General features: G+C 74.8%; 51 protein-coding genes and 1 tRNA gene (2 of these 52 running past the window's edge). 30 read left to right on the top strand and 22 right to left on the bottom strand.

Features of this window, described 5'->3' with window-relative positions; genetic code table 11:
• The 3 genes from ACYX4T_RS20745 to ACYX4T_RS20735 form a co-directional block, all read right to left on the bottom strand.
• A protein-coding gene (locus ACYX4T_RS20745) for an ATP-binding protein (RefSeq protein ID WP_476015327.1) crosses the window boundary here: on the bottom strand, positions 1-3,103 show its 5' portion. Its footprint begins 143 nt before the window's first position; 3,103 of the gene's 3,246 nt are visible here — the first part of the coding sequence; it begins with the start codon at positions 3,101-3,103; its stop codon lies off the left edge, out of view.
• A gap of 85 nt (positions 3,104-3,188) precedes the next feature.
• Positions 3,189-4,373: a hypothetical protein gene (locus tag ACYX4T_RS20740; protein ID WP_476011161.1), complete on the bottom strand. Its 1,185-nt coding sequence runs from the start codon at positions 4,371-4,373 to the stop codon at positions 3,189-3,191.
• A gap of 5 nt (positions 4,374-4,378) precedes the next feature.
• Positions 4,379-4,645, bottom strand: coding sequence for a hypothetical protein (locus tag ACYX4T_RS20735; RefSeq protein ID WP_274200183.1), 267 nt, complete (start codon positions 4,643-4,645; stop codon positions 4,379-4,381).
• Between the two features lie 518 nt (positions 4,646-5,163).
• Here ACYX4T_RS20735 and ACYX4T_RS20730 point away from each other — a divergent pair.
• Together ACYX4T_RS20730 and dcd are read left to right on the top strand one after the other, a co-directional pair.
• Positions 5,164-7,665, top strand: a complete 2,502-nt coding sequence (locus ACYX4T_RS20730) for a (Fe-S)-binding protein (protein WP_476011160.1) — start codon at positions 5,164-5,166, stop codon at positions 7,663-7,665.
• A gap of 164 nt (positions 7,666-7,829) precedes the next feature.
• On the top strand, positions 7,830-8,417 hold the full coding sequence (dcd, locus tag ACYX4T_RS20725; protein ID WP_476011159.1) for a dCTP deaminase: 588 nt from the start codon (positions 7,830-7,832) through the stop codon (positions 8,415-8,417).
• Between the two features lie 4 nt (positions 8,418-8,421).
• Here the strand turns inward: dcd and ACYX4T_RS20720 are convergent, their stop codons facing one another.
• Together ACYX4T_RS20720 and ACYX4T_RS20715 are read right to left on the bottom strand one after the other, a co-directional pair.
• Entirely contained in the window at positions 8,422-10,131 is a 1,710-nt protein-coding gene (locus ACYX4T_RS20720; protein WP_476011158.1) for a diguanylate cyclase, read from the bottom strand.
• Between the two features lie 207 nt (positions 10,132-10,338).
• Positions 10,339-10,911, bottom strand: a complete 573-nt coding sequence (locus ACYX4T_RS20715) for a hypothetical protein (RefSeq protein ID WP_476011157.1) — start codon at positions 10,909-10,911, stop codon at positions 10,339-10,341.
• Between the two features lie 259 nt (positions 10,912-11,170).
• Between ACYX4T_RS20715 and ACYX4T_RS20710 the strand changes: the two genes are divergently transcribed.
• Positions 11,171-11,244, top strand: a tRNA-Gly gene (locus ACYX4T_RS20710).
• Positions 11,245-11,260: 16 nt separating this feature from the next.
• On the opposite strand, the gene ACYX4T_RS20705 is transcribed toward ACYX4T_RS20710, so the two are convergent.
• Genes ACYX4T_RS20705 through ACYX4T_RS20695 form a run of 3 tightly spaced genes read right to left on the bottom strand, consistent with a single transcriptional unit; the run spans position 11,261 to position 14,180 of the window.
• Positions 11,261-12,193 carry an ArsA family ATPase gene (locus ACYX4T_RS20705; protein ID WP_476011156.1) on the bottom strand — a complete coding sequence of 311 codons (933 nt, stop codon included), beginning with the start codon at positions 12,191-12,193 and terminating at the stop codon, positions 11,261-11,263.
• Positions 12,190-12,444 carry a cory-CC-star protein gene (locus tag ACYX4T_RS20700; RefSeq protein ID WP_476011155.1) on the bottom strand — a complete coding sequence of 85 codons (255 nt, stop codon included), beginning with the start codon at positions 12,442-12,444 and terminating at the stop codon, positions 12,190-12,192. Before ACYX4T_RS20700 ends, ACYX4T_RS20705 begins: the two co-directional genes overlap by 4 nt.
• A 14-nt stretch (positions 12,445-12,458) precedes the next feature.
• Positions 12,459-14,180, bottom strand: coding sequence for a carbon starvation CstA family protein (locus ACYX4T_RS20695; RefSeq protein WP_476011154.1), 1,722 nt, complete (start codon positions 14,178-14,180; stop codon positions 12,459-12,461).
• Positions 14,181-14,303: 123 nt separating this feature from the next.
• On the opposite strand from ACYX4T_RS20695, the gene ACYX4T_RS20690 reads away from it, so the two are divergent.
• Positions 14,304-15,110: a hypothetical protein gene (locus ACYX4T_RS20690; protein WP_476011153.1), complete on the top strand. Its 807-nt coding sequence runs from the start codon at positions 14,304-14,306 to the stop codon at positions 15,108-15,110.
• A gap of 52 nt (positions 15,111-15,162) precedes the next feature.
• Entirely contained in the window at positions 15,163-15,687 is a 525-nt protein-coding gene (locus tag ACYX4T_RS20685) for a GNAT family N-acetyltransferase (protein ID WP_476011152.1), read from the top strand.
• A 3-nt stretch (positions 15,688-15,690) separates the two neighbouring features.
• Here the strand turns inward: ACYX4T_RS20685 and ACYX4T_RS20680 are convergent, their stop codons facing one another.
• Both ACYX4T_RS20680 and ACYX4T_RS20675 read right to left on the bottom strand, forming a co-directional pair.
• The gene (locus ACYX4T_RS20680) at positions 15,691-16,176 is read right to left on the bottom strand and encodes an SRPBCC family protein (protein WP_476011151.1); all 486 of its coding nucleotides are present in this window, start codon (positions 16,174-16,176) and stop codon (positions 15,691-15,693) included.
• Positions 16,176-16,541: an ArsR/SmtB family transcription factor gene (locus tag ACYX4T_RS20675; RefSeq protein WP_476011150.1), complete on the bottom strand. Its 366-nt coding sequence runs from the start codon at positions 16,539-16,541 to the stop codon at positions 16,176-16,178. The genes ACYX4T_RS20680 and ACYX4T_RS20675 overlap by 1 nt, the downstream gene beginning before the upstream one ends.
• Positions 16,542-16,662: 121 nt before the next feature.
• Here ACYX4T_RS20675 and ACYX4T_RS20670 point away from each other — a divergent pair, with 121 nt between their 5' ends.
• The 3 genes from ACYX4T_RS20670 to ACYX4T_RS20660 all read left to right on the top strand — a co-directional run bounded on the left by ACYX4T_RS20670 (position 16,663) and on the right by ACYX4T_RS20660 (position 19,784).
• Positions 16,663-17,619 (top strand): alpha/beta hydrolase, encoded by a 957-nt coding sequence (locus tag ACYX4T_RS20670; RefSeq protein ID WP_476011149.1) that lies wholly within the window; start codon positions 16,663-16,665, stop codon positions 17,617-17,619.
• 416 nt (positions 17,620-18,035) lie between these two features.
• Positions 18,036-18,905, top strand: coding sequence for a transglycosylase SLT domain-containing protein (locus tag ACYX4T_RS20665; protein WP_476011148.1), 870 nt, complete (start codon positions 18,036-18,038; stop codon positions 18,903-18,905).
• Positions 18,906-18,938: 33 nt separating this feature from the next.
• Entirely contained in the window at positions 18,939-19,784 is an 846-nt protein-coding gene (locus ACYX4T_RS20660) for an oxidoreductase (protein ID WP_476011147.1), read from the top strand.
• A 146-nt stretch (positions 19,785-19,930) separates the two neighbouring features.
• On the opposite strand, the gene ACYX4T_RS20655 is transcribed toward ACYX4T_RS20660, so the two are convergent.
• The gene (locus ACYX4T_RS20655) at positions 19,931-21,820 is read right to left on the bottom strand and encodes a propionyl-CoA synthetase (RefSeq protein ID WP_476011146.1); all 1,890 of its coding nucleotides are present in this window, start codon (positions 21,818-21,820) and stop codon (positions 19,931-19,933) included.
• Between the two features lie 203 nt (positions 21,821-22,023).
• On the opposite strand from ACYX4T_RS20655, the gene ACYX4T_RS20650 reads away from it, so the two are divergent.
• From ACYX4T_RS20650 to ACYX4T_RS20635, 4 genes are all read left to right on the top strand, one after another.
• The gene (locus ACYX4T_RS20650) at positions 22,024-22,839 is read left to right on the top strand and encodes a DUF4397 domain-containing protein (protein ID WP_476011145.1); all 816 of its coding nucleotides are present in this window, start codon (positions 22,024-22,026) and stop codon (positions 22,837-22,839) included.
• 158 nt (positions 22,840-22,997) lie between these two features.
• The gene (locus ACYX4T_RS20645; RefSeq protein WP_476011144.1) at positions 22,998-23,477 is read left to right on the top strand and encodes a class F sortase; all 480 of its coding nucleotides are present in this window, start codon (positions 22,998-23,000) and stop codon (positions 23,475-23,477) included.
• Between the two features lie 54 nt (positions 23,478-23,531).
• Positions 23,532-24,176 (top strand): RNA polymerase sigma factor, encoded by a 645-nt coding sequence (locus ACYX4T_RS20640; RefSeq protein ID WP_476011143.1) that lies wholly within the window; start codon positions 23,532-23,534, stop codon positions 24,174-24,176.
• Positions 24,154-24,900: a hypothetical protein gene (locus tag ACYX4T_RS20635; protein ID WP_476011142.1), complete on the top strand. Its 747-nt coding sequence runs from the start codon at positions 24,154-24,156 to the stop codon at positions 24,898-24,900. The genes ACYX4T_RS20640 and ACYX4T_RS20635 overlap by 23 nt, the downstream gene beginning before the upstream one ends.
• A 3-nt stretch (positions 24,901-24,903) precedes the next feature.
• On the opposite strand, the gene ACYX4T_RS20630 is transcribed toward ACYX4T_RS20635, so the two are convergent.
• The 5 genes from ACYX4T_RS20630 to ACYX4T_RS20610 all read right to left on the bottom strand — a co-directional run bounded on the left by ACYX4T_RS20630 (position 24,904) and on the right by ACYX4T_RS20610 (position 28,700).
• Positions 24,904-26,169 carry an amidohydrolase family protein gene (locus ACYX4T_RS20630; RefSeq protein WP_476015326.1) on the bottom strand — a complete coding sequence of 422 codons (1,266 nt, stop codon included), beginning with the start codon at positions 26,167-26,169 and terminating at the stop codon, positions 24,904-24,906.
• A 69-nt stretch (positions 26,170-26,238) separates the two neighbouring features.
• A complete protein-coding gene (locus tag ACYX4T_RS20625; protein WP_476011141.1) occupies positions 26,239-26,943 on the bottom strand; it encodes an NYN domain-containing protein in 705 nt (234 codons plus the stop codon).
• Between the two features lie 41 nt (positions 26,944-26,984).
• Positions 26,985-27,671, bottom strand: coding sequence for a tRNA (guanosine(46)-N7)-methyltransferase TrmB (gene trmB, locus ACYX4T_RS20620; protein WP_476015325.1), 687 nt, complete (start codon positions 27,669-27,671; stop codon positions 26,985-26,987).
• A 189-nt stretch (positions 27,672-27,860) separates the two neighbouring features.
• A complete protein-coding gene (locus tag ACYX4T_RS20615; RefSeq protein WP_476011140.1) occupies positions 27,861-28,136 on the bottom strand; it encodes a hypothetical protein in 276 nt (91 codons plus the stop codon).
• Positions 28,137-28,256: 120 nt separating this feature from the next.
• Positions 28,257-28,700 carry a hypothetical protein gene (locus ACYX4T_RS20610; protein WP_476011139.1) on the bottom strand — a complete coding sequence of 148 codons (444 nt, stop codon included), beginning with the start codon at positions 28,698-28,700 and terminating at the stop codon, positions 28,257-28,259.
• A 179-nt stretch (positions 28,701-28,879) separates the two neighbouring features.
• On the opposite strand from ACYX4T_RS20610, the gene ACYX4T_RS20605 reads away from it, so the two are divergent.
• The 10 genes from ACYX4T_RS20605 to ACYX4T_RS20560 all read left to right on the top strand — a co-directional run bounded on the left by ACYX4T_RS20605 (position 28,880) and on the right by ACYX4T_RS20560 (position 41,591).
• Positions 28,880-30,223 (top strand): dynamin family protein, encoded by a 1,344-nt coding sequence (locus ACYX4T_RS20605; RefSeq protein WP_476011138.1) that lies wholly within the window; start codon positions 28,880-28,882, stop codon positions 30,221-30,223.
• Positions 30,220-31,944 carry a hypothetical protein gene (locus tag ACYX4T_RS20600; RefSeq protein WP_476011137.1) on the top strand — a complete coding sequence of 575 codons (1,725 nt, stop codon included), beginning with the start codon at positions 30,220-30,222 and terminating at the stop codon, positions 31,942-31,944. The genes ACYX4T_RS20605 and ACYX4T_RS20600 overlap by 4 nt, the downstream gene beginning before the upstream one ends.
• Positions 31,945-31,953: 9 nt before the next feature.
• On the top strand, positions 31,954-32,313 hold the full coding sequence (locus ACYX4T_RS20595) for a DUF6802 family protein (RefSeq protein ID WP_476011136.1): 360 nt from the start codon (positions 31,954-31,956) through the stop codon (positions 32,311-32,313).
• 39 nt (positions 32,314-32,352) lie between these two features.
• Positions 32,353-33,870, top strand: a complete 1,518-nt coding sequence (locus tag ACYX4T_RS20590) for a TldD/PmbA family protein (RefSeq protein WP_476011135.1) — start codon at positions 32,353-32,355, stop codon at positions 33,868-33,870.
• Positions 33,867-35,285, top strand: coding sequence for a metallopeptidase TldD-related protein (locus ACYX4T_RS20585; RefSeq protein WP_476011134.1), 1,419 nt, complete (start codon positions 33,867-33,869; stop codon positions 35,283-35,285). Before ACYX4T_RS20590 ends, ACYX4T_RS20585 begins: the two co-directional genes overlap by 4 nt.
• Before the next feature lie 108 nt (positions 35,286-35,393).
• Complete coding sequence (locus ACYX4T_RS20580; RefSeq protein WP_476015324.1) at positions 35,394-36,275, top strand: NAD-dependent protein deacetylase; 882 nt, start codon at positions 35,394-35,396, stop codon at positions 36,273-36,275.
• Between the two features lie 199 nt (positions 36,276-36,474).
• Positions 36,475-38,310, top strand: coding sequence for a phosphoenolpyruvate carboxykinase (GTP) (locus tag ACYX4T_RS20575; protein ID WP_476011133.1), 1,836 nt, complete (start codon positions 36,475-36,477; stop codon positions 38,308-38,310).
• A 157-nt stretch (positions 38,311-38,467) separates the two neighbouring features.
• A complete protein-coding gene (locus tag ACYX4T_RS20570; protein WP_476011132.1) occupies positions 38,468-38,746 on the top strand; it encodes a DUF3311 domain-containing protein in 279 nt (92 codons plus the stop codon).
• Complete coding sequence (gene mctP / locus ACYX4T_RS20565) at positions 38,743-40,404, top strand: monocarboxylate uptake permease MctP (protein WP_476011131.1); 1,662 nt, start codon at positions 38,743-38,745, stop codon at positions 40,402-40,404. The genes ACYX4T_RS20570 and mctP overlap by 4 nt, the downstream gene beginning before the upstream one ends.
• Before the next feature lie 20 nt (positions 40,405-40,424).
• Entirely contained in the window at positions 40,425-41,591 is a 1,167-nt protein-coding gene (locus ACYX4T_RS20560) for an alkaline phosphatase family protein (RefSeq protein ID WP_476011130.1), read from the top strand.
• Positions 41,592-41,633: 42 nt separating this feature from the next.
• Here ACYX4T_RS20560 and ACYX4T_RS20555 read toward each other — a convergent pair whose 3' ends face one another.
• Positions 41,634-43,505: a sensor histidine kinase gene (locus tag ACYX4T_RS20555; RefSeq protein WP_476011129.1), complete on the bottom strand. Its 1,872-nt coding sequence runs from the start codon at positions 43,503-43,505 to the stop codon at positions 41,634-41,636.
• Positions 43,502-44,152 carry a response regulator transcription factor gene (locus ACYX4T_RS20550; protein ID WP_476011128.1) on the bottom strand — a complete coding sequence of 217 codons (651 nt, stop codon included), beginning with the start codon at positions 44,150-44,152 and terminating at the stop codon, positions 43,502-43,504. The genes ACYX4T_RS20555 and ACYX4T_RS20550 overlap by 4 nt, the downstream gene beginning before the upstream one ends.
• A gap of 168 nt (positions 44,153-44,320) precedes the next feature.
• Between ACYX4T_RS20550 and ACYX4T_RS20545 the strand changes: the two genes are divergently transcribed.
• Together ACYX4T_RS20545 and ACYX4T_RS20540 are read left to right on the top strand one after the other, a co-directional pair.
• Positions 44,321-44,698, top strand: a complete 378-nt coding sequence (locus ACYX4T_RS20545) for a hypothetical protein (protein ID WP_476011127.1) — start codon at positions 44,321-44,323, stop codon at positions 44,696-44,698.
• Between the two features lie 100 nt (positions 44,699-44,798).
• The gene (locus ACYX4T_RS20540; protein ID WP_476015323.1) at positions 44,799-45,236 is read left to right on the top strand and encodes an ankyrin repeat domain-containing protein; all 438 of its coding nucleotides are present in this window, start codon (positions 44,799-44,801) and stop codon (positions 45,234-45,236) included.
• Here ACYX4T_RS20540 and pntB read toward each other — a convergent pair.
• Together pntB and ACYX4T_RS20530 are read right to left on the bottom strand one after the other, a co-directional pair.
• Positions 45,223-46,626, bottom strand: a complete 1,404-nt coding sequence (gene pntB, locus ACYX4T_RS20535) for a Re/Si-specific NAD(P)(+) transhydrogenase subunit beta (protein WP_476011126.1) — start codon at positions 46,624-46,626, stop codon at positions 45,223-45,225. The genes ACYX4T_RS20540 and pntB overlap by 14 nt on opposite strands.
• On the bottom strand, positions 46,623-48,167 hold the full coding sequence (locus ACYX4T_RS20530; RefSeq protein ID WP_476011125.1) for a Re/Si-specific NAD(P)(+) transhydrogenase subunit alpha: 1,545 nt from the start codon (positions 48,165-48,167) through the stop codon (positions 46,623-46,625). Before ACYX4T_RS20530 ends, pntB begins: the two co-directional genes overlap by 4 nt.
• 178 nt (positions 48,168-48,345) lie before the next feature.
• Between ACYX4T_RS20530 and ACYX4T_RS20525 the strand changes: the two genes are divergently transcribed.
• From ACYX4T_RS20525 to ACYX4T_RS20500, 6 genes are read left to right on the top strand one after another with little or no spacing between them, the layout of a single operon-like run.
• A complete protein-coding gene (locus ACYX4T_RS20525) occupies positions 48,346-49,401 on the top strand; it encodes an LLM class flavin-dependent oxidoreductase (RefSeq protein ID WP_476011124.1) in 1,056 nt (351 codons plus the stop codon).
• A gap of 46 nt (positions 49,402-49,447) precedes the next feature.
• A complete protein-coding gene (locus tag ACYX4T_RS20520) occupies positions 49,448-51,592 on the top strand; it encodes a molybdopterin oxidoreductase family protein (protein ID WP_476011123.1) in 2,145 nt (714 codons plus the stop codon).
• The gene (locus ACYX4T_RS20515; protein ID WP_476011122.1) at positions 51,589-51,936 is read left to right on the top strand and encodes a molybdopterin oxidoreductase; all 348 of its coding nucleotides are present in this window, start codon (positions 51,589-51,591) and stop codon (positions 51,934-51,936) included. Before ACYX4T_RS20520 ends, ACYX4T_RS20515 begins: the two co-directional genes overlap by 4 nt.
• Positions 51,936-54,470 (top strand): nitrite reductase large subunit NirB, encoded by a 2,535-nt coding sequence (gene nirB, locus ACYX4T_RS20510; RefSeq protein ID WP_476011121.1) that lies wholly within the window; start codon positions 51,936-51,938, stop codon positions 54,468-54,470. Before ACYX4T_RS20515 ends, nirB begins: the two co-directional genes overlap by 1 nt.
• Entirely contained in the window at positions 54,467-54,796 is a 330-nt protein-coding gene (locus ACYX4T_RS20505; protein WP_476011120.1) for a Rieske (2Fe-2S) protein, read from the top strand. The genes nirB and ACYX4T_RS20505 overlap by 4 nt, the downstream gene beginning before the upstream one ends.
• 46 nt (positions 54,797-54,842) lie before the next feature.
• Positions 54,843-55,598 carry a maleylpyruvate isomerase family mycothiol-dependent enzyme gene (locus tag ACYX4T_RS20500; RefSeq protein WP_476011119.1) on the top strand — a complete coding sequence of 252 codons (756 nt, stop codon included), beginning with the start codon at positions 54,843-54,845 and terminating at the stop codon, positions 55,596-55,598.
• Position 55,599: 1 nt separating this feature from the next.
• Here the strand turns inward: ACYX4T_RS20500 and ACYX4T_RS20495 are convergent, their stop codons facing one another.
• Positions 55,600-56,568, bottom strand: coding sequence for a hypothetical protein (locus ACYX4T_RS20495; protein ID WP_476011118.1), 969 nt, complete (start codon positions 56,566-56,568; stop codon positions 55,600-55,602).
• 80 nt (positions 56,569-56,648) lie between these two features.
• Positions 56,649-56,856 carry the 3' end of a hypothetical protein gene (locus tag ACYX4T_RS20490; protein ID WP_476011117.1) on the bottom strand. The gene runs 284 nt beyond the window's last position, so only the last 208 of its 492 coding nucleotides appear in the window; the start codon falls outside the window, past its right edge; it ends in the stop codon at positions 56,649-56,651.

Here is a 56,856-nt window from a genome sequence, read left to right as displayed (position 1 = left end):
CGGCGTCGCCGGTCACTCCGCCTTCGCCACCCTCGTCCATCACCCAGGCCTCGGCCCAGTCGTCGTCGCCCGCCGGCGTGGTGGCCGCCCGGCCGTCGCCGAGGTCGTCGTCCAGGTCCGGGACGAGGTCGTCGAGCCGCTCGTCCGGGGTCCACAGGGCGTCGTGCTGCTCGTCGAGCACCGTCCCCTCGACGACCGTGCGCTCCACCAGCGGGTCCCGCGACGGCGTCACCGGCGACACGCGCGCGGTGCCCGGCGGCGGGGTCGGCGCGGCGCGCGGCGGGGTCCGCGACGGGGGCGGCGTCGGCGGCGTCGGCGGGCCCGCAGCCGGTCCCGGCGGAGGCGGCCCCGCGGGAGGTGGCCCCGCGGGAGGTGGCGAGGCCCCGGCCGGCACGACCGGCACCGGGCCGGTGCGCTCGGCGTCGCTCTCGGGCGGCGCGGTGGACGCGGGCGCGGACGGCAGCGGGCGCACGCGGCGCGCGTCGGGGTTGGTGTCCAGCGTCAGGCGCAGGTGCTCGAGGTGCGGCCCCTCGAGATCGATCCGGATCTTCTCGACGCCCCCGTGCCCGTCGGCGAAGACGAACTGCCGGGGCGTGTCGTCGGGACGGTCGTCGTGGCGGGGGCGCGGCGAGAGCGTGCCGAGCATCTCCTCGTAGCCGACCTCGGTGGGCACCCGCAGCAGCCGCAGCGCCTCGGCCTGCGCCTCCTCGTCGTCGGTGCGCCCGACGAACACCGCGTTGACCAGCGACGCGAACCCCGGCACGCGCAGCAGGTCGCCCGCGAGCTGGGAGGCGAACAGCGCGCGGACGTTGAACTTGCGCGAGTCGCGCGCGAGCCGGTCGATGAGCACCTTGCCGGTGGGGATCTGCGACAGGAAGTGCGTCTCGTCGAGCGCGACGCCCTTCCGCAGGTTCCGGTCGGCGGTGTAGATCGTGCGCTGGGTCAGCCAGGAGGCCAGGTTGAGCAGCTCGACCGCGAGCGACTCGCCGTCGGTCCACTCCTCGCGCGGGCTGCCCGGTCGCGGCAGGGACATGCCCTGCATCGTCAGCACGGTGAGGCGGTAGTCCTCCTCGCCCTGCCAGGGGTCGTCGCGCGGGTCGGCGTGGCGGTCGGGGAACAGCAGCGCGGCCTGGGGCAGCTCGCGGCGCTCCTCGAGGAAGTCGGCGACGACGTCGGCGTGCTCCTCGCCCTCCCGCGCGTGACGGCGCAGGACGGCGATGACCTGGCCGGGGTCGCGGTCCGGGGCGCCGCCGACCTCGCGGACCGCGCGCAGCAGCACGATCCGCGTGTGCGGCATGCGCGCCACGTCGAAGGGCAGCAGGCCGGTGAGGACGTCGAGCACGAGGCGTCGGCGGGTCGCCGCGGCCAGCGAGCGCTCGCGGCGCCAGGCCTTGTCCGGGTCGTCCTCGTCGAGGAAGTGGTCGCGCCGCGGCTCGGCCACCACGCGGTAGGGGTTGAGGATGCCGGGGTCGGCGCCGAGCAGGTGGATGTGCCGGGAGAACGGCGCGAGCTCGGGCAGCTTGGTCAGCTCCGCCAGCGGGCCCGACGGGTCGAGCACCGTCCAGCGGGCCCCGGCGCGCAGCGTCTTGTAGACGAGCAGGCCGGTGAGGAACGACTTGCCCGACCCCAGGCCACCGACGATCGCCGTCAGCCCCGACGCCCGGCGGACCTCCTGGGCCATCCACGGGTCCCACGCCACCGGGCGACGCGTGGCCGTGCACGTCTCGCCGAGCATGATGCCGCGGCGGTCACCCACCGAGGCCGACGCGGCGGGCACCCCCGCGGCCGCCCAGGTCACCGAGCCGCGGCGGCGGTAGGCCGTCGACGCCAGCGGCTCGCCGGGGATGAACTCGCGCGCGTAGGCGTACTGCGCCTCGGGGTGCTCCATCGCCACGCGCGGGCGGTAGAGGTCGAGCACCTGCTGGGCGCGCGTCAGCGCCTCGCCCTCGTCGCGCCCGGACACCGCGACCCGCCACCAGCCGTAGACCCGCGTGTTGAGCTGCGTCAGCCCGCCGGAGAGCTCGTCCTCGATCTGCAGCACGCGGTCGGCCTGGCGGGCGAGCGACATCGGCGGGTCGAGGTCGTGGTCGTGGGTGTAGTGCCGGATCTGGCTGCGCACCTTGCCCATCTGGCGCTGCAGCTCGCCCGCGACCTCCTCGGGCTTGCGCACGTAGATGCGCGCCGACCACTCCACCGGGAACGGGAGGCGGTCGCTGCGCTGCATCCAGGGGTCGTCGGCCTCGGGGATCCGCAGCGCGTCCATGAGGCCCACCGACAGGACCGCGACGTGACGCTGCACCGGCTGGGTCCCGAACCGCCCGAGCACCTGCACGGTCGGCGCGTACGGCTCCTGCTGCAGGGCGACGCCGTCGGTGAACGCGGCGAGGTCCTCGGTCTCCCAGTGCTCGCCCGACGCCGGCGCCACCGTGCGCGGGGCCGGCAGCCCCAGCGAGCACGACCGGTGCATCAGCCACGCCATGTCCTCGGCGGTCGCGGGCACCGCGTCGAGCCCCGCCCGCGACACGAGCGCCTCGACGTGCGCGATCTCCGACTCCAGCGCCGCGAGCTCGGCCGTCGCCGCCGACGGGACCAGCCGGCCCAGGATCGGCGCCGCTCCCTCGAGCCAGCGGTCGACCACCGAGCGCCCCGAGACCTCGACGCCGAGGAAGACCTCCTTGTCCGACATCGACAGGCCCATGAGGTGTCGCTGCTCGCCCTCGAGGAAGCTCTCCCAGCTCAGGGCCCCGGAGACGTCGGGCAGGCGCCCGGGCGCGTTGTGGTCGAACGTCTCCGCCCACAGCGCCACCGGGTAGGGCCGCGACGTGACGCGGACGTGCAGCCAGCGGCCCTGCAGCTCGCCGAGCTGGGTCGCGATCTGGCGGATGAGGGTCTCGCGCTGGGTGTCGCTGCGGAAGCTCCACGGCTGCGGGGCCAGCCGGTACCAGGCGGTGACGCTGGACGCGGTGCGCGCGAGGTTGCCGTCGATGGCGCGCAGCGCGATCGCCGACCGGTAGCCGGTGGCGGGCGCCTCGCCGGTCAGCGAGCGCCCGCGTCGCCGCCCGCCCGTGCCGTTCGTCGCGGGCGTGGGGCGCGCGGGCCGCAGGGCGGAGCCGCGGTCGCCGGCCTCGATCGCCTCGGGCTGGCGGTCCGCGGAGCCACGATCCGGGCGGTCCAGGGCGCGGCGGGACCTACCGCGGCGCAGCACCGTCGCCCCCTCGGCGCTCGTCGGCGCGTCCGGCCCCGCCGGCGCGACCGCCACCGCGCGTCCGGCTGCCGGGCCCGAACGGCCGGCCGGTCCCGGCGGGACCCGCTGATCCGGCTGCGCCGGCCGGGCCCGCCGGGCCGGCCGGGTCCGCCGGCTCGTTCGACATCGGCCACCCCGGACGGCGGCGCGGGCGGGCGGGGCGTCGCTGCGTCCGCTCGGGGTCGGTCTCGGTGGCGGGGCGGCCGCCCGCGCGGTGCGCCGGGACCGCCTCGCGCCGGGCGCGCGACCCGGTCCACGCGGCCATCGCGTCGTCGCCCGGACGGGGGTCCGGGACGGGCGGCAGGGCGGCGGGCTGGTGTCCCCGCGTGGCCGGGGAGCCCACGTCGGCGCTCGACGGCGGGCCGAAGTCGCCCTCGGCGGCGCGGGCCGGGTCGGTGTGGCCGGGACGGGTGCGGCGGCGCCGCTCGGCCGGGGTCCCGCCCGACCCGGCACCGCGCCGGGCGCGCGCGTGGGACGGCCGGACGTCGGCGACCTCGGGCGTGACGTGGGCGGACGGGGCCGACGGGGTCGACGGGGCGGCCTCCTCCACGACCTCCGCCGCGGCGGGCGTGGAGGCGGGCGTGGAGGCGGCCGGGGAGGCGGCCGGAGTGGCGGCCGGGGCACTGGCCGGGGTGGCGGCCGGCGCCTCGTCGTCCCGGGGCGGCGGGCCCCAGGCGTCGTCGCCCCCGGCGGGGCGGCCGACGACCCGCGCGGCGGGCCGGTCGCTGCCGCGCGGCAGGGCGATGGCCGTCGGCGCGCCGGTGAGCCTCGGCCGGTCGCGGCGCACGGCGACGTGGCCGGTCGTCAGCGCGCCACCGACGGGGCGCTGCTTCTCACGGGGCCCGCGCAGCTCGTGCACGAACAGCGTCAGCCACTCCAGCAGCGGGCGCTCGTCGTTGATCCGCCGCGACACGAACCGCGTGATCGCGACGGTGATGAGCAGCGCCCACGCCACGGAGAAGAAGCCGAGGTCGATGCCCAGGCGCCGCTGCACGAACATCACGACGACCATGACGAGGAGCCCGACGCCGTACGCGGAGTAGCGGGCGCGCCACGGGAACGTCGCGCGGGGCGGGCCGAGCCAGACGGCGTCGACGCGGTACACCTCGTCGTCGGTGCGGATGTGCACCCGCGTCACCCCGTGATGAGCTGGGCGAAGAACGCGCCCACGCGGGCGCCCGCACCGGGTGTGAGCGCGATGCCGAGGGCGATCAGCCCGATGATCAGGCCGACGCTGCGACGGGCGACGCCGGCGTTGTCACCGCGGCCGCCGATCCACAGCATGATGATCGCGATGCCCAGGAGGATCAGCGGGACGATGTTGTCCTGGATCCACCCCTGGAGCCCGCCGGTCCCCGGCGCCTGCGCGACCAGGTCGGCGCCGAGGAACGTGACGGTCATGGCGATCCCTCCGCGAAAGTGCTGGTCGGTGTACCGGGACCCGATCTCGACCGGTCGAGTAAACACGGCGCCCCGGGGGAATCAAAGACCTCCGACGACCGGCACGTCGCACCGCCCCGGGGCCCGTGAGCGCCCCTTCTCCGCGCCCTCCCCCACAGGCGTTGCGACATCGTCAACCCTCCGCGACCCATGGGTGGCCACGACCCGCTCTCCTGGTCCGGACGAGCCTATCGTGATCCACACGCTGAGCCGGGACATCACGCTCCGGCGTGGCGCGACCGCGTTCACGTTCGCAAAGCATCGCCCGATGCGGTGGAGCCGGCGCACCGACGGGGAGGTCCGCCACGGTTACCGGTGAGTAGCTATTGTCACCTCTCACAGCGCCGGGGGCCCTACAGGCCGTTACAGTGCCGCCGACGCCGTCATCGCGGCAGTGCTCTGCCGCGGTCTCCGGTCCAGTGCTCGTCAGTTGTCTCACCGGGTCACCACCACGGCCCGGCTCACGGGGAGGTCCCGTCGTGGTCGTCCGTTTGGTCCTGGGGCTCGCCCTGACCCTGGTCGTGGTCGCCGTGTCGGCCCGCCGGGCCTGGTGGCTCTACTCCCTGATCGCCTCCGGCCAGCCCGACGCGAAGCGCGCCGAAGGGCTCGGCGCCCGCGTGCGCGCCCAGTTCGTCGAGGTCTTCGGGCAGCGCAAGCTGCTGCGCTGGTCCATTCCCGGCCTCGCCCACCTCTTCACGATGTGGGGCTTCATCATCCTGCTGACGGTCTACATCGAGGCCTACGGCGCCCTGTTCGACGAGGACTTCCACATCCCGCTGATCGGGCGCTGGTCGGTCCTGGGCTTCCTGCAGGACTTCATCGCGATCATGGTGCTGGTCTCGATCATCGCCTTCGCGATCATGCGCGTGCAGCAGGCGCCGGAGCGCAAGGCGCGCACCTCGCGCTTCTACGGCAGCCACACCGGCGGCGCCTGGCTGATCCTCTTCCTCATCTTCAACGTCGTCTGGACGCTCTTCGCCTTCCGGGGCACGGCGTCGGCGGCCGGCAACCTGCCCTACGACTCGGGCGCCTGGGCCTCGATCGGCGCCGGGTACCTGTTCTCCGGGCTGTCGTACGACACGCTGTTCGTCCTCGAGACGATCTTCCTGCTGCTGCACATCGCGGTCGCGCTGATCTTCCTCGTGGTCGTGCTCTACTCGAAGCACCTGCACATCTTCATCGCGCCGATCAACGTCTCGGCCAAGCGGCTGCCGAAGGCCCTGGGCCCGGTGCCGCCGATCGAGCACGAGGGCAAGCCGATCGACTTCGAGGACCCGCCCGAGGAGGCGTCCTTCGGTCGCGGCAAGATCGAGGACTTCACGTGGAAGGGCATGCTCGACTTCGCGACCTGCACGGAGTGCGGTCGCTGCCAGAGCCAGTGCCCGGCGTGGAACACCGGCAAGCCGCTCTCGCCCAAGCTCCTGATCATGGACCTTCGCGACCACATGTTCGCGAAGGCGCCGTACATGATCGGCGGCAAGGACATGCCCGAGGAGGGCGCCGCCACCCAGGCCGGCGCGAACAACCCGGGCGAGCCCGTGCACGACGGCCACGGCGTGCCCGAGTCCGGCTACGAGCGCTACCGCAAGAGCGACGACGTCCAGGCCTCGCGCCCGCTCGTCGGCACCGCCGAGCAGCTCGGCGTCATCGACCCCGACGTCCTGTGGAGCTGCACCACCTGCGGCGCCTGCGTCGAGCAGTGCCCGGTCGACATCGAGCACGTCGACCACATCATCGACATGCGCCGCAACCAGGTCATGATCGAGTCCGAGTTCCCGGCCGAGCTCGGGGTGCTGTTCCGCAACCTCGAGAACAAGGGCAACCCCTGGGGCCAGAACAACTCGGCCCGCATGGACTGGGCGAAGGACCTGCCCTTCGACGTGCCCGAGTTCGACGGCGAGCTGCGTCCCGAGACCGAGTACCTCTTCTTCATCGGCTGCGCCGGCGCGTTCGACGACAACGCCAAGAAGACGGTGCGCGCCACCGCGGAGCTGCTGCACATCGCGGGCGTCGACTACGTCGTGCTCGGCAAGGAGGAGAGCTGCACCGGTGACCCGGCGCGGCGCTCGGGCAACGAGTTCCTCTTCCAGATGATGGCCATGCAGACCAAGGAGATGCTCGACAGCGTCTTCGAGGGCCGCGAGCCGGGGACGCGCAAGATCGTCACCACCTGCCCGCACTGCATGAACACCCTCGGGCGCGAGTACCCGCAGCTCGACGGGCACTACGAGGTCGTCCACCACACCCAGCTGCTCAACCAGCTGGTGCGCGAGAAGAAGCTCGTGCCGGTGGCGCCGGAGTCCTCGCCCGTACCCACCGCGAAGCTCGACATCAACCCGACGACGGGCCTGCAGTACCACGGCCCGCACTCCGACGGCACCGAGCGCGGGCTGATCCCCGCCGACGGCCACGGCACGCCCGGCCACGACGGCGACCAGGCCGCGCCGGCCGCGGTGGCGCTCGCGGAGAAGGGCTCGACGAACGGGCACGGCGCCTCGAACGGGAACGGCTCCGCCCGCAAGACCGTGACGTACCACGACCCGTGCTACCTGGGCCGGCACAACGAGGTCTACACGCCGCCGCGCGAGCTGGTCGAGGCGGCGGGCGCCGAGCTCAAGGAGATGCCCCGCCACGCCGACCGGGCGCTGTGCTGCGGCGCCGGTGGTGCGCGGATGTGGATGGAGGAGCACATCGGCAAGCGCATCAACATGGAGCGGGTCGACGAGGCCATCTCCACCGAGACCGACACGATCGCCACCGGCTGCCCGTTCTGCCGCGTGATGCTCACCGACGGCCTCACCGAGCGCCAGAGCGAGGCGAAGGCCGTCGGCACCGAGGTCATGGACGTCTCGCAGATGCTGCTCGCGGCGGTCAAGCGCGGCCGGCCGACCGAGGGCGCCGAGACCGACGGCGTCGGCGACTCGGATCCCGGGACCGCGGCCACCTCGGCCAACGTCCAGAACCCGTCGACGGAGAACTGACCTCCCCGTCCCACGGGACGAACGACCGGCGCCTTCGCTGCTTCCGAGGCAGCGAGGGCGCCGTTCGTGTTTCCGGGGTCCCAGCGAGCCTGGTGCAGCGAACGTGGTGTTCGCTGCTTCTATGCGCGCGAACTCCCCGTTCGCGGTCTCGATAGGGTCCGACCGTGCTGCTCTCCGACGGCGACATCCGCGCCGAGATCGCGGCCGGACGCGTCGGGCTCGACCCGTTCGACGCGACGCTGCTGCAGCCCTCGAGCGTGGACCTGCGCCTCGACCGGCACTTCCGCACGTTCAACAACCACGCCTACACGCACATCGATCCCTCGCTGCAGCAGGACGACCTGACGCGCATGGTCGAGCCGGCGCCCGACGAGGCGTTCGTGCTGCACCCGGGCGAGTTCGTGCTCGGCTCGACCTACGAGGTCATCTCGCTGCCGGACGACGTGGCCGGGCGATTAGAAGGCAAGTCGAGTTTGGGTCGTTTGGGCTTGTTGACTCATTCTACTGCCGGATTCATCGATCCCGGCTTCTCGGGCCACGTGACGCTCGAGCTGTCCAACGTCGCGAACCTGCCCATCCGGCTCTGGCCCGGGATGAAGGTCGGGCAGCTGTGCCTGTTCCGGCTGTCCTCGCCGGCCGAGCACCCGTACGGCTCGCCGGTCTACGGGTCGCGCTACCAGGACCAGCGGGGCCCGACGCCGTCGCGCTCGTACGTCAACTTCCGCCGCGGGCTGCCCGAGGACGGCCGCTGACAGGTCAGTCGACGAGCCCGCCGGCCCGGTGCACGCGGTTGCGGCCGGCGTTCTTGGCGGAGTAGAGCGCCCGGTCGGCCTCGCTGAGCAGGGCCTCGCCGTCGCCGGCGTGCTCGGGCAGGCCCGCGACGCCGAACGAGGCCGTGACCAGCTGCTTGTCGCCCCGCCGGAAGTCCTCCTCGACGCGGCCGCGCAGGCGCTCGGCCAGCTTGACGGCGTCGTCGGGGCCGCCGCGGGTGACGAGGATGGCGAACTCCTCGCCGCCGTAGCGGTAGGCCGTCTCGCCGTCGCGCATCGCGATCCGCAGGGTGCTCGCGACCTCCTGGAGCACGACGTCGCCCTGCTGGTGGCCGTAGCGGTCGTTGAGCTCCTTGAAGTGGTCGAGGTCGAGCATGATCACCGACATCGGCGAGGAGTGCCGCTTGGCGTTGGCGACGGCGCTGTCCAGGTCCGCCCCCAGGCGACGGCGGTTGGCCAGCTGGGTGAGCGGGTCGAACTGCGAGAGGCGCTCGGTGGCGGCGTGCAGGCGGCTCGCCTCGATCGCCGAGCCGGACAGGGTCGCGAGCATCTCGACCGCGGACAGGGCCTGGCCGTCGACCTCGCCGTCCGGGGAGTCGTAGCACTCGAGGATGCCGATGACCCGCGCCCCGACGACCAGCGGCACCGCGACCGCCGCGTCCTCGCCGGTGTCGGGGTCGCCGCGCGAGATCTGGCCGTAGCGCGCCGAGCGCCCGACCACGCCCACCCCGAGGTTGCAGTGGGTCTCCAGGGGCGACACGGCGCCGCGGTCGGAGTCGTAGGCGAGCTCGAGGCCGTTGCCGTCCTCCTCGAGCAGCCACAGCAGCACCCGGCCGTCGGTGACCGCGACCGCGGCCTGGACCGTCGAGTCGATGACGTACCGGGTGTTCAGACTGCCCGCGATCTCGCGAGCCATGATCAGGATGGTGCGCAGCCGGTCGGTCTGGGCCTGGAGCCGCTCGGCCTGGGCCGCGGCCTCCTCGCGCTGTCGGCGCAGGGAGACGGTCATGTCCGCGAGCCCGTCGCGCAGGGCCACGAGCTCCTCCGAGCCGTTCACCGGCTCCGGCGGCGACAGGCGCCCCTCGCCGATGCCGCGGACCGAGGCGAGCAGGCCGTCGACGGGCGCGACGACGTGGTCCTGCAGCCGTCGCCGCCCGCGCAGGGCGACGACGAGCGTGACCCCGCCGATCGCGGCGATGAGGACGCCGACGGCCCACTGGGAGGCGATGGCGTTGCGGTCGGCCGTCTCGATCTCGTCGAGGACGTCGACGCGGGTGGCGTCCTTGCGGGCGCGGTAGTCGTCGAACAGCGCCGTGCCCTGCTTGAGGAAGGTCTCGGCGCCGCCGGGCGGCGGCAGGCGCCGCGCCCGGTCGGCCCACTCGGTGCGCCACCGCTGCTGGGCCAGGAGCAGGGCCAGCACGTCCTGGCGGAGCTGGGGCTCCTCGAGGAGGTTGACCATCTGCGTGTCGGCCGCGGCGAGGCGCGGCGCGGCCTCGGTGGCGGCGTCGGCGAAGAACTGGTCGCCGGTCGCGAGGAAGCCGCGCAGCGAGGCGTCCATGTCGAGCATGGCCTGGTGGGAGTCCTCGAGCGCGAGGAGGCCGCTCTGCAACCGGTTGTCCGCGGGCGTCGTCACCGCGACCCCCCAGACGAGCCGGAACACCACGAGGAGCACGATGACCAGGGCAGCGACCGACACCGTGACGCCCAGCCTCTGGACCTCGTGAATCAGCCTCGGTGCTCGCCTCACCGACTCCCGCCCTCCTGGCGCACTGCCTGTCCGTCAGGACCATCAGCCGCGCGACGCATGACGTTAGCCGGGAGTGGGTAATCGGCTCCACCTTTCGTGCCCTCCTCATCACTGAGTGATGACCGAGGGCGCTGCGCTCGCTCTGGGTGACGCTCGTCAGGCGGACAGCGTGCGGTGGTTCGCGAGGCGCACGACCCGGGAGCCCCCACCGGGTCCCGGGCGCTCCCGCGCCAGCCGTTGGGCGGCCGCGGCGACACGGACCCGGTCGGGGTCGACGTCCCGCGCGTTCTGCGAGGCGACGAGCGCGGCGATCGCCGCCTGGTTCGCGGCGCCGACCGGGGAGTCCCCGGCGACGGGCACCGCCACCACCGGGACGCCGCGCCACACCGCCGCCTGGGTGGCGGCGAGCGCCGTCGGGGATCCACCGCGGACGAGGACGACCGCGGGCACGTCGTCGGCGACGAGCGCGTCGAGGCGCGGCAGCAGCGCGGCGGTCTCGGGCACCGGCCCCTCGTCGGGGGTCTCGACCAGCAGCACGCGCCCGGCCAGGGCCCCGAGCCCGTCGAGGACGTCGTCGACCGCCATCGGGTCGGGCCCTGTCGCGACGAGGACGGGGGCGATCTCGTGGTCGCGGCCGGCGAGCGGCGCGAGGGCGTCGGCGTCCTCGGTGGACGCGACGATGACGAACATCTCCGGGAGCGTCCGCTCCTGCTGCTCACGCGCAGTCATGGCGACCTCACCCCCACCGGTCTCCGTGCTCATGTCGCTGACCAGCCAACACGATGCCGAGCCCCAGCAGGAGGGCCGGGTCGTGGATCTACCCCGACGACGCAACGGGTAGTGACGCTGCGTACGATCGGGTCGCGCGCAACCCGTGACCTGCCCGTGATCGAGCGGCGAACCACACGCGTGTAGTCACGCTGGGCGCCGGAGCAGCGGGCCCCACCCGCGGCCGCCGGGACGGCGTGTAGGCTTCTCAGCGCACCGCGCGAGTGTAGTTCAATGGTAGAACATCAGCTTCCCAAGCTGAGAACGCGGGTTCGATTCCCGTCACTCGCTCCACCAGCATCCGGGCAGGTCAGAGGCCTGCATCGTGGAGCCGGGCCCCCAGGGCGGCCAGGTCGTCGAGGCCCGTGAGGGCGTCCGGCAGGAGCGGGACGCGCACCAGGCCCGGCGGGTCGAACCGCGCGTCCAGGCGCGCCAGGACCTCGGTCTGCTGATCGCGCCGGCAGGCCAGGACGCCGGTCTCGGCATCGGGGACGACCCGGTTGACCACGAGCCGGCCGAGCCGCAGGCCCGCGCCGGTCACCGTCTTCGCGGCACGAAGGGTCTCGGCCAGGGGCAGGTGCTCGGGGACCAGCACGAGGTGCACGAGCGCATCGGCGCGCAGGCGCGTGCTCGTCGCCTCCAGCCGGGCCCTGCGGGCGTGCAGCCGGTCGAGCAGGGGATCGGGTTCCTCGGAGGCGCCGCCGAGCATCCCCGCGGCCATCCGGTCGATGCTGCGCGTCTTCTCCCGCTGCCGCGTCAGACCCTCGATCCACGGCGTGAGCAGCGCGGGCAGGTGCAGCAGGCGCACCATGTGTCCGGTCGGGGCGCTGTCGACCACCATCTCGTCCCAGCCGCCGCCCCCCTCCGTGCCGACCTGCTCGATGAGCTCGGCGAGCCGGTCGAGCAGCGCCGACTCCACCGTTCCCGGGCTGCCGGTGGCCCGCCCGAGGTGCTGGCGCACCGCGGGCATCACCTCGCGCGGCAGGGCCTGCTCGGCGTCCGCCACGATCTCGGCGATCCGGCGGCCGGCCTGCGCCTCGCCGCTGATCTCGGCGGCGTCCAGCAGCGGCCGCACGGTGCGGGGCTCCTCCCCCAGCGGGGTGCGCAGGACGTCGCCCAGCGAGTGCGCGGGATCGGTGGACACGACCAGGGTCCGGCGTCCCCGTGCGGCGGCGTGGGCGGCGTACGCCGCGGCCACGGTCGTCTTGCCCACCCCGCCCTTGCCGCCGAAGAACCGGATCAACAGCAGGTCCCCGGATCGCCGAAGCTCTCCCGGCCCATCCGCTGGTGCCAGGTGTGGACGTCGGCGACCAGGTACGGGACGAGGTCCAGGGTCTCGTAGGCGACCGGGTTGTCGACGCCGAGCGACTCCAGCATGACCAGGGCGCGCAGCGTGTCCTCCTGGCGGCGGACCTCCCGCCGGAGACCCTGGCGCCACCGCGCCACGAACAGCTCGTCGTGGCCGCGTTCGATCGCGCGCCAGATCGACGTCACGCGCGCCCGCACGCTCACGTCTCGGGTTCCGGCTCCCGCTCGGCCTCCGGGACGCGGCTGGAGCGCCACGCCGACCGCAGCCCGAGGCTCGCCTCCACGATCAGCCAGATCGCCAGGACGAAGATGATCAGGTCGAGCGGCGCCAGGACCCAGTCGCCCTCGCCGACGAACTCCACCAGGTTGATGATCAGGGCCCAGGTGGTCATCACCAGCAGGAACACCAGCGGGACGAGGATGGCGACCGGGTTGCGCCGGTTCTTGGTGACCCACACCGCGATCACCGCCAGCGCCAGCCCCGCGGTGAGCTGGTTGGTCGTGCCGAAGAGCTGCCAGAGCACCCCGAAGGTGTAGCCGTCCTCGCCGCCGCCGGGCAGGAGGGCCATCGCGAGCGGGATGCCGACCGCGACGAGGCTCGCGAAGGTCGCGTTGCGCGAGAGCCGGTGGGCGCCGGCGACGTCGGCGATCTCCTGCACGATGTAGCGTTGGAGACGCACGCCGGTGTCCATCGTGGTGGCCGCGAAGCTGATGACCACGATCGCCGCGAAGATCGTCCCGATCGAGAGCGGGACGCCCAGGTTGTTCGCGAAGCCCGCGACGCCGTCGACGAAGTTGCCCGTCGCGCCGTCGGAGGCGGTCGCGAAGTCGGCGTAGAGCGCGTTCCAGTCGGTCGTGGAGGCCGCGACGCCCGCCGTGCAGGCGAGGATCGTGGCCAGCGCCAGCGAGCCCTCCCCGACGGCCCCGAAGTAGCCGACGTAGCGCGCGTCGGTCTCCTTGTCCAGCTGCTTGGACGTCGTCCCCGACGCCACCAGGCTGTGGAAGCCCGACACCGCCCCGCAGGCGATGGTGACGAAGAGCAGCGGGAACCAGCTCGGCGAGCCCTCCGGGGTGTCGTTGACGAGCGGCGCCACGATGCGGTCCATGCCGACCGCGACCCCGAGCGCGATCACGCCGAGGGCGATGAACAGCTGGTGGGAGTTGATGTAGTCGCGCGGCTGGAGCAGGACCCACACCGGGATGCGCGAGGCCACGAACGTGTACGCGAACAGCAGGATGACCCAGATGTTGCGCTCGGTGAAGAACCCGGCGTCGGACGCGAGGAACTCCAGCGAGATCGGCACCGCCTGGCCCACCAGGATGAACAGGTAGAGCAGGACGACGCCGACGAGCGACGGCACCAGGGCCGCGGTGCGCTTGCGGTAGACGTACTGCCCGATCCCGATGGCCAGCGGGATCTGGAACAGGATCGGCAGGACCGCTTCCGGGTTCGCGACGAACAGGTTCGCGATGACCACGGCGAACACCGCGTTGACCAGGGTCAGCAGGAAGAAGATGATCAGGAGGAAGAGCGTCCGCGAGCGCTTGTTGATGACGTCCTGGGCCAGCGTGCCGATGCTGCGCGCCCGGTGGCGCACCGAGACCGCCAGGGCGCCGAAGTCGTGGACGCCGGCCGCGAAGATCGTCCCGAGCACCACCCACGCCAGCGCCGGTCCCCACCCCCAGAACACCGCGATCGCAGGACCGACGATCGGCGCCGCCCCGGCGATCGAGGTGAAGTGGTGGCCGAAGAGCACGTGCTTGTTGGTGGGGACGAAGTCGACGCCGTCGCGCATGTGGTGCGCGGGGGTGGTGAACGCGGGGTCCAGCGCGTAGACCTTCTCGGCCAGGTACTTCGAGTAGTAGCGGTAGCCGAGGTAGAAGGCGACCGCGACGACGAGCGCGACAACGATGGCGGGCATGGCACTCACTCCACGGACATCGTCGGCGGGAGGTCGCCCGAACGTGCACCGTCCGGCAACTCCGCGTCACGGATCGGACCGGCAACGTAACACCGCGGACGATCCGCCGAGAAGGGTCGCGACGTGACGGGCCTCCTCGCGTCGTGGCGCCGCGCGGTCACCGCCGAGCTGTGCTGGCTCGAGCCCTCCGGCACGCCGGCGGCGCTCGCCGTGGTCCCCCTCGTCGCCGACGGCGTCCCCGTCGTGGCCGTGCCCTACAGCCACAGCGACGCGGTCGACGGCCTGCGTGCGGCCGGCCGGGCGGTGTGGGCGGTCACCGACTCCCGCTCGCTGCCGCGCGGTCGCCCGGGGCGGGCGGCGGTCGGGCGGGTCGAGGTCGTCGACGACGTCGGCGGGGACGTGTTCGCCGGGGAGCTCCTCGACCAGGAGCTGCGCAAGTACCCGCCCGCGCGCACCCTCGTCGACAGCCCCGTCCTGCGTCGCGAGCACTGGTGGTTCCTGCCGCGCATCCTCGTCCGCCTGGTCCCGACCGGGAGCCGGGAGCTCGACCTCCCCGCACGCACCAACCCCCGGACCCACGCCCTGCTCGTGCGGGAGGACGGCGACGGGCCGGCGCTCGACGTGGTGGCGCTGCGCGGAACGGCCGACCGCCTCGCGCTCACCGGTCTCGGCGGGGAGCCCCTGCGCGGGGACGGGGCCCGGGCCGCCGTCTTCGGCTACGACTACTCGCTCCCCGACCTCGAACGCTTCGAGACCTGGTCGGTGCGCGGCACCCTGCTGGGCGACGAGCTGCTGGTCGCGAGCCGCGAGGGCGACCCGGACACCGACCTCGCGCCGCTCTCGCTCCTGCGCCGCATCGCCCGCCAGCGCGGGCTCGCCCGGGCGTGCCGGCGCGGGATCGCCGCCGCCGAGGGCCGTCGGCGCGCGTAGCCGCCCACCCGCCGGCTTGCCCCGGCCGCGGCGGCCCCGCCAGGGTTCGGGCGTGCTCGTGCGCCGGGAACGCCCCGAGGACATCGCCGCGGTGCGGAGCGTGGTCGCCGCCGCGTTCCCCGTCCCCGACGGGGCCACGGAGCCCGTCGAGGTCGGCCTGCTCGAGCGGCTCCGCGACGACGACGGCTGGCTGCCGGCGTTCTCGCTGGTGGCGGTGGTCGACGGCGAGGTGGTCGACGACGACGTGGTCGGCCACGTCGTCGCCACCCGCGGCCGGGTCGGCGAGCACCCCGCCCTCGGCCTCGGCCCGATCGCCGTGCGCCCCGACCACCAGGGGCGCGGTGTCGGGACGGCGCTGGTGCACGCGCTCGTCGGGGCGGCGGAGGCCCGCGACGAGGCGCTCGTCGCGCTCCTCGGCGAGCCCGGCTTCTACGCGCGCTTCGGCTTCCGCCCGGCGGGCGAGCACGGGATCGAGGCCCCCGACCCGGCGTGGGGCCGGCACTTCCAGGTCCGACCCCTCGCCGACGGTCCGCCCCGTGGGGCGTTCCGCTACGCCGCGCCGTTCGCGGACCTCTGACGATCAGTCCTCGGCGGCCAGCAGCTCGTCGAGCTGCTCGAAGCCCTCCTTGACACCCACGTCCATGCCGCTGGAGAGCATGGCGTCGCGGGCTTCCATCGAGTCGAACACCGACAGGCCCTCGAGGCGCGTGCGGCCGTCGCCGAGGTCGACGAAGGTCAGCGTCTCGAGGCTGACGCCGTCGGGGAAGCCCTCGAAGGTGAAGGTCTGGACGATCCGCTCGTCCGGCCGGACCTCGTGGAACGAGCCGAAGAAGCGGTACTCGCCGTGCTCGTCGCGGTGGGTGTAGCGGTATCCGCCGCCGGTCTCGGCGTCCCAGTGGTCGATCTCCATCGTGAGGCCGCGCGGGCCCAGCCAGCGCTTCACGAGGTCGGCGTCGACGTGCGCGCGGAAGACGTTCGCGACGGGGGCGTCGAACTCGCGGGTGATGAGGATGGTCGGCAGGGCCGGGTCGGCGGTGATGGTGGTCTCGCGGGTCGCGGTGCTCATCAGGAAGCTCCTCGTTCGGTGTGTCGTGTGTCGGTCGGGGACTGCTCGGTGTCCATCTCGGCGAGGACGTCGTCGAGACGGCGGTAGCGCTCCTCAGCCCGGCGGCGGTAGCGCTCGATCCACGTGGTCATCAGGTCGAAGACCTCCGCCTCGAGGTGGACCGGCCGGCGCTGGGCCTGCTTGGTGCGACTGACGAGGCCCGCCTCCTCCAGCACCTTGAGGTGCTTGGAGACCGCCTGGACGCTGACGTCGTAGGGCTCGGCGAGCTCGTTGACGCCGGCGTCGGCGACGGCGAGGCGGGCCACCATGTCGCGACGGATGGGGTCGGCCAGGGCCGAGAACACCCGCGAGAGCTGGTCGTCCACGCTCACTCCTTGTTCAACCTTGCGGTTGAGGAGAACGATAGCGCCGTCCGTCGGGTTGTTCAACCCCCGGGTTGAACGCGATCCGTTGGCGAGCGTCGGGGAGCCCGGCGAGGATGCGGGCATGGCCCAGACCACCGACCGGATCGACCCCGAGCTCGCCACGGCGATCGCCCGCCTGACCGGCGACGGCTGGCTGCCGTTGACCCGCGCCGACGTCGGCGAGGCGCGCCGCAACTACCGCGAGCTGGCGCTGATCCGACGCGGGGACGCGGCGGCGGTCGGGTCGGTGCACGACGACGTCCTCCCGGCCGGCGGCACCGGGACCGACGCCGACGTCGCCGTGCGGATCTACGAGCCCGCCGGGGAGCAGGCGGCCACCACGGTCGTCTGGCTGCACGGCGGGGGCTGGGTGCTGGGCGACCTCGACACCGCCGACGGCGCGGCCCGGCGGGTGTGCAGCCACCTCGGGGCCACCGTCGTGTCCGTCGACTACCGCCTCGCGCCCGAGCACCCCCACCCCGCGCCACTGACCGACGCCCACACCGCCCTGAGCTGGGCCGCGCTCCAGCGGCCCTCGGACCGTCTCGTCGTCGGCGGCGACAGCGCCGGCGCCGGGCTCGCGGCCGGCGTGGCGCTCCTGGCCCGAGACTGGGGCCCGCGCCTCGACGCCCAGCTGCTGCTCTACCCGGGCCTCGACCCGACGATGGCCTCGGCCTCGGTGGACGACAACGCCGACGGCCCCTTCCTCACCCGCGCGGACCTCGTGTGGTTCTGGGAGCGCTACGTGCCCGACGCCGCCCTGCGCGACGACCCGTCGGTGGCGCCGCTGCGCGCGGCCGCCGAGCCCGGAGGCCTGGACGGCGTGGCCCCGGCCGTCGTGGCGACCGCGGAGCTCGACCCCCTGCGCGACGAGGGCCGCGCCTACGCCGACGCCCTGGAGGCCGCGGGGGTCGCGGTGCGGCGACTCGACGGCGCCGGGCTCGTGCACGGGTTCTTCGGGCTGGCCGCGGCGTCGGCGGCGGCCCGGGCGGAGGGCGACCGTGCCCTCGACGCGCTCGGGGACCTGCTCGCGACCTGAGCTGACCTGAGCCCCCGACACGCTCGACACGACGGGCGGCGCCTGGCTGCGGTGAAGGGTCCGCCGCCGCACGGGACCCGTGCGGCCGATCGGGGGACGACCGCCCGGCGCCGCGCGGACCGCTCGGCGCGTCCGACAGTCCGCCCGCGGGCAGGCACGGGGAGGCATCGACAACCTCGCCCCGCCCGTCGAACCACCCGGCGCCACGGACACGGGACGCGGACCCGAACAGGGGCTCCGGGCCGGGGAGGGGCACGCGGAGCCACCGGACGACCTCGCTATGTTTCGCGGCGTCCGATCACGGAACGGTCACGGCGTCGCTCCCCCTCGTCCCGCCGACCGTCCGCCCCCGACGATTCCGCGAGGTGACGGTGAGCCGACACGGGATAGGTGACCCCGACACCGTTCCGTTCTCCGTGAGCGGTACCCGGACGGGCGCGCGCCGAACCCGGTCGTCGGCCACCCGGTCCTCCTCGACCCGGCCCTCCCCGACCCGGTCCTCCTCGACGCGCTCCTCCACCACGGGCTCGATCCTGATCGCGGCGGTCGCCGCGGGCGCGGTGCTCCCCGCGATCCAGACGCTCGACACGCACGTCGCCGACGCCGAGGCCCCGGTCGCGCCCGACCCCGCGGCCACCGCCGCGCTCGCCCTCGCCTCCCAGCACCGCACGGCGTCCGCGGCCGGCGGCGTCGCCACCGTCAGCCCGGTCGCGATGCCCTCGTCCGCCGCGACCTCGGCGTCCTCGGCCTCGACGTCGTCGGCGTCCTCCGCGTCGTCGGCCTCCGACGAGCCGAGCGCCGGCGACGCCGACGACGTCTCCTCGCTCATGAAGTCGATCACCTTCACGCGGGAGAACGGGCCGCTGGAGTTCGGCACGCCCTACTCGGCGGGCAACGAGCGCACGCTGGACGGCCAGATCGCCAAGGCGCTCGGGCTCATGGGCCTGCCGCAGCGGCTGGCGCCGGGCGTCAAGAAGATCATCATGCGGGAGTCGACGGGCGACGCCGACGCCGTCAACGACTGGGACTCCAACGCCGCGGCCGGGACGCCGTCGAAGGGGCTCATGCAGCTCATCGACACGACCTTCCGCAACGCGGTGCTGCCCGAGCTCGCGGATCGCGGCATCTTCGACCCGGTCGCCAACATCACCGCGGGCGTGCGCACGATGGTCGCGAACCACAGCATCGAGGACGTCGAGGCCGGCGGCCTGCGCAACTCCGCGGGCAACTACATCGGCTACGGCGGCGCGGCGATCCCCGACGACGGCCTGGGCCGCGCGGACTGACCGTCCCCACCCCGCACGGGGTATGTCGGGAGCATGAGTGATCGCACCTGGCTGGTGACCGGCGCGTCCCGGGGCCTCGGCCGCGCCCTCGTGGAGGAAGTGCTGGCCGCCGGCGACCGGGTGGTGGCGACCGCGCGCGACGCCACCACCCTCGACGACCTCGCCGACCGGCACGGCGACCGCCTCCTGACCCGCGACCTCGACGTCACCGACCGCGCCGCCGTGAACGCGGTGACCAACCAGGTCGCCGCCGAGACGGGCCGCATCGACGTGCTCGTCGCCAACGCCGGCTACGGCCTGGCCGGTGGGGTCGAGGAGGTCAGCGAGGACGAGGCCCGCGCGCAGGTCGAGGTGAACCTGTTCGGCGCGCTGTGGACGATGCAGGCGGTGCTGCCGACGATGCGCGCCCAGGGCTCCGGGCACCTCCTGCCGATCTCGAGCATCGGCGGCGTCGGGGCGTTCCCGAACACCGGGCTCTACCACGCCACGAAGTGGGGGCTCGAGGGACTGTCGGAGTCGCTGGCCCAGGAGGTCGCGCCCTACGGCATCTCGGTGACGATCGTCGAGCCCGGCCCGTTCCGGACCGACTGGAACGGCGGCAGCATGGTGCGCGCGACGCCGATGCACGCCTACGACGAGGTCCTCGGCCCGCGCCGCGCGGCGATGGACGGCTCGCAGGCCTTCACCCAGCCCGGCGACCCGCACCGCGCCGGCCGGGCGATGATCCGCGCCGTCGACAGCGACGACCCGCCGCGGCGCCTGCTGCTCGGCGAGATGGCCGCCGACCTCGCCCCGCGGCTCTGGCAGCAGCGCATCGACGAGGCGACCGCCTGGCGCGACGTGGCCGTCGGCGCGGACTTCCCGCCCGACGAGCGCTGACCGCAGACGCAGCGAACGGGTATCTCGCTGCTTCTATGCGCGCAAACACCCCGTTGATCGTCAGGCCGGCGAGGGGCGCAGCGGAGCGAACGCGCCGTTGTTGCGCCTAGAAGCGGCGAACAGCGCGTTCGCTCCACCAGGCGAGCTCAGGCACCCGGGCCCTTCTGCAGCACCGGGCGCAGGGTGTCGAGCACGCTCGCGTCGTCGATCGTCGACGGCACGGCCTCGTCCTTGCCGTCGGCGATGCCGCGCATGGTCTTGCGCAGCACCTTGCCCGAGCGGGTTTTTGGCAGCGCCGGCACGACGGCGACGTTCTTGAACGACGCCACCGCGCCGACCTCGTCACGCACCATCGCCACGAGCTCCGCGGCGAGCTCGGACTCCTCGCGCTCGACGCCGGCCTTGAGCACGACGAAACCGCGCGGCACCTGGCCCTTCATGGCGTCGTGGACGCCGATGACCGCGCACTCGGCGACGTCGGGGTGCCCGGAGAGCACCTCCTCCATCGAGCCGGTCGACAGGCGGTGCCCGGCGACGTTGATGACGTCGTCGGTGCGCCCCATGACGTAGAGGTAGCCGTCCTCGTCGAGGTAGCCGCCGTCGCCGGTGAGGTAGTAGCCCTCGTAGCGGCTCATGTACGACTCGCGGAAGCGCTCGTCGTCGTCCCACAGCGTCTGCAGGCAGCCCGGGGGCAGCGGCAGCTTGATCGTGATCGCGCCCTCCTCGCCGCGGGGCAGGACGCTGCCGTCGACGTCGAGGATCTCCACCTGGTAGCCGGGCACGACCACCGACGGCGACCCGGCCTTGAGCTCCATCGGCTCGAGGCCGCGCAGGTTGGCCGCGATCGGCCAGCCCGTCTCGGTCTGCCACCAGTGGTCGACCACCGGGATGCCGAGCTTCTCCGACGCCCACATCCAGGTCTCGGGGTCGAGGCGCTCGCCGGCGAGGAAGAGGGTCTCCAGCGACGAGATGTCGTACTGCTCGAGGTACGACGCCTCCGGGTCCTCCTTCTTGATGCCGCGGAACGCGGTCGGCGCGGTGAACAGCACCTTGACCCCGTGCTCCTGCACGACCCGCCAGAACTGGCCCGCGTCCGGGGTGCCGATCGGCTTGCCCTCGTAGAGCACGGTCGTGGCCCCGGTGAGCAGCGGTGCGTAGACGATGTAGGAGTGCCCGACGACCCAGCCGACGTCGGAGGCGGTGAACATGACCTCGCCGGGCCCGACGTCGTAGACGTTCTCCATCGACCAGCGCAGCGCCACCGCGTGGCCGCCGTTGTCGCGCTGGACGCCCTTGGGCCTGCCGGTGGTGCCCGAGGTGTAGAGGACGTAGAGCGGGTCGGTGGCGGCCACCGGGACGCAGTCGACGGGTTCCGCGTCGCGCATGGCCTCGACCCAGTCGACGTCGCGCTCGCCCATGGACGCCTCGGCCTGCGGGCGCTGGAGGACGATCGAGCGGCCGGGGTCGTGGCTCGCGAGCTCGATGGCCTTGTCGAGCAGCGGCTTGTACTCGATCACCCGCTTGCCCTCGATGCCGCAGGACGCGCTGACGATCGCCGAGGGGCGCGCGTCGTCGATGCGCACGGCGAGCTCGCGGGCGGCGAACCCGCCGAAGACCACGGAGTGCACGGCGCCGAGGCGCGCGCAGGCGAGCATGGCGATGGCGGCCTGCGGGACCATCGGCATGTAGATGATCACGCGGTCGCCCTTGTCGACGCCCACCGAGCGGAGGACGCCGGCGAAGCGGGCCACCTCGTCGCGCAGCTCGCGGTAGGTGAAGCGCTGACGGTCGTCGGTCACCGGCGAGTCGTGGATCAGCGCGACCTGGTCGCCGCGGCCGGCGTCGACGTGGCGGTCGAGGGCGTTGTGGCAGGTGTTCAGCTCGCCGCCGCCGAACCAGCGCGAGAACGGCAGCGCCGACGTGTCCATGATGGTCTCGGGCTCGCGGTACCAGTCGATCAGACCCGCCGCCTCGCGCCAGAAGCCGTCGGGGTCGTTCATGCTGCGGTCGTAGGCCGCCCGGTACTCGCCACTCATGGTCGGCGACACTAACCACGGCCCCGGACTCCGCGCACCGCCCGATCGGCGCGCCGGTCGTCCCGCGACGCACGGTCCCGCACGCCGATGTCCGTGGTGGCGCCCGGTCTCCGTCCTCGCCGTGCGGTCCGGATGCATCCGCGGGCGGCCCGGTGGCCGTAGTGGGGGTTGTCCGCGCGACCTCCACCCACGAGGAGTACCGAATGCGCCGCCTCGCCCGCGCCGCCGGAGGGGTCCTGATCGCGTCCGCGATCGCCCTCACCACCGCCGGCACCGCCACTGCCCAGGAGACCGGCACCGTCTACGTGGTCCACGGCATCCCCGACACCCCCGTCGACGTCTACGTCGACGGGGAACGTGCCCTCGACGACTTCCAGCCGGGCACCACCGAGGGCCCGCTGGACCTGCCCGCCGGCCCGAAGCAGGTCGCGATCTACCCGGCCGACGCCGCCGACGACTCCGGCGAGGCCCTGCTCTCCGCGGAGGCCGACGTCCCGGCCGGCGGGAACGTCACCCTTGCCGCCCACCTGACCGCCGAGGGGCAGCCGTCGCTGTCGCCGCTGGTCAACGAGGTGGGGTCGGTGCCCGCGGGCCAGGCCCGCGTCGTCGTGCGGCACCTCGCGGCCGCGCCGGCGGTCGACGTGCTCGCCGGCGGAGAGCCCGTCGTGCAGGGCCTGACCAACCCGAACCAGGAGGCCCTGGAGGTCCCGGCGGGCACCGTCTCGGCGGCCGTCGCCGCGGCCGGCACCACCGAGCCCGTCATCGGACCGGCCGACCTGACCCTCGAGGAGGGCACGACGACCTTCGTCCACGCGATCGGGTCGCTCGACCAGAACACCCTGGATCTCGTGACGTTCACCGTCAGCGGGGGCGACAGCGCTCCGAACGGCGTGCCCGCCGGCGCACCGTCCGGGGCACCGGCCGGCGGGCCCGTCGCCGGCTGGGTCGCGCTCTCGGCGCTCGGCGTCGCGCTCGTCGGCGTGTCGCTCGCCCGCCTGCGTCCCGCGGGCCGGCGCTGACCCGTCGGCTCCCCGCCCTGGTCGGGCTGGTCGTCGGCCTCGCGCTGGCGATCGGCCCGGCCTGGGTCGGGCTCTCCTCCTCCGGATCCGCCGCCGGGACGGTGGCGGCGGCTCCGGCGGCCCCGGCCCCGGATCCGGGGCCGGGGCCGGGGTCGTCGGTGGCGGTCGTCCGCCCGCCCGACCCGGGCGCCCCCGTGCGCGTGCGGGCCCCCGCCGTGGACCTCGACGCGCCGGTCGTCGCGGTCGGCGTCACCGACGACGGGCAGATGGCGGTCCCCGAGCGGATCGCGGAGGTCGGGTGGTACCGGTTCGGGCCCGTCCCGGGCGCCCCGGCCGGCTCGGCGGTGCTCGCGGGCCACGTCGACGACCGCGTCCAGGGTCTCGGCGCCTTCGCCGACCTCGGCGCGCTGCGCGTCGGGGACGAGGTCAGCGTCGACGGGCCGGACGGAACCACCACCCACCGTGTCCGCGAGGTCCGCGTCGTCGGGAAGGAGGCGCTGCCCCTGGACGAGCTGTTCGACGAGTCGGGGCCACCCCGCCTCGTGCTCATCACCTGCGACGGGCCCTTCGACACCGACGCCCGTCGGTACCGGGACAACCTCGTCGTCGTCGCCGAGCCGGGCGGCCGTGCCCCGTGATCAGGAGTTTGACCGCTTCGTCCCGGGTCACTCTCCCGTCGTGAGGAGCGCTCGGTGACCGACGGGCTCGCGCGCCGCCCGCGTCCCGCCGTCCCCGCCCCGCCCATGGCCGCCCCCGCGCCCGTGCCCGACGACGACCGCGTCGGCCGTGCCCTGCGCGCCGGAGAGCCGGGGGCCCTGCGGGAGGCGTACGACCGGCACGGCGCCTGGGTCCTGGCCGTCGCGGCGCGGCGACTGGGCTCGACGCACGACGCCGAGGACGTCACCCAGCAGGTGTTCGCCGACGCCTGGCGCGGCCGGGCCGGCTTCGACCCCGACCGGGGTCCGCTCGGCGCCTGGCTCGCGGGCATCCTGCGCCGCCGCGTCGCCGACCGCCTCGGCAGCCGGGGACGCGAGGCCCGCGTCGGTGCCCGCGCGGACCTGACCGAACACGACCACGGCTGGCCGGACCCGGCGGGCGGGGCCGGTCCGACGCTGGCCGACGAGGTCGTGGGGGCGATGCTCGTCGCCGACGAGCTCGCCCGGTTACCCGCCGATCAGGCGCGGGTACTACGCCTTACGGTGCTGGACGAGCTCACCCACCAGCAGGTCGCGGCGGCCACCGGGCTCCCCCTGGGCACCGTCAAGAGCCACGTGCGCCGGGGACTCGCCCGGCTGCGACGACGGTGGGAGGCCGATGGTGTCGCACCCGACGGCTGACCAGCTCACCGCCGCCGCCCTGCCCGGCGAGCCCGCCGACCCGGAGGTGACCGCCCACCTCGCGAGCTGCGCGCGCTGCGCCGCGGAGGTCGACGCGCTGCGCCGCACGGTGGTGCACGCCCGCGACGGCATGACCATGGACGTCCTGCCCCCGCCGCGCCCGGAGGTCTGGGAGGGCGTCCTCGCCCGGCTCGACGACCTCGACGACCTCGACGACGACGCCCCGGCACGGCCCGCTCCCGCGTCGACCCCCGACACCGCGCCGACCCCGGACACCGCGCCGACCCCGGACACCGCGCCGCGCCGCCGCCGCGCCCGCCTCCTCGCCGTCGGGATCGCCGCGGTGCTCGCGGGCGTGGCGGTCGTGGCGGGCGTGGTCGGCGTGGTCGGAGCCGACCGGCCCGACGACTCCCCCACGACCGTGGCCCTCGTCGCCGACCGGCCCGGGGTCGCCGGTGAGGTCGTGCGGGGGGAGGCCGGCATGCGCGTGGAGGTCACGCTCCCCGGGCCGGTCCCGGCCGGTCACGACCTCGAGGTGTGGGACACCGACTCGGGGACCCCGCGCTCGCTCGGCGTGCTCCAGCCGGCCGGGAGCCGCGAGCGGTGGGCGGGCGACCTCGCGCCGCTCGCCGCCGACGGGGCGATGCCCCGCCTCGACGTGTCCCTCGAGCCGACCGGGGGCGGCCCGGAGCACTCCGGGCTGAGCCTCGCCCACACCCCGTGACCGTCAGGCCTTGACCTTCTGCGCCACGCGACGGGTGCCGGCGAGCACCTCGCCGGGATCGACCCGCACGAGGGTGCCGTCGGCCAGCACCGGCTCGCCGGCCACCCACACGTCGCGCACCCCGCGCGCCCCGCTCGCCCACACGAGGTTGGAGATCAGCTGGTCGTCGTCGTCCGGGTCGACGAAGGCGGCGTCGTCGAGCGGGACGTGCACGAGGTCCGCCCAGGCGCCGGGGGCGAGGACGCCGAGGTCGTCGCGGCCCAGCGCCCGCGCGCCCTCGCGCGTGGCGAGGGCGAGCGCGTCGGCGGCGGTGAGCGCGGTCGCGTCGGCGCCGCGCTGGCGGGCGAACAGCGAGGCCAGGCGCTGCTCCTCCCACAGGTCGAGGTCGTCGTTGGACGCCGGCGAGTCGGTGCCGAGGCCCGTGCGGATGCCCGCCGCGCGCAGGTCGGTGAGGCGCGCTACCCCGGCCGCGAGCTTGGCGTTCGACCCGGGGCAGTGCGCGACGGCGACGTCGTGGCGGGCGAGGATCGCGATGTCGTCGTCGGAGAGCTGGATCGCGTGCGCGGCGAGCACCCGCCCGCCCAGCGACCCCGTCGCCTCGAGCATGGCCGGCACCGACCCGAACTCGGCGCGCACGGCGTCGTCCTCTCCGGGGGCCTCGGCGACGTGCAGGTGCATGAGCGCGCCGCGCTCCCTCGCGAGCGCGGCGGTGGACGTGATCGCCTCGGTCGGCAGCGTGTACGCCGCGTGCGGGCCGTAGCCGAGCTCGACGCGCTCGCCCGGCCCGAACCGCAGGCCGTCGGCGTCGATCCACCGGGTGATCGCGTCGCGCATCTGCTGCCACGTGCCGAGGCGCTCCATCCCGGGCGCGGTGATGATCCCCGGGGTCAGCACCACCCGGGACCCGATCTCGAGCACCGCCTCGACGACGTGCTCGGTCTGGAAGTACATCTCCGTCGACGTCGTCACCCCGCCGCGCAGCATCTCCGCCGACCCCGCGAGCATCCCTGCGCGCACGTCGGCGCCGCCGAGCTTGGCCTCCGCGGGCCACACCACCTCGACCAGCCAGCGCATCAGCGGCAGGTCGCCGCCCATCCCCCGCAGCACGGTCAGTGGCGTGTGCGCGTGGGTGTTGACCAGGCCGGGCAGCAGCAGGCCGGTCAGCCGGGTGGTCGGGGCGTCGGTCGCCGGGGCGTCGGCCGCGGGACCGACGTGGACGATCCGCCCCGCGTCGTCGACGTCGACCACCGCGTCGCGCAGCACGCTCATCTGCTCGTCGCAGGGCAGGACGATCGGGGCGTGGAGGCGGCGTGCGGTGTTCACGCCGCCAGTCTGGACCTAACGCTCGAGCAGCGAGCGCAGGGAGCGCAGCGGCGGCAGCCAGGCACCGGCGTCGGGCAGCGTGTCGAGGCTGACGCGCGGCAGCGGCTCGCGGAAGACGCCCTCGATGTCCTCGAGGTCGAGGAAGTCGACGATCTCCGACGAGACGGCGAACGCGGCGTACTCACGGAACCCGATGACCGTGACCGTGACGCCCTCGGCCACGAGATCCTCGAGCGGCTCGCGGAAGGCGCGCCCGTCGCCCGACGCCACGACGACGTGGGACAGGCCGCCCTCGTTCCGCCGCAGCTCGATGTGGGCGAGCATGTCCTCGTCGACGTCCGAGTCCTCGGCCGTCTTGGGCTTGGCGAACACCGCGAAGCCGACGTTGCGCAGCGCCTCGACCCACGGCCGCACGATCTCGGTGGAGCCGGGCACGACGTTGGTGAACACCGTGGCCTCGGCGACGCCCTCGGGCCCCGCCTCCGAGAGCAGCCAGCGGCCGACCGCGTCGAAGCGGGGCCGGAACGCCGAGGTCGGGCGCGTGCCGAGCAGCGAGCCGAGGCTCATGTCGATGTTCGGCGCGTCCCAGACGAGCAGCGTGCGCCCGGGCGGCGTCGCCGGCGTCGCCGCGACGTCGCCGGCGTCCTCGATCCCGCCGGTCAGCGGCGCGGACACCGTGGGCGCGGTGGCGAGGTCGGCGGGCGAGGGGGACGGCGACACGGGCCCGACTCTAACCGCCCGGCGGCGGACGCGACGGGTGCTCAGGACGCGCTCCCCTCGGGACCGGTGCGCACCAGGAGGAGATCCCGGCTGGGCCGCCCCTCCCGCTCCGCGCGGAACTCGAACTTGGTGCGCGGGCGCCAGTCGGGGCGGGGCGCGAAGCCACCGTGCGGGTTGACCAGCAGCGGCTCGGCGTCGGTGACCTCGCGCATCTGCTCGGCGTAGTCGGCGACGTCGGTGGCCAGGTGCAGCGTGGCGCCGGGCGCGAGGCGCGAGGCCATGAGCGCGACGGTGGCGGGCTGGACGAGGCGGCGCTTGTGGTGGCGGCGCTTGGGCCAGGGGTCGGGGTAGAAGACGCGCAGGCCGGCCAGCGAGTCCGGCGCGACGAGGGCCTCGAGCACGACGACGGCGTCGCCGCGCAGCAGCCGCAGGTTGGTGATGCCGTGCTCCTCGACGCGCAGGAGCAGCTGCCCGAGGCCGGGCGGGTAGACCTCGACGGCGACGTGGTCGGCGTCCGGCTCGGCGAGCGCGAGCGCGGCCGTGGTCTCGCCCATCCCGGAGCCGATCTCCAGGCGCAGCGGGGCCTCCCGGCCGAACCAGGCCGGCGCGTCCAGCCGGCCGTCGCGCACCGGGGGCGTCGGGCCGTCGCCGTCGCGGTCGAAGCCCGGGGCGAGCGCGCCGTAGCGGGGCCACAGCCGCTCCCACGCGCGCTGCTGCCCGGCGGTCATCCGCCCGCCGCGGTCGGTGAAGCTCAGCACCGAGCGCCGCGGGGCGTCACCCGACGCGCCCGACGTCAGCGTCTCGTGTCCCGGCCGCACCCCCTGATCCTCACACGCAGGCCGGTGGCCGGCGCCGCGGTGGTGGGACGTCCGGTCAGCGCCCGGTCAGCGCCCGGTCAGCGCCCGGTCAGTGGCCGATCACGGCCGGCGCAGCGGGGCGAGGGTCGCGCCGTCCGGGGTGATCCGGACGCGGACGACGGCGGCGGACACGCCGAGCACGGTGGCGACGAGACGGCGGGCGGCCGGAAGGGCGTCGGCGAGGCGCTCGACGACGACCTGCTGGTCGGAGGGACCGAAGCGCAGCGTCCACCCGGTCGAGCCGAAGGTCGCGGTCACGGCGTGCACGACGTCGGCGAGCCGCGGCAGGGGCGCCGTCAGGGGCTCGGCCACGGCACGCGCCGGGCGACGGGTCAACGGGACGAGGGTCACATCCCGCTCATCGTGTCGGCCGGCGGACGCATTAACCGTCCGCGCGACGATGACCCGGACGGGCGAACGGGGACGGCCCGGACGGACCCGTGCTCCCGCGTGTCATCAGGCCGCGCCGCCGGACGGCGGGCCCCCCTCGATCACCTGCTGGCGCGGGTTCTGCCGGGCGCGCCGCGACTGCTCGTACTGCTGGGTCATCTCCGTCTCGAGCGTCTCGCTGCGGCGCCGGCTGCGGACGCGGGCGAGCAGCAGCAGCGTCAGGCCGTGGAGGACGCCGAGCACGAGCATCACGCCGCCGAGCTGGGTGACGACGATCTGGACCGTGCCCTGGACGTCGAACGGGCGGTAGGTCGAGATGAGGGCCAGGAAGCCCAGGGCGACGAGGTGGAACAGCACGCCGAGCAGGCGGTTCGTCGACCGGGCGACCTCCTCGGAGTCGAAGACGTCCTGCAGGAAACCGATGCCCGACCGCATGAGGATCTGCCCCACGACGAGCGTGAGGATCGCGCCGACGACGACGATGAAGAGGTACGTGCCGGTGTCGAGCACGATCGTTTTCCTCCCGGGTGACGGTTCGTGAGCAGTCTCCCCTGACGGGCGATCACGCGAAACCCTCCGCGACCTCCGGCAACCGGCCCTGACGCGACGGGCCGGGCGCCTACTCTGCGACGACTGTGGGCCCTCTGCGCAGCGCCGTCGTCGCGACATGCCGTGCGCTGGCGCCCCGAGTGTCGCTGCCCACGGCCGACGCCGTCGAGGCCGTCGCCGCCCGCATGCTCGCGACGCCCTCGCTCGTCGTCGCCGGGCCGGTCTCGTCGGGCAAGTCGACGCTGGTCAACGCCCTGGTCGGCCGGCGGGTCGCGCCCACCGGCGCGGGCGAGTGCACGGGGCTGACCGCCCACTACGTCCGCGGACCGGCCGACCGGCTCGACGTCGTCCTCGTCGACGGCACCCGCCGGCCCCTGCCGCTGGCCGCCGGGGGGCGGGTGCCGGCCGCGGTGGGCGACCGGCTGGGCGTGCGCCCCGAGGACGTCGACCACCTCGTCGTGACGCTGACGAGCGCGGCCCTCGACGGGCTGACGGTGATCGACACCCCGGGCACGGGCTCCGCGCGGCGCCCCGCCGGGCCGACCGGGGGCGCGCACGCCGACGCCGCGCTCGTCGTGCTGCCCGCCACCGCGCACGCGGGCGACCTCGACGTCCTGCCCGGGCCGGCGGCGCACGGGCCGGCCGGCGTGGTCGCCGTGCTCGGGCGCGCCGACACCGTCGGCCCCGACGACGGCCGCGAGCTCGCCGTCGACCTCGGGCGGCGCCTCGGCGACCGGGTGGGCCCGGTGACGCCGGTGATCGGGCTGCTCGCCGAGACCGCCGTGACCGGGGCGCTGCGCACCGAGGACGTCGGCGCCCTGCGCCTGCTCGCCGGCGCCGACCCCGCCGTGCTCGAGGTGGCGCTGCTCGACGCCGACCTGTTCACCTCCGCCGAGCTGCCGGTCCCGGTCGAGGCCCGGGTGCGGCTGCTCGAGCTGCTCGACCTGCGCGGCCTCGCCCTGGGCCTCGCGCTCCTGCGGGGCGACGCCGCGGCGGGGGTCGGCGAGCTCTGCGAGGCCCTCCTCGCCGCGTCGGGGCTCGCGACCCTCGTGGGCCGGCTGCACGACGAGGTCCGCGCGCGCACCGACCTGCACGCCGCCACCGCCGGGCTGCGCGACCTCGCGGCGCTCGGGACGGGCACCGAGCGGATCGCCGACGCCGTGGGCGTGCTGGGGCGGCGCGAGGGGTTCGCCGAGCGGGCGGTGCTCGACGTCCGCGCCCGCCTGCGCGCCGGCGCGCTGGGGCTGCCCCCGGAGCTGTTCGAGGAGGTCGACCGGCTCGCCGCCCCGGGCCCGCCCGACGTCCGCATGGCCCGTCCGGGCGCCCATCCCGTGGAGCTCGCCGGCCACGCCGCCCGGCGCGCCGCGTGGTGGCGGGCCTACGGGTCCTGGGGCTCGCCGCGGCGCATCGCCGACCTCGCCCACGTCGTGCACCGCGCCTACGTGCGGCTGTGGCGCGAGCTCACGGCGGGGCAGGCGGCGTGAGCGCCCGGCCGGAGGTGCCGGGCGAGGTCGCCCGCACCCGCGAGGCGCTCACCGCCCTGCTCGCGCGCCTCGACCCCGACGCCGCGTCCCGGGCGGCCGCGCCCCCGCCCCCGGCCCGGCCGACGGTCGTGCTCGTCGGCGCGCCGGGCCGTGGGCGCGGGGAGCTGCTGGCCGCGCTGCTCGGGCTGGACGCCCCGCCCGGGCCCGACCGCGACGGGGCACGACGGGCGACGCACGGGCTCCTCGGGGTGCCCCTGCTCGAGGAGCTCGACCTCGTCGTCCCCGCCCGCGCCGCCGACCCGGACACCTGGCCGGTCGACGGGGCCACGGCCGCGCTGGTGCTCGCCGACGCCGCGGCGCCGCTCGGGGCGGGCGAGCTCGACGCGCTCGGCCGCGCCGCCGACCGCGTCGACACCGTGCTCTTCGCGCTCACCCGCACCGAGGCACACCGCGGCTGGCGCACCGTCCTCGAGGCCGACCGGGCGCTGGTCGCCGGGCACGTGCCCCGCCTCGCCGAGGCGCCGTGGTTCCCGGTGTCGGCCGCGCTGGCCCGGCGCGCGCCGGACGTGGCCGCGGCGGGCGCGGAGGCACTGCGCCGGCGCTCGGGCCTCGCCGCCCTCCAGCGCGAGCTGCACCGGCTCGTGGCGCGCCGGCGGCGGATGCTCGCCGAGGCCAACGCCCTGCGCCTGCTCGCGGCCGCGCTCGACGGCGTCGCCGCCCGCGCCGAGGCCACCCGCACCGCGCTGCGGACCCCGGCCGACGGCCCCGGTGACCTCGCGCGCCGGCGCGACGAGCTGCTCGCCGCCCGGGCGGCCCTGCGCCGCGACCACCACACCCGCTGGCGCGCCGACCTCGCCGCCGCCCGGGTCGCCGCCACCGACGACCTCGCCGCGCGCGTGCGGGCCCTCGGCGCAGCCGTTCGCGCGCGCATCGACGAGGCCGACCGCGCCGGGCTCGCCGCGGTCCCCCGCGAGCTCGCCGGCGAGGTCGAGGCCCTGGCCGGCGCGGTCGTCGAGGGCCTCGGGGCCCGGCTGCGCGCGCTGGTCGCGGCGACGCTCGCCGACCTGGTGCCCGCCGCGGAGCTCCCCGCGCTCCGCGTGGCCGACCGCGGAGAGCCCGCCCTCGTCCCCGCCCCTCGCGCTCGCCCCGCCGAGGACCGGCTGCTCGTCGTCGCCGGCGCCTCCGGCGGGCTGGGGCTCTCGCGGCTGGCGCTGCTGCCGCTGCTCGCCGTGCCGATCGCGCCGGCCGCCCTCGGCGCCGCCCTCGTCCCCGTGTCGGTGGGGCTCGGCCTGGGCGCCGCCGGCTGGGTCGCCCGCGCCCGCCGCCTGGCCGCCGACCGCGCGCACCTGCGGCAGTGGTCGGTCGAGGCGCTCGCCGAGGTCCGCGGCGACCTCGAGCGGGTGCTCGCCGACGCCCTGATCGCCACCGAGCGGGAGGTGACGCTCGCCCTCGACGCCGCGCTGTCCGACCGGGCGCGCGACCTCGACGACGCGCTCGCCGCCGCCGAGCGCGCGCTCCGCCGCGCGGGCACCGACCGCACCGAGGCCGACCGGGCCGCCGCGCGCACCGCCGCCGAGGCGCGCGAGGGCCGCGACCGCGCCGAGGCCCTGCTCCGCCGCCTCGCCGCGCTGCGGGATCGCGTCGATGTCCCCGCCGGTGTCCCCGTCGATGTCCCCGTCGATGTCCCCGAACCGCACCCACGCCCCGCGCCCGCGACCTAGCCTCCGGGCATGGTCGAGGCCGAGTTCCCCGAGGCGCACGTCGATCCCGCCGACCCCACGGGGCCCGCCGAGCCCCCCGTGCTGCTCGTCGCCGACGGCGCACACGTGCTCGGCCCGGCGACCGTCGACAGCGACGCCGACGGCCGGCCCGACACGGCCGTCGTCGCCGAGCCCGACGCCCTGGTGCTCGGCACCGACCTCGACGGCGACGCCCGCGCCGACGTCCTCACGCGCATCGCGCCCGACGGCAGCGCGGTGACCGGCGGGCCGGAGGTGCCGGTCGGGCCGGACCGGGACGAGGGCTGGGTGGGCGATGTCCCGCCGGCGCCGACCATCGACCCGGTCACGGGGCGGTGGGTGCGCGACTGATCAGGAACGGGTCGCGGTGTGCCGGTAGGTTCGGTGGCCGTGACGAGCCCCGTGACGCCCGCGGTGGACCAGGACTTCCTCGCGCTGCCCCGCGCGGCGCTCGCCGACGCCGCGCTCGACGCCGCCCGCCGCGGCGGCGCGCAGCACGCGGACCTGCGCGTGCACCGCCTGCGCAACCAGCACCTCGAGCTGCGCGACGGCCGCGTGGTCGTCGCCGCGGACCGGGAGACGGTGGGCCTCGCGGTGCGGGTGCTGCGCGACGGGGTGTGGGGGTTCGCCGCCCACGTCGACCTGACGCCGGACACCGCCGCCGCCACGGCCCGCCGGGCCCTCGAGGTCGCGACCACGCTCGCCGCCCTCGCCACCGAGCGCGTGACGCTCGCCGACGAACCGGTGCACCCCGACGCCGCCTGGGTCTCGCCCTACGACCTCGACCCGTGGCAGGTCGACGTCGCCGACAAGATCGCCCTGCTCACCGAGCGCTCCACCGCCCTGCTCGCCGCCCCGGGCGTCGACCACGTCGCGGCGAGCTGCGTGCAGGTCAAGGAGCAGACCTTCTACGCCGACACCGCCGGCACGCGCACGACCCAGCAGCGGGTCCGGGTCGACCCCGACGTCACGATCACCACCGTCGACCGCGCGGGCGGCGGCTTCGAGACCCTGCGCACGCTCGCGCCCCCGGCCGGACGCGGCTGGGAGTACCTCACCGGCACCGGGTGGGACTGGGACGCCGAGCTCGCCGAGCTCCCGGAGCTGCTCGCCGAGAAGGTCCGGGCACCGAGCGTCGAGGCGGGCCCCACCGACCTCGTCATCGACCCCACCAACCTGTGGCTGGTCATCCACGAGTCGATCGGGCACGCCACCGAGTACGACCGCGCGATCGGCTACGAGGCCGCCTACGCCGGCACGAGCTTCGCCACCCCCGACCGGCTCGGGACCCTGCGCTACGGCAGCGACGTCCTCACCGTCACCGGCGACCGCACGGTCCCCCACGGCCTGGCGAGCGTCGGCTACGACGACGACGGCGTCGCCGCGCAGGACTTCGACCTCGTCCGCGACGGCGTGCTCGTCCGCTACCAGGTCGACCGGTCGTTCGCCTCGCGGCTGGGCCTGGACCGCTCCAACGGCTGCGCCTACGCCGACTCCGCCGAGCACGTGCCGCTGCAGCGGATGGCGAACGTGTCGCTGCGCGCCGACCCGGACACCGACCGGCCCACCGCGGCGCTCGTCGACGGCGTCGAGGACGGGATCTACGTCGTCGGGGACCGCTCCTGGTCGATCGACATGCAGCGCTACAACTTCCAGTTCACCGGCCAACGGTTCCACCGCATCCGCGGGGGGAAGCTCGTCGGGCAGGTCCGCGACGTGGCGTACCAGGCGACGACGACGGACTTCTGGGGCTCGCTCGAGGCCGTCGGCGGGCGCTCGACGTGGCGGCTCGGCGGGGCCTTCAACTGCGGCAAGGCACAGCCCGGCCAGGTCGCGCCTGTGAGCCACGGGTGCCCGTCGGCGCTGTTCCGGCAGGTCACCGTCCTGAACACGGGGAGCGGGTCGTGAGCGCGCCCGGGTCCGCGCTGGTGGAGCGCGCGCTGGCGATCGCCGCGCGGCAGGTGCCCGACGCGGGCGCCGTGGCGCTGGTGCGCGAGGTGTCCGAGGCCGTCGTGCGCTGGGCGAACTCGACGCTGACGACCAACGGGCAGACCGTCGAGCGCCGCCTGTCGGTGGTCGTGCTGGTGCCGCTCGAGGGCGGCACGGGCGCGGGCGTGGCGACGGTGCCCGCCCCGACCGCGCTTGCCGCGGGGCCCGAGGGCGACGCGGTGCTCGAGGAGGCCGTCGCCGGCGCGGTGGCGGCCGCACGTCGCGCCGGGCCCGCCCGCGACGCGGCGCCGCTGCCCGCGCCGGAGGACGCCCAGGGCGCCGACTGGGACGACGGCGCCGGCGAGACGTCGATGGCCGTGTTCGCCCGGCTCGCGGACGAGCTCGGGGCGTCGTTCCGACCCGACGAGGCGTCGTTCGGGTTCGCCGAGCACCGCGTGACGACCTCCTGGCTCGGGACGTCGGCGGGCGTACGGCGCCGATGGGTCGAGCCGGACGGGTCGGTCGAGCTCAACCTCAAGGACCCCGCGACCGGCACGTCGGTGTGGGGCGGCGAGGGCGCACTCGACGTCGCGGACGTCGACGTCACCGCCCTCGTCGCGCGGCTGCGCGACCGGCTGCCCTGGGGTCGGCGTCGGATCGAGCTCCCCGCCGGGCGCTACGAGACGCTCCTGCCGCCGTCGGCGGTGTCCGACCTGATGATCTACCTCGCCTGGTCGATGGGCGGGCGCCCGGCGCAGGAGGGCCGTTCGGCGTTCTCCCGTGCGGGCGGCACGCGGGTCGGCGAGCGTCTCGGCACGCTGCCGCTGACCCTCGCCGGCGACCCGGCCGCTCCCGGCTTCGGAGACCTCGCCTACACCCCGGTGCTCGCGACGACCTCCTCCGGCGACGAGGTCTCGGTGTTCGACAACGGGGCCACCACGGGACGGGTCGAGTGGGTGCGCGACGGCACCGTGGCGACGCTCGCCTACCCGCGCGCCGCGGCCGCCGAGTACGACGCCCCCTTCGCCGCGCCCACCGACAACCTCGTGCTCACCGGCGGCGAGGACGCGACGCTCGAGGAGATGGTCGCCTCCACCGAGCGCGGGCTGCTGCTGACGTGCCTCTGGTACATCCGCGAGGTCGACCCGACGACGCTGCTGCTCACGGGCCTGACCCGCGACGGCGTCTACCTCGTGGAGAACGGCGAGATCGCCGGCGAGGTCAACAACTTCCGCTTCAACGAGTCGCCGCTGGACCTCCTGCGCCGCGCCACCGAGGCCGGCGCCACCGAGCGGACCCTGCCGCGCGAGTGGAAGGACTGGTTCACCCGCGCCGCCATGCCCCCGCTCCGCGTCCCCGACTACCACATGACCTCGGTCTCGCCCGGCCGCTGACCGGTGTGAGCACTTTCCGGTCCTATAGGACCGGAAAGTGCGCACATCCCGGGAAGGCGCACACTGGACGGCGTGGTCCGGTCGCTGATGCCCTATCGGCGTACTCCCCTGTCCTCCGCGCCGCAGGAGGCGTGGGAGTCCGAGGTCGACGTCCGGGGTGACGTCAACGCGCTGGCGACGCTCGTCGCCGAGGGCGGGGCGCTGGTGCTCACCGGCGCCGGCATCTCCACCGACTCCGGCATCCCCGACTACCGCGGCCCGACGAGCGCGGCGCGCCGCCACGCCCCGATGACCTACGACGCGTTCGTCGGCGACCCCGTCGCCCGGCACCGCTACTGGGCGCGCAGCCACGTCGGCTGGCCCCAGATCGCCGGCGCGCGCCCCAACGCGGGCCACCGGGCGGTCGCGTCCCTGCAGCGCGCCGGCCTGCTGCACGGCGTCATCACCCAGAACGTCGACGGCCTGCACCAGGCGGCGGGCGCCCGCGACGTCGTCGAGCTGCACGGCGCGCTCGACCGCGTCGTCTGCCTCGGCTGCCGCGCCGCCCCCGGTCGCACGGAGGTCCAGCAGCGCCTGACCGCACTGAACCCCGGCTTCGGTGCGCCCGCCTCGGCGATCAACCCCGACGGGGACGCGGAGCTCCCGGACGCCGAGCTCGACCGCTTCACCATGGCCGCCTGCCCGGCCTGCGGCGACGGTCCGCTCAAGCCCGACGTCGTCTTCTTCGGTGAATCCGTGCCCCGCCCGCGCGTCGAGCACTGCTTCGGGCTGGTCGAGGGCGCACGCTCCCTGGTGGTCCTCGGGTCGTCGCTGACGGTGATGTCGGGCCTGCGCTTCGTGCACGCCGCGACGCGACGCGGGCTGCCGGTGGCGGTCGTCACGGCCGGTCCGAGCCGCGCCGACACGGTCGCGACCGTCCGGCTCACCGACCGCCTCGGTGAGGTCCTCCCGGCCGTGCTCGACACCCTGGGTTTGCCGGATCGGGCCTGAATCGTTCAGCTTGATCGTGGAAGTGAGGCCCCCGACAGCAGTCGGCGGTGTCGCGCGGAAGAAGTCTCGTTAACGTCGTACACCCCGACGGACGAGTCAGCGGGGCACGAGGCCGTGCTCCGCGGTTCGTCCGTTCCCGAGGCGACCGGGGCCGCTTCGCGGTCGCGGCGTTCCGGCGAGCGAGCGACCGAGGAGACGCATGACTGCTGTTCCGACCATCCAAGGACTCGAGAACCCGCCGATCCGACGCCGCGAGGTGCTCGACTGGGTCGCGGAGGTCGCCGAGCTGACCACCCCCGACCGGGTGGTGTGGTGCGACGGGTCCCAGGACGAGTGGGACCGGCTGACCAAGGAGCTCGTCGAGGCCGGCACGTACGTCCAGCTCGACCCGGCCAAGAAGCCGAACTCGTTCTACGCCGCCTCCGACCCCGACGACGTCGCGCGGGTCGAGGAGCGCACCTTCATCTGCTCGGTCGACCCGGCCGACGCGGGGGTCACCAACAACTGGATGGACCCGGCCGAGATGAAGGCCACCATGACCGAGCTGTACCGGGGGTGCATGCGCGGTCGGACGATGTACGTCATCCCGTTCTGCATGGGCCCGACGACCGCCGAGCGCCCGATGCTGGGCGTCGAGATCAGCGACTCGGCCTACGTCGTCACCTCGATGCACATCATGACGCGCATGGGTCCCGAGGTGGCGCGGCTCCTCGACGGCGACACCGACTGGGTGCCCGCGCTGCACTCCGTCGGCGCCCCGCTCGAGCCCGGCCAGCAGGACGTGAAGTGGCCGTGCAACGAGACGAAGTACATCACCCACTTCCCCGAGGAGCGCACCATCTGGAGCTACGGCTCCGGCTACGGCGGCAACGCCCTGCTCGGCAAGAAGTGCTACTCGCTGCGCATCGCGTCGGCGATGGCCCGTGACGAGGGCTGGCTCGCCGAGCACATGCTGATCCTCAAGCTGATCAGCCCCGAGGAGAAGGTCTACTACGTCGCGGCGGCGTTCCCGAGCGCCTGCGGCAAGACCAACCTCGCGATGCTCGAGCCGACGATCCCGGGCTGGAAGGTCGAGACGCTCGGCGACGACATCGCCTGGATGCGCTTCGGTGGCGACGGCCGCCTCTACGCGGTCAACCCGGAGGCGGGCTTCTTCGGCGTCGCGCCGGGCACGAACTGGAAGACCAACCCGAACGCGATGCGCACCATCGAGCGCGGGAACTCCCTGTTCACCAACGTCGCGCTGACCGACGACAAGGACATCTGGTGGGAGGGCATGGAGGGGCAGCCCGACCACGCCACCTCCTGGAAGGGCAAGGACTGGACGCCGTCCAACGGCGACGCCGGTGAGCCCGCCGCCCACCCGAACTCGCGGTACTGCACGCCGATGAGCCAGTGCCCGATCCTCGCGCCCGAGTGGGAGGACCCCAACGGCGTGCCGATCTCGGCGATCCTCTTCGGGGGCCGCCGCAAGACGACGATCCCGCTCGTCAACGAGTCCTTCGACTGGCAGCACGGCACCTTCATGGGCGCCACGCTCTCGTCGGAGAAGACGGCGGCCGCCGCCGGCGCCGTCGGCCAGGTCCGCCGTGACCCGATGGCCATGATCCCGTTCATCGGCTACAACGTCGGCGACTACTTCCAGCACTGGATCGACGTGGGCAAGGGCGCGGACGCCGACAAGCTGCCGCGCATCTTCTACGTCAACTGGTTCCGCCGCGGCGACGACGGCCGCTTCCTGTGGCCCGGGTTCGGCGAGAACGGCCGCGTCCTCAAGTGGATCATCCAGCGGCTCGAGGGCAAGGCCGCGGCCACCGAGACGCCGATCGGCCACGTGCCCACCGCCGACCAGATCGACCTGGACGGGGTGTCCGAGCCGTTCGAGGACATCGAGGCGTCGCTGAAGGTCGACCTCGACGAGTGGAAGGCGGAGATCCCGCTCATCGAGGAGTGGTTCGACTCGATCGGCGACAAGCTCCCGACGTCCATGCGCGACGAGCTCGAGGCGCTCAAGCAGCGCCTCGGCGTCGCGTAGCACCGCACACCACCCGCACACCGCAACGCCCCCGTCGCTCTCCGGAGCGGCGGGGGCGTCGTGCGTCACGCGCCTCCGTGATCGCACTTCACGCGGACTTCACGCCGGGCTACCATCGCTCGGCTCTGCGTGAGCAGCCTTGACGAGGAGGTCAGCGATGACGACGTCCGCCCCGCCACCCGGGGAGTCCACGCCCGCGGAGGACACGCCCCCGCCGCCCACGGGCTGGACCGACGTGCGCTTCCGCTGGGTGAACCTCCTGCTCCTCGTCCCGCTGATCTCGATCCTGCCGTTCCTGTTCAACAGCGAGGAGCCGACGCTCGGCGGGATGCCGTTCTTCTACTGGTCCCAGCTGCTCGTCATCCCGATCGGCATCCTCTGCACGCTCGCGGTCCACCGCCTGACCCGCCACGTCGACGAGGAGGGCCAGCAGTGAACGGCGCGCAGACCGTCGAGCTGGTCATCTTCACGCTGCTGTTCGTCGCGGTCGCCGTCATGGGCTTCCTCGCGAGCCGGTGGCGCCGGGCGGCCGACCTCGAGCACCTCGACGAGTGGGGCCTGGGCGGGCGCAAGTTCGGCTCGTGGGTCACGTGGTTCCTGCTGGGCGGTGACCTCTACACCGCCTACACCTTCGTCGCGGTGCCGGCGCTGCTCTTCTCGTCCGGCGCGCTCGGCTTCTTCGCGGTGCCCTACACGATCATCGCGTTCCCGCTGGTCATGCTGCCGCTGCTGCGCCTGTGGTCGGTCTCGCGCGTGCACGGCTACGTCACGCCCGCCGACTTCGTCCGGGGCCGTTACGACTCCCCGGTGCTCGCGCTGCTCGTGGCGATCACCGGCATCGTCGCGACGATGCCCTACATCGCCCTGCAGCTCGCCGGGCTCGAGGCGGTGCTGCGCACCATCGGTCTCAACGGCGCCGGGTTCTGGGGCCACGCCCCGCTCTTCGTCGCCTTCGTCGTGCTGGCCGCCTACACCTACCAGTCGGGTCTGCGGGCGCCCGCGCTGATCGCGGTCGTCAAGGACCTGCTGATCTACATCGTCATCCTCGTCGCGATCATCTACCTGCCGCTGAAGCTCGGCGGCTGGGGCGCGATCTTCGACGCGGGACAGGCCAAGCTCTCCCAGCCCTCGCCGACCACCGGGCAGCCCTCGGGCTCGATCCTGCTGACGGGGAACAACCAGCTCCAGTACGCGACGCTCGCCCTCGGCAGCGCGCTGGCGCTGTTCCTCTACCCGCACTCGGTGACCGGGGTGCTCTCCAGCCAGAGCCGCGCCACGATCCGCCGGAACATGGCCGCGCTTCCGGCCTACTCGTTCCTGCTGGCGCTCCTGGCCCTGCTCGGCTACGTCGCGATCGCCGCCGGGGTCACGCCGCTCGTCAACGGCTCCACGGGCCGGGCGGACTCGAACACGATCGTCCCGGTCCTGTTCGACACCCAGTTCCCGGCGTGGTTCGCGGGCGTCGCGTTCGCCGCGATCGGCATCGGGGCGCTCGTCCCCGCCGCGATCATGTCGATCGCCGCCGCGAACCTGTGGACCCGCAACATCTACAAGGAGTTCCTCCGCCGCGACGCCAGCCCGCGCGACGAGGCCCGCCAGGCCAAGCTCGCGTCGCTGGTGGTCAAGGTCGGCGCGGTGCTGTTCATCGTCGCCATCGACCCGCAGTTCGCCATCGACCTCCAGCTCATCGGCGGCGTGATCATCCTGATGACGCTGCCGGCCGTCGCGATCGCGCTCTACACCCGCTGGTTCCACCGCTGGGCGCTGGTGGCCGGCTGGGCCGCGGGCATGGCGTGGGGGATGTACCTGCTCTACCAGATCCCCAACCCGGCCAACGGCAAGCAGCACTTCGGCGGCTCGGCGCTCGCGCTGGACAAGCTGTCGTTCTTCGGGTGGGCGCCCTGGGACGGCTCGCGGGTGCAGATCTACGTCGGGTTCGTGGCGCTGATCCTCAACCTGCTCGTGGCCGCGGTGGTGACCCTGGTGCTGCGGGCGACGGGGACGGCCGAGGGCCGCGACCACACACAGATCGCGGACTACCACGCGACGCGCGTCCCGGAGTCGACGGCGCCGGACACCGTCTCGAGCGTCTGATCGGGACATACTCCGTCGGCATGACCCGCGCGGCCGGCCTCGTCGACGTCTCCCCCTCGCTGGCCGCCGCCCTCGGCGTCGCGGGGTTCGCGGACACGCTCGGTGTCGGCGAGGCGCGCGGGGTGGCGCTGCTGCTCGTCGACGGGCTGGGGGCCGACCTGCTCGACGCCCACGCCGACCGCGCGCCGGCGCTGGCCGAGCTCGCCGCGCGCGGGCGCACGCTGGTGGCCGGCTTCCCGGCGACGACGGCGGTCAGCGTCACGACGCTGGGCACCGGGCTGCCGTCGGGCGAGCACGGCATCGTCGGCTACAGCATGGGCGTGCCGCCGCTCGACGACCCGGGCGCTCCGGCGGACGTCGTGCTCAACACGCTGCGCTGGTGCGCCCACGGCGCCGCCGACCCCGTCGACCTGCGCGCCGCGCTCCCACCCGAGCAGGTGCAGGGCGCGCCGACCGTGCTGCAGCGTGCGGCGCGGGCGGGCGTCGCGGTCACGACCGTGGCGCCGGAGATCCAGCGGCGCTCGGGGCTGACGCGCGCGGCGCTGCGGGGCGGACGCTTCCGCGGGGTGTCGGCGCTGGGCGACCTCGGGGCCGAGGTGCTCGACGCCCTGCACACCGACGCCGCCGACGAGCGGACCTTCGTCTACGCCTACCACGGCGACCTCGACATGATCGGGCACGCGCACGGCCCGGGGAGCCGCCCGTGGTGCCTGCAGCTCGCGGTGGTCGACCGGCTGGTCGCCGCGATCGCGGAGGACCTGCCGCCCGACACCGTCCTCGCCGTCGTCGCCGACCACGGGATGGTCGGCACCGACGCCGGCTGGCGCGTCGACGTCGACACCACCCCCGCACTGCTGCGCGGCGTCCGGCGGCTGGCCGGCGAGGCCCGTGTGCGGCACGTGTTCGCCGCCGACGGGGCCCAGGGCGACGTCGTCGCGGCGTGGCGCGCGGAGCTCGGCGAGGCCGCGTGGGTGCGCACGCGGGACGAGGCGATCGCCGAGGGCTGGTTCGGCGGCACGGTCACCGACACCGCCCGAGGCCGCATCGGCGACGTGGTCGCCGCCGCGCGGGGGAACTGGACACTGGTGCGCTCGCGCATCGAGCCGATGGAGACCGCGCTGGTCGGGCACCACGGCTCGCTCACCGACGCCGAGCAGCGCGTGCCGCTCCTGCTCGCCCACGCGTAGCCCCATGTCAGCACTTTCCACGCCCATCGCCGTGGAAAGTGCTCACGTGGCCAGGGGTAGGCGCGCCCGGACCCGGCCGCCGTCGGGGGTGGTGCCGGCCTCGAGGGTGCCGCCGAGCTGGGCCAGGCGCTCGCGCATCGACGTCAGCCCGACGCCCGGGGTCCAGGGCGCGCCGGGGTCGCCGTCGTCGACGACCAGCAGCTCGAGCGCGCCCGGCGCCCGGCGCACCGCCACCGTCGCGTGGCGCGCCCCCGCGTGGCGCACGACGTTGAGCACCGCCTCGGACACCACCCGGTACGCCGCGACCTCGACCGCCGCGGGCAGGGTCCCGACGGCGTCCGCCTCGACCGTCACGGTCGGCCCGGCGTCGTGGGCGACCCGCTCGGTCTGCTGGCGGACCGCGGCGACGAGGCCGAGCTGGTCGAGCACCGGGGGGCGCAGGTCGTGGACCAGCCGCCGGACCTCCGCGATCGCGCCGGCGACGTCCTCGCGCAGCGCGGCGAGCAGCTCCCCCGAGCGGTCGGGGCGGTCGTCGAGCACGTTGCGCGCGGCGTCGGCGGTGTAGGCGACGCCCGCGAGCACCGGCCCGAGCCCGTCGTGCAGGTCCCGGCGCAACCGCCGGCGCTCCTCCTCCGCGGTCAGGACCACGAGCCGGCGCGACTCCTGCAGCTCCTCGGCGAGCCGGGCGCTCTGCAGGGCGCGGGCGAGCGGGCCGGCGACGAGCCGCAGTACGGCGTCGGTGGCCCGCGGCAGCTCCCGGTGGTGCTCGGGCAGGCCGACGACGAGGTCGCCGACGTGCTCCTCGCCGGCCTGCAGCGGGATCGTCGTCACCGTCCCGACCGGATCCCCGGACCGCGCGACGACCTCGCCGTCGCGCCGCAGCGCCACCGACGGCAGGTCGACCGCGACGCGCAGCGCCTCGAGCCACTGCTGGGGCCCACCGCCGCGGCGCAGCTCGTCCCCCAGCGACGACACCACCCCGACCGGGTCCGGGCGTCCGCCGAACAGGACCTGGTCGAGGGTCTCCCGCACCCGCACCAGCGCCGGGTGGAACCCGGCCGCGACCACGACACAGACCACCGACGCGACCGCGCGCGACGGCGGCCGGCCGGCCACGACCTCGAGCACCGCCAGCGTGCCGGCGAACACGCCCAGGGCCAGGTCGACCATGACGATCACGACCGCGACGCCCGAGATCGCCCGACGGACGTCGGCGACCCGCGGCGCCACCAGCGCCACCACGAGCGCGGCGGGCACCGCCAGCCCGCACAGCAGCGCCACCGTGACCAGCGCAGTCGCCGCGGCCGTACCTGCGAACTGCTCGGCGGCGAAGAGCAGGTGACCGGCGACCACCACCGCCGCGCCGGCCCCGAGCAGCACCCACAGCACGCGCTCGCGCTCCAGGTCCCGGGCGCGCTCGAACCGCACCCACAGCGCCCCCGCCAGCGCGGTGCACAGCAGCACCGACGCCGGGATGCCGACCGGCTCGACCGGCGCGACGACGATCGCGACGCCGCAGAGCCCGGCGGCCAGCGCCGCGCCGCGCTCCACGACGCCCTCCAGCCGCCCGCTCGGCAGACTGAGCACGAGGGCGGGCACGAGCAGCGCCAGCACCACGGCCAGCGCCCGCTGCTCGACCGCGCGCCACGCCGGGTCGCGGTCGGCGACGCTCTCGAGCACCGCGAGGACGAGCAGCGACGCGCCGACGGTCGTCGTCCACCCCGCCGGGCCGCGGGCAGCACCCCCGCGCCGCACCACCGCCGCCGCGACCAGCCCGCCCGCGCCGAGCACCAGCGCCCCGACCGTCCACGCGGCGCCGGGCCCCGACACCGGCGGGCGCGCCGCGACCGCGCCGACCGCGGCGACGACGGCCGCGCCGGCGGCGACCTCGCCGCGGGTCGGGCGCCCGGTCACCCCGCCCCCAGGCCGCCCCGCCGGGCCGCCGCGACGGCCTCCGCACGGGTCTCGACGCCGAGCTTCGCGAGGATCGCCGACACGTGGTTGCCGACCGTCTTCGCCGCGAGCCCCAGCTCCTCCGCGATCGCGTGGTTGCGTCGGCCCCGGGCCATCGCGTCGAGGACGTCGCGCTCGCGCGGGGTGAGCTCCGGGAACGGGGCGGCGGGCGGGGGCGCCGCGAGCCGCGCGACCACGTGGGCCGCCGCCGCGGGCGCCACGATCATCTCGCCGGCGACGACGGCGTGGACCGCCCGGCGGATCTCCTCCTGGTCGGCGCCCTTGAGGAGGTAGCCGCGGGCGCCCGCGCGCAGGGCGGCCAGCACCGTCTCGTCGTCGTCGTGCATGGTCAGCACGAGGACCGCGACGCGCGGGTTCGTCGCGGCGATCCGACGGCTGGACTCGACGCCGTCGACGTCCGGCATCTGCACGTCCATGAGCACGACGTCCGGGGCGAGCAGCTGGGCCTCGCGCACCGCCTCGCGCCCCGTGGCCGCCTGCCCGACCACCGCGATCCCGTCGACGGAGTCGAGCAGGGCCGCGAGCCCGCGGCGCACCACCGGGTGGTCGTCGGCGAGGACGACCCGGATCGGCGGTGTGGTGACCACGTCGAGGAGCGTGACACTTCGTGCTCGCGCTGTCGTGGTCGGCGGCGTCCTGGTTCACCCGGGAAGATGCCCGGATCGGCCGGGACGCGGGCCGTTGTCACCACACGTGTCCACCAAGCACGCTCACGGACGCCACGTCAGGCACTCATCCCAGGGGGCAGGCCCGCCATGAGCACACTCACCACCCGCGCCAAGGTCGGCTTCTGGCTGGCGTCCGCGCTCGCCCTCGTCGACGTGGTCGCCCTGCTCACACCGTCACCACCCGGCGGCGACGGTCCACCCCTCGAGGTGCTGGTCTTCAGCACGGTGATGGGTGTGGTGACGCTCGCCGGCGCCGGATGGTTCGCGCGGACGGGGCGGCGCGCCGGGCTCCGGATCATGGCCGTCTCGCGGATCCTCTCGGGCCTCACGGCGCTCCCGGCGTTCTTCGTGACCGGCGTGCCGCCGCTGTTCGTCGCCTGGGGCGCAGCCACCGTCGTCCTGACGATCGTCGCCGTCGTGCTGCTGATGGGCCGCGCCCGCCCCCGCGTCGGCGCCGACGCGTGAGAACGAGGGACGCCCTCGCTGCGTGGGGAGCAGCGAGGGCGTCCCTCGCTGCGCGGCCGGGCACAGCGCGCGCGCCTAGACTCGCGCGGCGATGAGCGAGATGCCGCCCGACCCCTCCGCCCCCGCACCCGGCGCCGCGACGCCCGGCCAGGCCCCGGTCGACGAGGGGGTCCGCGAGCTGGCGACGCGGGTGTTCGGCTTCGCCCGCGAGGGCGATGCGGCATCGCTGGCGTCCTACGTCGACGCCGGCGTGCCGGTGAACCTCACCAATGAGAACGGCGACACGCTCGTCATGCTCGCGGCGTACCACGGGCACGCCGACGCGGTGTCCGTGCTGGTCGAGCGGGGCGCGGACGTCGACCGCCTCAACGACCGCGGCCAGTCCCCGATCGCCGGCGCGGTGTTCAAGGGCGAGGAGGCCGTCGTCCGCGTGCTCGTCGCCGCCGGGGCCGACCCGCGCGCGGGCCACCCCACCGCCGTCGACTCCGCGGTGATGTTCGAGCGCGAGGACCTGCTGGCGATCCTCAGAGCGCCGTGAGGATGTCCTCCACGCGGGCCCGGGCGTCGCCGAAGATCATCGAGGTGTTCTCGCGGAAGAACAGCGGGTTCTGCACGCCGGCGTAGCCCACGGCCATCGACCGCTTGAACACCACGACGTCCTTGGCCTCCCACACGCGCAGCACCGGCATCCCCGCGATGGGGCTCGCCGGGTCCTCCATCGCGGCCGGGTTCACGGTGTCGTTGGCGCCGATGACGAGCACGACCGACGTCGACGCCAGGTCGTCGTTGACCTCGTCCATCTCGAGCACGATGTCGTAGGGGACCTTCGCCTCGGCGAGCAGCACGTTCATGTGCCCGGGCAGGCGCCCGGCCACGGGGTGGATGCCGAAGCGGACCTCGACGCCGCGGTCGGACAGCCGGCGGGTGAGGTCGGCGACGGGGTACTGCGCCTGCGCGACCGCCATGCCGTAACCCGGCACGATGACCACCGACGAGGCGTCGCGGAGCATCGCCGCGACCTCCTCGGCGGTGACCTCGCGGTGCTCGCCCTCGACGGCCGCCGCCGTCCCGGACTCGACGCCGAAGCCGCCGGCGATGACCGACAGGAACGAGCGGTTCATCGCCTGGCACATGACGTAGGACAGATACGCACCCGACGACCCGACGAGCGCGCCGGTGACGATGAGCAGCGTGTTGTCGAGCAGGAAGCCCGACGCCGCCGCGGCCCAGCCCGAGTAGCTGTTGAGCATCGACACGACGACCGGCATGTCCCCGCCGCCGATCGAGGCGACGAGGTGCCAGCCCAGCGCCAGCGCCACCGCGGTGATCGCGATCATCAGGCCCAGCGACGGCGCCACGGTGAACCCGACGGTCAGGGCCGCGAACGCCACGAGCGCGCCCAGGTTGAGCGCGTTCTTGCCCGGCAGCGTCAGCGGGGCGGACGGCAGGCGCCCGGAGAGCTTCCCGTACGCGACGAGCGAGCCGGTGAACGTCACCGCGCCGATGAACACCCCGATGCCGACCTCGACGGAGTGGATGCCCAGGAGCTCGGGCGCCACCGTGGTCTGGGCCGGTCCAACGGCCTCGACCTCGAGGTAGCCGTTCCACCCGACGAGCACCGCGGCCAGGCCGACGAAGCTGTGCAGCAGGGCGATGAGCTCGGGCATCCCGGTCATCTCCACGACCCGGGCGCGCCAGAGCCCGACGGCGCCGCCGACGACCATGGCCACGGCGAGCAGCGCGACCGCCCCGGCGGACACCGACTCGGCCACCATCACCACGGTCGCGACGAGGGCGACCGCCATGCCGGCGATGCCGTACGCGACGCCCGAGCGCGCGGTCTCGTGCCGCGACAGCCCGGCGAGGCTCATGACGGTGAGCAGGGCCGCGACCACGTAGGCCGCGGTCGCGGCAGCTCCGGCGCTCACTGGGCGGGTCCCTTCGTGAACATGGCGAGCATCCGGCGCGTCACCGCGAACCCGCCGACGATGTTGATGCTGGCCAGCAGCACCGCGACGAACGCGAGCACCGACACCACGACGCCGTGCTGCCCGAACTGCAGCAGCGCGCCGACCACGACCACCCCGGAGATCGCGTTGGTCACCGACATCAGCGGCGTGTGCAGCGCGTGGTGGACCTTGCCGATGACGTAGTAGCCGATCACCACGGCCAGCACGAACACCGTGAGGTTGGTGGCGAGCTCGGCCGGCGCGAACGCGGTCGCCACGAACAGCAGCGCGAACCCGACGGCCACCAGCGCGTAGCGCCGGGCGGGCGAGACCGGCCGCTTCGGCTCGACGACCGGCGTCGACGCGACCGGCTCCACCGGCACGCCCCCGGCCGCGGGGGCCGCCGACACCGGGATCGGCGGGGGCGGCCAGAGCACGTCGCCGTGGTGGGTCACGGTCATCGAGCGGATGACGACGTCCTCGAGATCGAGGACCAGCTGCCCGTCCTTCTGCGGGACGAGCAGCTTGAGCAGGTTGACGAGGTTGGTGCCGTAGAGCTGCGAGGCCTGGGTGGGCAGGCGGGCGGCGAGGTCGGTGTCGCCGACGATCGTCACGCCGTTGCCCGTGACGACGACCTCGCCGGGCACCGAGCCCTCGACGTTGCCGCCCTGCCCCGCCGCCATGTCCACGATCACGCTGCCCGGCTTCATCAGCGCGACGTCCTCGGCGGTGAGCAGCCGCGGCGCGGGGCGGCCGGGGATCAGCGCGGTGGTGACGACGACGTCGACGTCGGCGGCCTGCTCGGTGTAGATCTCCGCGGCGCGCGCGTCGTAGGCGGCGGAGGTGGCGCGGGCGTAGCCGTCGGCGCTCGCCTCCTGGTCCACCTCGACGGCGAGGAACTCCCCGCCCAGCGAGCGGACCTGCTCGGCGACCTCGGGGCGCGGGTCGGTCGCCCGCACGACGGCGCCGAGGCTCGACGCGGCGCCGATCGCCGCGAGCCCGGCGACGCCCGCGCCCGCGACCAGCACCTTCGCCGGCGGCACCTTGCCCGCCGCGGTGACCTGCCCGGTGAAGAACCGCCCGAAGCGGTGCGCGGCCTCGACCACCGCGCGGTAGCCGGCGATGTTCGCCATCGAGGACAGGACGTCGAGCGACTGGGCGCGCGAGATGCGGGGGACGGCGTCGGTGGCGAGCACCGTCAGCCCGCGCGCGGCGAGGTCCTCGAGGAGCTCCGGGTTCCGCGCCGGACCGACCATCGCGACGAGCGTGGTGCCCGGCGCCATCCGGTCGAGGTCCGCCGCCGCCGGCGGGCGCAGCGCCAGCACCACGTCCGCCGACCACGGGTCGCCGAGCTCGGCGCCGGCGGCCGCGTAGGCGTCGTCGGGGAAGCTCGCGCGTTCCCCCGCGCCCGGCTCGACGACGACCGTCGCGCCCAGGTCCACCATCCCGACCACCGTGGCCGGGGTCGCCGCCACCCGGGTCTCGTGCTCCCCGGCCTCCCGGGGCACACCGATGCGCACCGTCGTGCTCCCTACGTCCCACCACCGGCCTCGTCGCCGGACGATCGCCGCATCCTCGTCGCCACGACGAACGCGGTAGAGGTGACCTTAATCTCCTCGGCGGAGCGCGCTGCGCAGGACGTCCCGGATCAGGACACGGGCCGGAACACACGTCCCGCGCGAGGACGTTGCACCCGACATGCGCGATCTCGAGCTCTCGGTCCTGGACCTGTCCCCGGTCCCCTCCGGCACGCCCACCTCGGCGGCCCTGCACGAGACCGTCGAGCTCGCCCGCACCGTCGAGCGCGCCGGCTACCGGCGCATGTGGCTCGCCGAGCACCACGGCATCCCGAGCGTCGCGAGCTCCAGCCCCGAGATCCTCATCGGGGCCGCCGCCGGAGCGACCACCACGCTGCGCGTCGGCTCCGGCGGGATCATGCTGCCGAACCACTCGCCGCTCAAGGTCGCCGAGACCTTCCGCGCCCTGGGCGGGCTCCACCCCGACCGCATCGACCTCGGCCTCGGGCGCGCCCCCGGCACCGACCCGCGCACCGCGATCGCGCTGCGCCGCAGCCGCGAGGCCCTGACCGCGGACGACTTCCCCGAGCAGTTCTCCGAGCTGCGCGGCTACGTCGACGGTTTCCCCGCCGAGCACCCGTTCGCCGGCATCGTCGCCGTGCCCGACGACATCCCGCTCCCGCCGGTCTGGATCCTCGCGTCGAGCTACTACGGCGGGCAGGCCGCGGCCGCGTTCGGCACGGGCTTCGCCTACGCCGGGCACTTCGGCGGCGCCGACCCGGCCGAGGCCACGCGCATCTACCGCCAGCAGTTCCGCCCGAGCGAGGCCGCCGGCGCGCACGGCCCGCACGTCATCCTCGCCGCGGCCGTCATGTGCAGCGAGGACCCCGAGCGCGCCCGCGCCATGGGCCGCGCCCACGCCCTGTCGATGGCCCGCCTGCGCACCGGCAACCCGGGCCCGCTGCCCAGCCCGGAGGAGGCGCTCGCGCACGACTGGAGCCCCGTCGAGCTCCAGGTCGAGCAGGCGATGGCGCCGAAGATGACCGCCGGGACGCCCGCCGAGGTGCGCGACGACCTCGAGCGCCGGGCCCGCGAGGCCGACGCCGACGAGATCATGATCGTCACCCCGATCCACGACGCCGCCGAGCGGCGCCGCTCGTACGACCTGATCGCCCGGGAGTTCGGGCTGGAGGCCCCGGGAGTGACGGGCGCCGCGCCCTCCCTCGCCCAGGTGTAGCGCTCGTGTAACAGCCCGGAAACGGTCCCCACGCAGCGTGGGAGCCATGGCCGGGCCCCACCTGCCGATCTCCGGATCGGCGCCCGAGCAGGGCGTCAGCACGCACTGCCCGTACTGCTCGCTGCAGTGCGCGATGACGCTGACCCCCCGCGTGCACGCCGCGGGGCCGGTGCTCGAGGTGACCGGCGCGCCGTTCCCGACCAACCGCGGCGGGCTCTGCGAGAAGGGCCTGTCGGCCGCGGAGCTGCTCTCCCACCCTGACCGGCTCACGACGCCGCTGGTCCGCGACGCTCGCGACGAGCCGTTCCGCGCCGCGAGCTGGGACGAGGCCGTCGGGCGCATCGCCGACGGGCTGACCGTCGCCCGGGAGCGCTACGGCCCGGACGCCGCGGGCCTGTTCGGTGGCGGCGGGATGACCAACGAGAAGGCCTACCAGGCCGGCAAGTTCGTCCGCGTCGCGCTGCGGAGCGCGTCGATCGACTACAACGGCCGCTTCTGCATGTCGTCGGCCGCGGCGGCCGCGACGAAGGCCTTCGGTGTCGACCGCGGGATGCCCTTCCCGCTCGCCGACATCGCCCGCGCCGACACCGTGCTGCTCGTCGGCTCCAACCCGGCCGACGTCATGCCGCCCGCGATGCGGTGGTTCGCCGCCGGCCGCGAGCGCGGGGCGACCCACCTCGTCGTCGACCCCCGCTACACCGCCACCGCGGCGGCGGCCGACGTGCACCTCCAGCCCGTCCCCGGCACCGACCTCGCGCTCGCCAACGGGCTCCTGCACCTCGCGGTGAAGCACCGCCTCGTCGACACCGCGTACGTCGCCGAGCGCACCACCGGCTGGCCCGCGGTCCGGCGCGCGGTGCGCCAGTACTGGCCCGACCGCGTCGAGCGCATCACCGGCGTCCCGGTCGCGGTGATGGAGCGCGCGGTCCGGCTGCTCGCGGAGTCCCGGGCGACGATGATCCTCTCGGGGCGGGGCGCCGAGCAGCACGCCAAGGGCTCGGACACCGCGCTGGCGTGGATCAACCTCGCGCTGGCCCTCGGCCTGCCCGGGCGCCCGTCCAGCGGCTGGGCGACGATGACCGGCCAGGGCAACGGGCAGGGCGGCCGCGAGCACGGGTTGAAGGCCGACCAGCTCCCCGGCTACCGGATGCTCGCCGACCCCGCCGCCCGCGCCCATGTCGCGGACGTCTGGGGCGTCGACCCCGACGAGCTGCCGCAGCCCGGCGTGTCGGCCTACGAGATGCTCGACCGCCTCGGCACCGACGGCGGCGTGCGCGCCCTGCTGGTCATGGCCTCGAACGTCGCCGTGTCCGCCCCGCGCGCCGCCCACGTGCGCGAGCGGCTGCGGAGCCTCGACTTCCTCGCCGTCTCCGACCTCTTCCTCTCCGAGACCGCCGCTCTCGCCGACGTCGTCCTGCCCACCACGCAGTGGGCCGAGGAGGACGGCACCATGACCAACCTCGAGGGCCGCGTGCTGCGCCGCCGGCGCGCCACCGACGCCCCCGAGGGCGTGCGCAGCGACCTCGCCGTGCTCGCCGACCTGGCCCGGCGCCTCGGGCGGGGCGACCGGTTCGACGACGACCCCCGCACCGTGTTCGACGAGCTCCGCCGCGCCAGCGCGGGCGGGAAGGCCGACTACGCGGGCATCACGTGGGAGCGCATCGAGGCCGAGCGCGGCGTGTTCTGGCCGTGCCGCGGCGAGGACGAGGCGGGCACGCCGCGGCTGTTCCAGAGCGGGTTCCCGACCCCGGACGGCCGGGCCCGCTTCCACGTCGTGCACCACCGCGACGCCGCCGAGACCCCCGACGACGCGTACCCCTACCGCCTGACCACGGGCCGCAGCCGCGCGCACTACCAGTCGGGCACGCAGACCCGCCGGACCAAGGCGCTGCGCGAGGCCGAGCCCGAGCCGTCCGCCGAGATCCACCCCGACCTCGCCGCCCGGCTCGGCGTCGCCGAGGGCGGCGACCTCGTCCTGCGCACGCGCCGTGGGAGCGCCCGGATGCGCGCGCGCCTGACCCCGACGATCCGGCCGGACACGGTCTTCGCGCCGTTCCACTGGGCGGGCGAGCAGACGATCAACGACCTCACGAACCCCGCGCTGGACCCGGCCTCACGCATGCCCGAGTTCAAGGTCTGCGCGGTCGCCCTCGAGGCGGCACCCACCACAGGAGAGGACGCCACCGCATGATGACGACCCCGAGGTTCCTGCAGGGCGCGTTCGCGTTCGAGGGGCAGGGGCTGGACAAGCCGGCCCTGCTGCACCCGACGCTGACCTACACCGTGCCCGAGGGCGTGACCGGCCAGGTGCTGTACGTGCGCGCGGGCAACTCCTCCGACGAGCTCGCGACGGTCGTGCTCGTCTTCGACGGCGCCCCGGCGCGGTGGCTGCCGGTCGGCGCGAAGGCGGACATGCACGTGTCGCTGCGGGTGGTCGAGGACCTGCTCGCCGGGACGACGGTCGAGGTGCACTCCGCGGCCCCGAGCGGCACCAGCGGCACGCTCGTCGTCGACTGCGGACTGGTGGAGGTCTGATGCGCCGCCTGGTGGTCGTCGGCAACGGCATGTCCGGCGCCCGCGCGCTGGAGGAGATCCTCGCCCGCGGGGGCGGTGAGCAGTTCGCCGTCACCGTCTTCGGCGACGAGCCCTACGGCAACTACAACCGCATCCTGCTCTCCGAGGTCCTCGCGAACGCCGCCGGCGACGCGGTCGACAACGACGACGCCGACGACCTCTACCTCAACCCGCTCGACTGGTACGCCGACAACGGGATCACGCTGCACGCCGGCGTCCGGATCGTGCGCATCGACCGGCACGCGAAGGTGGTGCTCGGCGACGACGGGTCGGTGACGCCCTACGACGTGCTCGTGCTGGCCACCGGCAGCCGCTCGTTCTTCCCGCCTGTGGAGGGCATGTGGGCGTCGGACACCGCGCTGACCCGGGGCGTGTTCGGGTTCCGGTCGCTGGACGACGCGCAGGCGATGCTCGCCCACGTCGCGGGAGACGCAGCGCAGCGGAGCTCGACCATCGGGGACAGCCACCGGACGGCCGTGGTCATCGGCGGCGGGCTGCTCGGTCTCGAGGCCGCGGCCGGGCTGCAGGCGCACGGGGTCGCGGTGCACGTCGTGCACCCCACCGAGGTGCTGATGAACCAGCAGCTCGAGGCCGAGGCGTCGAAGGTGCTGCGCAGCAAGCTCGAGCAGATGGGCATGCACCTGCACCTCGGGGTGAGGACGAACGAGATCCTGACAGCGGACGGCAGTGTCTCCGGCGTCCGCTTCACCGACGGCTCGGACCTGGCGTGCGACATGGTCGTGGTCACCGCCGGCATCCGGCCGAACATCGGGCTCGCGATGGTGTCGGGACTCGAGACGCAGCGCGCGATCGTCGTCGACGACAAGATGCGCTCGGTCGACGACGACGCGATCTTCGTGGTCGGCGAGTGCGCCCAGCACCGCGGCGAGGTCTACGGCGTCGTCGGCCCGCTGTGGGAGCAGGCCGCGGTGCTCGCCGACGTGGTCACGGGCGCGGACCCCGACGCCGAGTACCACGGGTCGCGGCTGGCGACGAAGCTCAAGGTCGCGGGCGTGGACGTCGCGCAGATGGGCGTCAAGACCCCCGAGCGCAGCTCCGACGAGTTCGTGCAGTTCTCCGAGACCGGGCGCGGCGTCTACCAGACCGTCGTCATCCGGAACGGGACGCTGATCGGCGCGACGCTGGTCGGGGACGTCAGCAAGGTCGCGGCGCTGACCCAGGCCTTCGACAGCCGCTCGGCGCTCCCTGAGGAGCGCGTCAAGCTGCTGTTCGACCTCGGGGCGGCCGGCGAGGCCGCCGCGGCGGCCGACCTGCCCGACGACACCCAGATCTGCAACTGCAACGGCGTCTCCAAGGGCGACCTCGTGGCGTGCGTGGAGCACGGCGCCGAGTCGGTGTCGGCGTGCATGGCGCAGACGCGCGCGGGCAAGGGCTGCGGGTCGTGCAAGGGCCTGGTCCGCGAGGTTGTCGAGGCCGCGCTGGGCGGCGCCGGCGTCGAGGACCCGGCGGACTCGTACTACGTGCCGGGCATCCCGCTGGACAAACCGACGCTCATGCACGAGATCCGCACGCGGGAGCTCAAGAGCGTCTCGTCGGTGTTCGCGGCGCTCGCGCCCGAGGGCAGGGAGCACGTCGGCTCGAAGATGGGGCTGACCGCGCTGCTGCGGATGATGTGGCCCGACGACGTCGTCGACGAGCGCGACGGGCGGTTCATCAACGACCGGGTGCACGCCAACATCCAGCGCGACGGCACCTTCTCGGTGGTGCCACGGATGTCGGGCGGGGTCACCGACGCCGCCCAGCTGCGGCGCATCGCCGACGTCGCCGAGAAGCACGACATCCCGATGATCAAGCTGACCGGTGGGCAGCGCATCGACCTGCTCGGGGTGCCCAAGGAGAAGCTGCCGCAGGTGTGGGCGGACCTCGACATGCCGTCGGGCTGGGCCTACGGCAAGAGCTTCCGCACCGTGAAGACCTGCGTGGGCACCGACTTCTGCCGCTTCGGTCTCGGCGACTCGACGCGCCTCGGCATCGACCTCGAGGAGCGCTACAAGGGCATCGAGGGCCCGGCGAAGATGAAGCTCGCCGTGTCCGGGTGCCCGCGCAACTGCGCGGAGTCGATGGTCAAGGACGTCGGTCTCGTGGCCGTCGAGGGCGGGAGATGGCAGATCTACGTCGGGGGCGCGGCGGGCGCGACGATCCGCCAGGGGGACGTCCTGGCGACCGTGGACTCCCACGAGGAGGCCATGACGATCACCGGCCGGTTCCTGCAGTACTACCGCGAGAACGCGAACTGGCTCGAGCGCACGTACGACTTCGTGCCGCGGATGGGGCTCGACCACCTCATCGCGGTGGTCGTCGACGACACCGAGGGCATCGCCGCCGAGCTCGACGCGCGGATGCAGGCCTCGATCGACCGCTACGTCGACCCGTGGGCCGCCGACCGGACCGAGGCGACGCCGGGGCAGTTCCACGACGCCCTACCGCTGGTCCCGCTGCCGCAGGTCCCCGTCCGGGAGGGCTCGAGCCGATGAGCACCGACGCACAGCCGGCCGTCGAGGCGCGCCTCGGCCCCGTCGACCAGATCCCCGTCGGCGAGGGGCGGGCGTTCCTCGTCGGCGACGAGCCCGTCGCGGTGTTCCGGCCGCGCTCGGGCGGGCTGCACACGCTGCGGGCGATCTGCCCGCACCGTGGGGGCCCGCTGGCCGACGGCCTCGTCGACGGCGAGGTGGTGATGTGCCCGCTGCACAACCACCAGTTCTCGCTGGCCGACGGGACCTGCGCCACCGGCGCCGCCGACGTCACGGCCTACGCGGCGACCGAGGAGGACGGCGAGCTGGTGGTCCGGCTCCGTCCGTGAGTGAATTTCCCGGCCCCAGCCGTGAATTCCGCTCACATGGAGTCCCATGCCGCCGAGCACGGAGCGCCTCCTCGACGAGGTCGTCCTGCACACCACGGCGTTCGCCGACGCCGTGCACACCGCGGGCCAGGAGGCGCGCGTGCCGACGTGCCCGGAGTGGTCGGCCCGCGACCTCGCCGAGCACCTCGGCGCCGTCCACCGCTGGTGCGCCGGCACCGTCTCGCGTCCCGGCGAGAAGCTCGTGCGCCGGGGGCCGACCGAGCCGCCCATGCCGGCGTCGGACGACGAGGTGTCCGCCTGGCTCCTCGAGGGCGCCGCGACCCTGACCCGGGCGATCCGCGCGGCCGGCGAGGACACCCTGGTCGGCGGCTTCGGCGGGATGGTGCCGGTGTCGTTCTGGGCGCGCCGCCAGTGCCACGAGACGCTCGTGCACCGCGCCGACGCCGAGATCGCGGCGGGCCGGGACCCGCTCGCCGGCGTCGACCCGGAGATCGCCGCCGACGCGGTCGACGAGCACCTGGCCATGGTCGCCCTGAGCGCGAAGCGCCGCCCCGACCTGCACGCCGACGGCGCGACGCTGCACCTGCACGCGACGGACACCGACGGGGAGTGGGTGGTCACGCTGGCCCTCGGCGGACCGGTCGTCGAGCACGCGCACCGCAGGAGCGACACCGCGGTGCGCGGTCCGGCCCGGGCCCTGCTCACCGTGCTCACCAGCCGGGAACGCCCCGAGGACGTCGGTGTCGACGTCCTCGGGGCGGCGGACCTGCTGACGCTGTGGCGCGAGCAGGGTGGGGTCTGATCTACAGGGTGCCGGTGAAGACCGCGGGCTCGTGGTCGAAGGAGGGCGTGACGTCGACCTGCGCCTCGCCGCTGTTCGTCGTGGTGGAGAAGGCCACCTCGTAGGTCATGCTGCGACCGGGCTGCAGCTGGTTCTGCGGCGGCATGCCCGTCTCGGCGTCGAAGATCTGGGAGGCGGGGGCGCCGCCGGTCGACATCGCGGCCTGGAGCAGCACCGGGTCGAACGCGGCGCCGGTGTTGTTGGTGATGCGGACCGTGACGCTGTAGGCGTAGGGGTTGGTGTTGCCGGCCGCGTAGCTCGAGGGGTCGTACGAGGTCGGCTCGCTCACGGTGACGGCGAGGCCGTCGGCGTAGGTGAAGGTCTGGCCGAAGCCCACGGCCGTGGAGGCGGCGGGGGCGGCCGGCGCGCTCGCCGCGGGGGTGGTCGCACCGATCGCGGAGAGGTCCCGGTCGAGCTGGGTGAAGGCGTTGGCGACGATGGCCAGGCCCCAGATGCCCAGCGCCACCGCCAGCACGCAGGCGACGACCCCGGTGACGGCGGTGCCGGTGTTGCTCGCGGCGCCGCGGCGGGCGCGGGCCACGCCGACCAGGCCGAGCACGAGGCCGACGACGCCCAGGAGGATCGCGCCCATCCCGAACAGCGGGATCAGGCCGACGACCAGGCCGCACAGGCCGAGCACCAGGCCGGCGATGCCCAGGCCGTTGCGCGGGGCGACCGGGGCGGCGACCGGCGCGGCGTGTCCGGCCGGCCGGGGCATGGCGGGCGACATCGGCGGAGCCGCCACGGGACCCGGCGCCGGGGCGCCCCGCATCCCGGCGGCGACGTGCAGCGCGGCACGGGAGATCGGCACGGTGGGCGGCTCGACCGAGGCGTCCTCGGTGCCGATCGGGCGCAGGACCACCGGCCCCGACGGGTGCGGCTCGCGGGTTCCCGCGGCAGCGCGGTGACGAGGCGGCTGGACAGTGGTCATGGTGCGCGATCCCCCGACGAGATGTGTGGCGGCCGCCGTTCGGCGGACCTGCCGCACATGTCGTCGGGGTGCGCGATCCGTTAGCGCCCCTCACCGGAACGAGTGAACGGTGCCGGCTCGGGACACGGCACGACGACCGGCCGACGCCGGACCCGCCGCGGACCGGGACGATGGGGATCGTCGTGGTCCGCAGGCGGGTCCGGGTCGTCCAGCACCACCACCCGCAGCCAGCGTCCGGCGAACGGCTCGAACCGCACGCCGCGACCGCCGATGGCCTGCGCCACCCGC

It is taken from the genome of Actinomycetospora sp. ABD4_176 (assembly GCF_056311855.1).
This window is presented reverse-complemented; position numbering and strand designations above follow the sequence as displayed.

What these genes read in the sequence shown, in the direction of transcription:
- ACYX4T_RS20515 (WP_476011122.1), top strand. Translation starts at nt 51,589, where the DNA reads ATGATGACGACCCCGAGGTTCCTGCAGGGCGCGTTCGCGTTCGAGGGG.
- ACYX4T_RS20575 (WP_476011133.1), top strand. Translation starts at nt 36,475, where the DNA reads ATGACTGCTGTTCCGACCATCCAAGGACTCGAGAACCCGCCGATCCGA.
- trmB (WP_476015325.1), bottom strand. Translation starts at nt 27,671, where the DNA reads ATGACCGCCGGGCAGCAGCGCGCGTGGGAGCGGCTGTGGCCCCGCTAC.
- ACYX4T_RS20560 (WP_476011130.1), top strand. Translation starts at nt 40,425, where the DNA reads ATGACCCGCGCGGCCGGCCTCGTCGACGTCTCCCCCTCGCTGGCCGCC.
- ACYX4T_RS20635 (WP_476011142.1), top strand. Translation starts at nt 24,154, where the DNA reads ATGGTGTCGCACCCGACGGCTGACCAGCTCACCGCCGCCGCCCTGCCC.
- ACYX4T_RS20545 (WP_476011127.1), top strand. Translation starts at nt 44,321, where the DNA reads ATGAGCACACTCACCACCCGCGCCAAGGTCGGCTTCTGGCTGGCGTCC.
- ACYX4T_RS20630 (WP_476015326.1), bottom strand. Translation starts at nt 26,169, where the DNA reads ATGAGCGTGCTGCGCGACGCGGTGGTCGACGTCGACGACGCGGGGCGG.
- ACYX4T_RS20660 (WP_476011147.1), top strand. Translation starts at nt 18,939, where the DNA reads ATGAGTGATCGCACCTGGCTGGTGACCGGCGCGTCCCGGGGCCTCGGC.
- ACYX4T_RS20655 (WP_476011146.1), bottom strand. Translation starts at nt 21,820, where the DNA reads ATGAGTGGCGAGTACCGGGCGGCCTACGACCGCAGCATGAACGACCCC.
- ACYX4T_RS20505 (WP_476011120.1), top strand. Translation starts at nt 54,467, where the DNA reads ATGAGCACCGACGCACAGCCGGCCGTCGAGGCGCGCCTCGGCCCCGTC.
- ACYX4T_RS20500 (WP_476011119.1), top strand. Translation starts at nt 54,843, where the DNA reads ATGCCGCCGAGCACGGAGCGCCTCCTCGACGAGGTCGTCCTGCACACC.
- ACYX4T_RS20695 (WP_476011154.1), bottom strand. Translation starts at nt 14,180, where the DNA reads ATGCCCGCCATCGTTGTCGCGCTCGTCGTCGCGGTCGCCTTCTACCTC.
- ACYX4T_RS20495 (WP_476011118.1), bottom strand. Translation starts at nt 56,568, where the DNA reads ATGACCACTGTCCAGCCGCCTCGTCACCGCGCTGCCGCGGGAACCCGC.
- ACYX4T_RS20680 (WP_476011151.1), bottom strand. Translation starts at nt 16,176, where the DNA reads ATGAGCACCGCGACCCGCGAGACCACCATCACCGCCGACCCGGCCCTG.
- nirB (WP_476011121.1), top strand. Translation starts at nt 51,936, where the DNA reads ATGCGCCGCCTGGTGGTCGTCGGCAACGGCATGTCCGGCGCCCGCGCG.
- ACYX4T_RS20715 (WP_476011157.1), bottom strand. Translation starts at nt 10,911, where the DNA reads ATGACTGCGCGTGAGCAGCAGGAGCGGACGCTCCCGGAGATGTTCGTC.
- ACYX4T_RS20670 (WP_476011149.1), top strand. Translation starts at nt 16,663, where the DNA reads ATGGCCCAGACCACCGACCGGATCGACCCCGAGCTCGCCACGGCGATC.
- ACYX4T_RS20650 (WP_476011145.1), top strand. Translation starts at nt 22,024, where the DNA reads ATGCGCCGCCTCGCCCGCGCCGCCGGAGGGGTCCTGATCGCGTCCGCG.
- ACYX4T_RS20735 (WP_274200183.1), bottom strand. Translation starts at nt 4,645, where the DNA reads ATGACCGTCACGTTCCTCGGCGCCGACCTGGTCGCGCAGGCGCCGGGG.
- ACYX4T_RS20525 (WP_476011124.1), top strand. Translation starts at nt 48,346, where the DNA reads ATGCGCGATCTCGAGCTCTCGGTCCTGGACCTGTCCCCGGTCCCCTCC.
- ACYX4T_RS20520 (WP_476011123.1), top strand. Translation starts at nt 49,448, where the DNA reads ATGGCCGGGCCCCACCTGCCGATCTCCGGATCGGCGCCCGAGCAGGGC.
- ACYX4T_RS20570 (WP_476011132.1), top strand. Translation starts at nt 38,468, where the DNA reads ATGACGACGTCCGCCCCGCCACCCGGGGAGTCCACGCCCGCGGAGGAC.
- ACYX4T_RS20595 (WP_476011136.1), top strand. Translation starts at nt 31,954, where the DNA reads ATGGTCGAGGCCGAGTTCCCCGAGGCGCACGTCGATCCCGCCGACCCC.
- ACYX4T_RS20540 (WP_476015323.1), top strand. Translation starts at nt 44,799, where the DNA reads ATGCCGCCCGACCCCTCCGCCCCCGCACCCGGCGCCGCGACGCCCGGC.